This is a genomic window from Salipiger mucosus DSM 16094, from assembly GCF_000442255.1.
Taxonomy (GTDB): domain Bacteria; phylum Pseudomonadota; class Alphaproteobacteria; order Rhodobacterales; family Rhodobacteraceae; genus Salipiger; species Salipiger mucosus.
Window position 1 is genome coordinate 261,170 of record NZ_KE557273.1, and the last position, 54,728, is coordinate 315,897.

Consider the following 54,728-nt stretch of genomic DNA (forward strand, 5'->3'; position numbering starts at 1 on the left):
GGTGCCCCTTGCCCGACCGAGATCACCTACTATCAGGACAAGTCCTTCACGATGGACATCAAGACGCCGCCGGCGTCGTACTACCTGAAGAAGGCGGCCGGGATGAAGCCCGTGGGCAAGCGCAACCGTCCGCGCGGTGCCGAGAAGCCGGGTCGCGAGACCGTGGCGACCGTCACCACCAAGCAGGTGCGCGAGATCGCGGAAGCCAAGATGCGTGACCTGAGCGCGACCGACATCGAGTCGGCCATGCAGATCATTCTGGGCTCGGCGAAGTCCATGGGCATCGAGGTGAAGTAAGATGGCAAAGATCGGAAAACGCACCCGCGCCGCCCGCGAAGCCGTCGCCGGCAAGGAAAACGTCACCGTCGAGGAAGCCGTCGCGCTGCTGAAGGCGAATGCCTCGGCGAAGTTCGACGAGACCGTCGAGATCGCGCTGAACCTGGGCGTCGACCCGCGCCACGCAGACCAGATGGTCCGCGGCGTCGTGGGCCTGCCCAACGGCACCGGCAAGACCGTCCGCGTGGCCGTTTTTGCCCGTGGCCCCAAGGCCGAGGAAGCGGAAGCCGCAGGCGCGGACATCGTCGGCGCCGAGGACCTGATGGAGACCATCCAGGGCGGCACCATCGAGTTCGACCGTTGCATCGCGACGCCGGACATGATGCCGATCGTCGGTCGCCTGGGCAAGATTCTGGGCCCGCGCAACCTGATGCCGAACCCCAAGGTCGGCACCGTGACCATGGACGTGGCCCAGGCGGTCAAGGACGCCAAGGGCGGCCAGGTCCAGTTCAAGGCCGAGAAGGCCGGCGTGGTGCACGCGGGCGTGGGAAAGATCTCGTTCGACGAAGGCAAGCTGGCCGAGAACATCCGTGCTTTCGTGGGCGCGGTGGCCAAGGCCAAGCCGACGGGCGCCAAGGGCACCTACATGGAGAAGCTGTCGATCAGCTCCTCGATGGGCCCGGGCGTGACGGTCGACATCGCGAACGCCAACGTCGAGTGATCTCCGGCTGACCGGATCTGCAGGGGGCGGGCCAGGCGGCCCGCCCCTTTGCGTTCGGGCGGGGCGCACGCCCCCTTGGCAAGCCCGCCCGCAGCGTGTAGGGAGATCGTGCAAGGGCGTTCGCGATTCGCGGGTGCCCTTCATTTCGTCCGAGACGGTGGGTTGGCTCCGGCCTGTAATTCCTGCCCGAGACGGGAAGGACATACGTTCCGGGCATGATGTGCTCCGGCGACGCGATGCGACGACCCGATCGGACCTTTGTGGCCGGGGAAACCCGGCCGAAACGAGCCGGAGGGGGTCGCCCCTCCATCAACTGGAGTGAAACTGTGGATAGAGCCCAGAAAGAGAAAGTGGTCGAGGAACTCGGCCAGATCTTCGAAAGCTCTGGCGTCGTGGTGGTTTCCCGCTACGAGGGTCTCACGGTTGCGGACATGACCGATCTCCGGGCGCGCGCACGCGCGGCCGAGACGCAGGTCCGCGTCGCCAAGAACAGGCTCGCCAAGATCGCCCTGGAGGGAACGCCGAGCGAAAGCATCGCGCAGTACCTCGAGGGGATGACCGTTCTCACCTATTCCGAAGACCCCGTGGCAGCCGCCAAGGTGGTCGAGGATTTCGCCAAGGACAACAAGAAGCTTGAGATCCTTGGCGGGACCATGGGTGGAGCGGCCCTGGACCGGGCCGGTGTCGAGGCCGTGTCGAAAATGCCGTCGCGCGAGGAACTCATCTCGCAGATCGTCGGCTGCATCGGCGCACCCGCTTCGAACATCGCCGGTGCGATCGGCGCACCTGCTTCGAACATCGCCTCCATTCTCTCGACCATCGAGGAAAAAGGCGAGGCGGCGTAACGCGCACCCGAGACTCTCGTGGGGTTGCAATACCGCACGTTGGAACACATCTAAGCATACGGAAAACGCAAAATGGCTGATCTGAAAGCACTTGCAGAGCAAATCGTCGGTCTGACGCTGCTCGAAGCCCAAGAACTGAAAACCATCCTCAAGGACGAGTACGGCATCGAGCCCGCCGCTGGCGGCGCGGTCATGATGGCCGGCCCCGCAGGCGACGCCGGTGGCGAAGCTGCCGAGGAGCAGACCGAATTCGACGTGATCCTCAAGTCGGCAGGCGACAAGAAGATCAACGTGATCAAGGAAGTCCGCGGCATCACCGGCCTGGGCCTCAAGGAAGCCAAGGAACTGGTCGAAGCCGGCGGCAAGCCCGTCAAGGAAGGCGTCGACAAGGCCGAGGCCGAAGAGATCAAGAAGAAGCTCGAAGAGGCAGGCGCCGAAGTCGAGCTCAAGTGATCGCGGGTTGCGCGCCGTCATGGCGCGCTGCGCGACGATGAACAAAGGCTGGCTCCGGGCATTGCCGGGGCCAGCCGAACCCGTCTCAGAGAGGCCCTTCGACGCAGGGGCTTTTCTAAGGCGAGTTCGCCTCGATCGGGAGGCCCCTGGTGGGACAGGGGCCAGGAATGGATCGGTGATCGCCGTCTCGTATGGACGTGCCGCTGGGGCCCGACAGCCAGCGCGTCCGGTGAGAAGCTGAAAGGTGCTCAAACCAATGGCGCAAAGTTTCCTTGGCCAGAAACGACTCCGCAAATACTACGGCAAGATTCGTGAAGTTCTGGACATGCCGAACCTCATCGAGGTTCAGAAAAGCTCCTACGAACTCTTCCTGAAATCCGGCGACCAGCTCGAGCCCATGGACGGCGAGGGCATCAAGGGCGTCTTCCAGTCGGTCTTCCCGATCAAGGATTTCAACGAGACCGCGGTCCTCGAATTCGTGAACTACGAGCTCGAGAAGCCGAAATACGACGTCGAGGAGTGCATGCAGCGCGACATGACCTACAGCGCCCCGCTGAAGGTCACCCTGCGCCTCATCGTCTTCGACGTGGACGAGGATTCCGGCGCCAAATCGGTGAAGGACATCAAGGAACAGGATGTCTTCATGGGCGACATGCCGCTCATGACGCACAACGGCACGTTCATCGTGAACGGCACCGAGCGTGTCATCGTGTCCCAGATGCACCGGTCGCCGGGCGTCTTCTTCGACCACGACAAGGGCAAGACGCACAGCTCGGGCAAGCTGCTCTTCGCCTGCCGCATCATTCCCTACCGCGGCTCCTGGCTCGACTTCGAATTCGACGCCAAGGACATCGTCTTCGCGCGCATCGACCGCCGCCGGAAGCTGCCGGTGACGACGCTGCTCTACGCTCTTGGTCTCGACCAGGAAGCGATCATGGACGCCTACTACGAGACCGTCGACTACACCCTGCGCAAGGGTGAGGGCTGGGAGACCAAGTTCTTCCCGCAGCGGGTGCGCGGCACCCGTCCGACGCATGACCTCGTGGACGCGGACACCGGCGAGGTGATCGCCGAAGCCGGCAAGAAGATCACGCCGCGCGCGGTCAAGAAGATCATCGACGAGGGCAAGGTGCAGAACCTGCTGGTGCCCTTCGACCAGATCGTCGGCAAGTTCGTCGCCAAGGACATCATCAACGAGGAAACCGGCGCGATCTACGTCGAGGCCGGGGACGAGCTGACCTGGACCGTCGACAAGGACGGCGAGGTGACCGGCGGCTCCCTGAAGGAGCTGATGGATGCCGGCGTGACCGACATCCCGGTGCTCGACATCGACAACATCACCGTGGGTCCGTACATGCGGAACACCATGGCGCAGGACAAGAACATGGACCGCAACAGCGCGCTCATGGACATCTACCGCGTCATGCGTCCGGGCGAGCCGCCCACCGTCGAGGCCGCCTCGGCGCTGTTCGACACCCTGTTCTTCGACAGCGAGCGTTACGACCTGAGCGCCGTGGGCCGCGTGAAGATGAACATGCGTCTCGCGCTCGACAAGCCCGACACCCAGCGCACGCTGGACCGTGACGACATCGTGCAGTGCATCAAGGCACTGGTCGAGCTGCGTGACGGCCGTGGCGAAGTGGACGACATCGACCACCTCGGCAACCGCCGCGTCCGCTCGGTCGGCGAGCTGATGGAGAACCAGTACCGCGTGGGTCTGCTGCGGATGGAGCGCGCCATCAAGGAGCGCATGTCCTCGGTCGAGATCGACACGGTGATGCCGCAGGATCTCATCAACGCGAAGCCCGCCGCGGCCGCCGTGCGCGAGTTCTTCGGCTCGTCGCAGCTGTCGCAGTTCATGGACCAGACCAACCCGCTTTCGGAAGTGACGCACAAGCGTCGTCTGTCGGCCCTCGGGCCCGGCGGTCTGACCCGCGAGCGTGCCGGCTTCGAGGTGCGCGACGTGCACCCGACGCACTACGGCCGGATGTGCCCGATCGAGACGCCGGAAGGCCCGAACATCGGTCTCATCAACTCGCTGGCGACCTTCGCGCGCGTCAACAAGTACGGCTTCATCGAGACGCCCTACCGCGTCGTGAAGGAAAGCCAGGTCACGGACGAAGTGCACTACATGTCCGCGACCGAGGAGATGCGGCACACCGTGGCGCAGGCGAACGCCTCGCTCGACGCCGAGGGCAAATTCACGAACGAGATGGTCAACACCCGCCAGTCGGGCGACTACACCCTCGCGCCGCGCGAGTCGGTGGACCTGATCGACGTGTCGCCCAAGCAGCTGGTCTCGGTCGGCGCCTCGCTGATCCCGTTCCTCGAGAATGACGACGCCAACCGCGCGCTGATGGGTGCGAACATGCAGCGGCAGGCCGTGCCGACGCTGCGCTCGGAAGCCCCGCTCGTGGGCACCGGCATCGAGGGCATCGTCGCCCGCGACTCCGGCGCCTCGATCATGGCACACCGGGCCGGCATCATCGACCAGGTCGACGCGCAGCGGATCGTGATCCGCGCAACCGAGGATCTCGAGCTTGGCGATGCCGGGGTCGACATCTACCGGATGCGCAAGTTCCAGCGTTCGAACCAGAACACCTGCATCAACCAGCGTCCGCTGGTGAAGGTGGGCGACCGCGTCCAGAAGGGCGAGGTGATCGCCGACGGTCCGTCGACGGACATCGGCGAGCTGGCGCTCGGCAAGAACGTGATCGTCGCCTTCATGCCCTGGAACGGCTACAACTACGAGGACTCGATCCTGATCTCCGAGCGCATCGCGCGTGACGACGTCTTCACCTCGATCCACATCGAGGAATTCGAGGTCGCCGCCCGTGACACCAAGCTCGGACCGGAAGAGATCACCCGCGACATCCCGAACGTCGGCGAGGAAGCCCTGCGCAACCTCGACGAGGCGGGCATCGTCTACATCGGCGCCGACGTGGAGCCGGGCGACATCCTCGTGGGCAAGATCACTCCGAAGGGTGAGAGCCCGATGACGCCGGAGGAGAAACTCCTGCGCGCCATCTTCGGCGAGAAGGCCTCGGACGTGCGCGACACCTCGCTGCGGGTGAAGCCGGGCGACTACGGCACCGTCGTGGAAGTGCGGGTCTTCAACCGTCACGGCGTCGAGAAGGACGAACGTGCGCTGCAGATCGAGCGTGAAGAGGTCGAGCAGCTGTCGCGGGACCGCGACGACGAGCTCGCGATCCTCGACCGCAACATCTATGCCCGTCTCAAGGACATGATCCTCGGCAAGACCGCGGTGAAGGGGCCGCGCGGCGTGCGCGCGAACTCCGAGATCACCGAGGAGCTTCTCGAGGGCCTGAGCCGCGGCCAGTGGTGGCAGCTCGCCCTGGCCGAGGAGAAGGACGCGCAGATCGTCGAGGCGCTGCACGAGCAGTACGAGGCGCAGAAGCGTCAGCTCGACGCGCGGTTCGAGGACAAGGTCGAGAAGGTCCGTCGTGGCGACGACCTGCCGCCGGGCGTGATGAAGATGGTCAAGGTCTTCGTCGCGGTGAAGCGCAAGCTGCAGCCGGGCGACAAGATGGCCGGCCGTCACGGCAACAAGGGCGTGATCAGCCGCGTGGTTCCGATGGAGGACATGCCGTTCCTCGAGGACGGCACGCCGGTCGACTTCTGCCTCAACCCGCTGGGTGTGCCGTCGCGCATGAACGTGGGCCAGATCCTCGAGACGCACATGGGCTGGGCTTCGCGCGGTCTGGGCATCCAGATCGACGAGGCGCTGCAGGACTACCGCCGCTCGGGTGACCTCACCCCGGTGCGGGAGGCCATGCGCATCGCCTACGGCGACGACGTCTACGAGGAGGGCCTCGCCGACATGGACGAGGAGCACTTCCTGGAGGCGGCGCAGAACGCCACCCGCGGCGTGCCGATCGCGACGCCGGTTTTCGACGGCGCGAAGGAGCCCGACGTCAACGACGCGCTGCGGCGCGCGGGCTTCGACGAGTCGGGGCAGTCGGTGCTGTTCGACGGTCGCACGGGCGAGCAGTTCTCGCGCCAGGTGACCGTGGGCGTGAAGTACCTGCTGAAGCTGCACCACCTGGTCGACGACAAGATCCACGCGCGTTCGACGGGGCCCTACTCCCTCGTCACCCAGCAGCCGCTGGGCGGCAAGGCGCAGTTCGGTGGCCAGCGTTTCGGGGAGATGGAGGTCTGGGCGCTGGAAGCCTATGGCGCCGCCTACACCCTGCAGGAAATGCTGACCGTGAAGTCGGACGACGTGGCGGGCCGGACCAAGGTCTACGAGAGCATCGTCAAGGGCGAGGACAACTACGAGGCGGGCGTTCCCGAGAGCTTCAACGTGCTCGTTAAGGAAGTCCGCGGCCTCGGCCTGAACATGGAACTCCTGGACGCGGAGGATGAGGAGTAACGGGGAATTTTCGGCCGAAAATTCTTCTGCCCGGGGTCTTTCATCCGAAGGACACCGGGCCTCCCCCCGACGCACCCTGATGCAAAGGTTTTGACATGAACCAGGAACTGACGAACAACCCGTTCAACCCGCTGACTCCGCCCAAGGTCTTCGACGAGATCAAGGTCTCGCTCGCGTCCCCGGAGCGGATCCTCAGCTGGTCGTACGGCGAGATCAAAAAGCCCGAGACGATCAACTACCGCACGTTCAAGCCCGAGCGTGACGGCCTTTTCTGCGCGCGCATCTTCGGCCCGATCAAGGACTACGAGTGCCTGTGCGGCAAGTACAAGCGCATGAAGTACCGCGGCGTCGTCTGCGAGAAGTGCGGCGTCGAGGTCACCCTGCAGAAAGTGCGCCGCGAGCGCATGGGCCACATCGAGCTGGCCGCGCCCTGCGCCCATATCTGGTTCCTCAAGTCGCTGCCCTCGCGCATCGGCCTGATGCTGGACATGACGCTGCGCGATCTCGAGCGGGTTCTCTACTTCGAGAACTACGTCGTGATCGAGCCCGGTCTGACGGACCTCGCCTACGGCCAGATGATGACCGAGGACGAGTTCCTCGACGCGCAGGACCAGTACGGCATGGACGCCTTCACCGCCAACATCGGCGCTGAAGCGATCCGCGAGATGCTGGCCGCGATCGACCTCGAGGCCGAGGCCGAGAACCTGCGCGCGGACCTCAAGGAAGCCACCGGCGAGCTGAAGCCCAAGAAGATCATCAAGCGCCTCAAGGTGGTCGAGAGCTTCCTGGAATCCGGCAACCGCCCGGAGTGGATGATCCTTACCGTCGTGCCGGTCATCCCGCCGGAACTGCGCCCGCTCGTCCCGCTGGACGGCGGCCGCTTCGCGACCTCGGACCTCAACGACCTCTACCGCCGCGTCATCAACCGGAACAACCGCCTCAAGCGGCTGATCGAACTGCGCGCGCCGGACATCATCGTCCGCAACGAAAAACGGATGCTGCAGGAAGCCGTCGACGCGCTGTTCGACAACGGCCGCCGCGGCCGCGTCATCACCGGCGCGAACAAGCGTCCGCTGAAATCGCTGTCCGACATGCTGAAAGGCAAGCAGGGCCGCTTCCGCCAGAACCTTCTGGGCAAGCGCGTCGACTTCTCGGGCCGCTCCGTCATCGTGACGGGCCCGGAGCTGAAGCTGCACCAGTGCGGGTTGCCGAAGAAGATGGCGCTCGAGCTCTTCAAGCCCTTCATCTACTCGCGGCTCGAGGCCAAGGGCCTGTCGAGCACCGTGAAGCAGGCGAAGAAGCTGGTCGAGAAGGAACGTCCCGAGGTCTGGGACATCCTCGACGAGGTCATCCGCGAGCACCCGGTCCTGCTGAACCGGGCGCCCACGCTGCACCGTCTCGGCATCCAGGCGTTCGAGCCCCAGCTCATCGAGGGCAAGGCGATCCAGCTGCACCCGCTGGTCTGCTCGGCCTTCAACGCGGACTTCGACGGCGACCAGATGGCCGTGCACGTCCCGCTGTCGCTCGAGGCGCAGCTGGAAGCGCGCGTCCTGATGATGTCGACGAACAACGTCCTGTCGCCGGCCAACGGCGCGCCGATCATCGTTCCCTCGCAGGACATGATTCTGGGCCTCTACTACCTCACCATCGAGCGTGAGGGCATGAAGGGCGAAGGCATGGCCTTCTCCTCCATCGAGGAGGTCGAGCATGCGCTGACGGCGGGCGAGGTGCACACGCACGCCAAGATCACCTGCCGCGTCAAGCAGATCGACGAGACCGGCCAGGAGATCGACAAGCGCTTCGACACGACGCCCGGCCGCGTGCGGCTCGGTGCTCTGCTGCCGATGAACGCCAAGGCGCCCTTCGAGCTGGTCAACCAGCTGCTGCGCAAGAAGGACGTGCAGCGCGTCATCGACACCGTCTACCGCTACTGCGGCCAGAAGGAGTCGGTGATCTTCTGCGACCAGATCATGTCGATGGGCTTCAAGGAGGCCTTCAAGGCGGGCATCTCGTTCGGCAAGGACGACATGGTCATCCCCGACAACAAGTGGAGCCTGGTCGAGGACACGCGTGAGCAGGTCAAGGACTTCGAGCAGCAGTACATGGACGGCCTGATTACCCAGGGCGAAAAGTACAACAAGGTCGTGGACGCCTGGTCGAAGTGCAACGACAAGGTCACCGACGCCATGATGAACACGATCTCGGCCGCCAAGCGCGACGAGACCGGGGCCGAGGCGGAACCCAACTCGGTCTACATGATGGCGCACTCCGGTGCCCGTGGCTCGGTCACGCAGATGAAGCAGCTGGGCGGGATGCGCGGCCTGATGGCGAAGCCGAACGGCGACATCATCGAGACGCCGATCATCTCGAACTTCAAGGAAGGTCTGACCGTTCTTGAATACTTCAACTCGACCCACGGCGCCCGGAAGGGTCTGTCGGACACGGCACTGAAGACGGCGAACTCGGGCTACCTGACCCGCCGCCTGGTGGACGTGGCGCAGGACTGCATCGTGCGCGAGCACGACTGCGGGACCGACCGCGCGATCACCGCGGAAGCGGCGATCAACGACGGCGAGGTCGTGGCCTCGCTGGGCGAGCGTGTCCTGGGTCGCGTCGCGGCCGACGATATCGTGAACCCGGTGACCGACGAGGTGCTGGTCCGCGAGGGTCAGCTCATCGACGAGCGCATGGCCGATTCCATCGAGGACGCGGCGATCCAGTCGGCGCGCATCCGCTCGCCGCTGACCTGCGAGGCCGACGAGGGCGTCTGCGCCATGTGCTACGGCCGTGACCTGGCGCGCGGCACGATGGTGAACACCGGCGAGGCCGTGGGCATCATCGCGGCGCAGTCGATCGGCGAGCCCGGCACGCAGCTGACGATGCGGACCTTCCACATCGGCGGCGTCGCGCAGGGTGGCCAGCAGTCCTTCCTCGAGGCCAGCCAGGACGGCATCATCGAGTTCGAGGGCCCCTCGACGCTCGAGAACGCGGCCGGCGAGACGCTGGTGATGGGCCGCAACATGAAGCTGCGGATCGTCGGCGACGACGGTGTCGAACGGGCCAGCCACAAGCTGGGCTACGGCACCAAGCTGTTCGTGCAGGAGGGTGACCGGATCGAGCGGGGCGCCAAGCTCTTCGAGTGGGACCCCTACACGCTGCCGATCATCGCCGAGAAGGACGGTATCGCCAAGCACGTCGACCTGGTGAACGGCGTGGCCGTGCGCGAGGAGACCGACGACGCCACCGGCATGACCCAGAAGATCGTGACCGACTGGCGCGCGGCCCCCAAGGGCAACGAGCTGAAGCCCGAGATCATCCTGATGGACCAGGATGGCGAGCCGGTCCGCAACGACGCGGGCAACCCGGTGACCTATCCGATGTCCGTGGACGCGATCCTGAGCTGTGAAGACGGTCAGGAGGTCAAGGCCGGCGACGTCGTGGCGCGGATCCCGCGCGAGGGCGCGAAGACGAAGGACATCACCGGCGGTCTGCCGCGTGTGGCCGAACTCTTCGAGGCACGCCGTCCCAAGGACCACGCGATCATCGCCGAGATCGACGGCTACGTGCGCTTCGGGAAGGACTACAAGAACAAGCGCCGCATCGCGATCGAGCCCGCGGACGACAGCCTGGACACCAAGGAATACATGATCCCGAAAGGGAAGCACATTCCCGTGGCCGAAGGGGACTACGTCCAGAAGGGCGACTACATCATGGACGGGAACCCCGCGCCGCACGACATCCTCGCCATCATGGGGATCGAGGCGCTGGCGAACTACATGATCGACGAGGTGCAGGACGTGTATCGACTGCAGGGCGTGAAGATCAACGACAAGCACGTCGAGGTCATCGTCCGGCAGATGCTGCAGAAGTGGGAGATCACCGACAGCGGCGATACGACCCTTCTGAAGGGCGAGCACGTCGACAAGGCCGAGTTCATGGCAGCGAACGAGAAGATCGCGGCCAAGGGCGGCCGTCCCGCCGAGGGCGAGCCGATCCTGCTGGGCATCACCAAGGCGTCGCTGCAGACCCGGTCCTTCATCTCGGCGGCCTCCTTCCAGGAGACCACGCGGGTCCTCACCGAGGCATCGGTGCAGGGCAAGAAGGACAAGCTCGTGGGCCTCAAGGAGAACGTCATCGTGGGCCGCCTGATCCCGGCGGGCACCGGTGGCGCGACCCAGCGGGTGCGCAAGATCGCGACCGACCGCGACACCAAGGTGATCGACGCCAAGAAGGCCGAGGCGGATGCCGCGGCCGCGCTGGCGGCGCCCGAGGACGACCAGTCGGGCAACGACGTGATCGGGGGCGACGACTTCGACAACCTCGTGGTGGATACGCCCGAAAGCCGCGAGTGATCCTCGCCACAGGCTGAGACACCAAGCGCCCCCGCCATCCGGCGGGGGCGTTTTTCTTTGCGCGGCGGTGCGGCCGGGGCGGTCACGATGCCGTCAGGGCAGGCAACGGCGCGGGAGCGCCGGGCGTTCGGCTGATGTCATCAGCAGAGGAGGGCGCCATGACCGCCGCAAAGATCACCACCCTGACCGCGCTCGGCGCGCTTGTCGCCGGATCCGTGCTTGCGCAGGAGGCGCACGAGTGGGGCCGCAGGAACGCCGATTTCGAGCCGGCCTTCCCCGAGCAGACCCGCGCCGAGATCGTCGTCTCGTCCTATTCCTACGAGACCGAGGAACTGGCCACCGGCCTCGAGCACCCCTGGGCGATCGAGGCGCTGCCGGATGACGCCGGCCTGCTGGTGACCGAACGGTCGGGCCAGCTGCGCCACGTCGCGATGGACGGCACCGTCTCGGAGCCCATCGCGGGCGTGCCCGAGGTCTTCAACCGGTCCGCCGGCAACAGCACGCAGGCGGGCCTGCTGGATGTGAAGACGGGCCCGGATTTCGCCGAGACGCGGCATGTCTACCTGACCTATTCCAAGCCGATGAGCGACGGCATGTCGGTGACGGCCGCCGCGCGGGGCACGCTGTCGGAGGACATGACCGAGCTCACCGGGGTCGAGGACATCTTTGTGCAGGACCCGCCCTCCGCCTCGCCGATGCACTACGGCAGCCGGATCGTCTTTGACGGCGAGGGCCATGCCTTTGTGACCACGGGCGAGCATTTCACCGACGAAGAGCGGCAGATGGCGCAGGAGCTGGACAACACCTACGGCAAGGTGGTGCGGATCAACCTCGACGGCTCGGTGCCCGAGGACAATCCGTTTGTCGGCGACGAGGACGCGATGGATGCGATCTGGTCCTATGGCCACCGCAACGTGCAGGGCGCGGCGATGCGCGAGGACGGCACGCTGCTGACGCTCGAGCACGGGCCGGCCGGCGGCGACGAGATCAACATCCCGCAGCCCGGCGCCAACTACGGCTGGCCGGTGGTCGCCTACGGCACGCGCTACGGCGGGGGGCCCATCGGCAGCGGCGAGCCCCGGCAGGAGGGCATGGAAGAGCCCGCCTACTACTGGGACCCGGTGATCGCGCCGGGCGACATGACCTTCTACGAGGGCGAGATGTTCCCCGAATGGGAGGGCGACCTGCTGATCGGCGGGCTCGTGGCGCCGGGCATCGTGCGGCTGGCCTGGGACGGCGACCGCGTCTCGGAGGAAGAGCGGCTGCTGCGGGAGTTCGGCCGCGTGCGCGATGTCGAGGTGCTGGACGACGGATCGTTCCTGCTGGCGACCGACTACGGCGACGGGCAGGTGATCCACGTGACCCGCGCGGACGAGGGGGGCTGAGCCCGGAGCCTCTAGCGTCTGGCGGTGCGCCGCGCGGGGTGCTAAAGGCCGGTCATGCCGGCCCTTTCCGACAATATGCGCGGCGCGCTGCTGATGATCGCCGGGATGGCGGGCTTCACCTTCGGGGATGCCTGCATCAAGGCCATCGGCGAGGCGATGCCCCTGTCCCAGATCCTCGTGATCCGGGGGCTCTTTGCCAGCGCCTTCATCGCCGCGCTGGCGGCGGCGCTGGGTCAACTGCGCCTGCATATGTCGCGCCGCGACTGGGGCCTCGTGCTGCTGCGGGCCGTGGCCGAGGCGGGCGCGGCCTTCTTCTTTCTCACCGCATTGCGGCAGATGCCGCTCGCGAACGCGACGGCGCTGATGCAGACCACGCCGCTGAGCGTGACGCTGGCCTCGGCGCTGGTCTTTGCCGAGCCGGTGGGCTGGCGGCGGTGGAGCGCCATCGGCGTCGGCTTCCTGGGCATGCTGCTGATCGTGCGGCCCGGGACCGAGGGCTTCACCTCGGCCTCGATGCTGGCGCTGGTGGCGGTGCTTTGCGTGACGGTGCGCGATCTCGCGACGCGGCGAACCTCGGCGGCGGTGCCTTCGCTGACGGTGACGCTGGTCTCGTCGCTGGGGGTGATGGTCTTTGCCGGCAGCTGGGCGCTGGGGCAGGACTGGGTGCCGGTCACGCCGCGGCTGGGCTGGCTTCTGGCGGGGGCGACGCTGTTCATCATCGGCGGCTACAGCTTCAGCGTACTGGTCATGCGCGTGGGCGACGTGGGGTTCATCGCACCCTTCCGCTACACCGGGCTGGTCTGGGCGCTGATCCTGGGGCTCGTGATCTTCGGCGACTGGCCGCATCCGCTGACGCTGGTGGGCGCGGCGGTGATCGCGGGGACGGGCCTCTTTACCCTGTGGCGCGAGCGGCGGTCGCGGCGGCTTCAGGCAAAGACGCTACGGACGTGATCCGCGGTGATGCCGAAACGCTCGCGCAGGACCGCGAGGGTTTCGGGGCTGGCAGGCGGCAGGTCCACGGGACGGGCGCGTGAGGACTGGCGCGAGTCGTTGAAGTCGCTGTGGCCGCGCACGAACATGGCGCTGTCGGTGAAGCTGACCACGGGCATGAAGCGGGCGACCTTGCCGTGGGCGAAGTTCATGATGCTCTGCGTCACGCCGCCCTGCAGGCACATGGCCATGCCCATCGGGTAGGAATTGAGGACCGTCTCCTCGCCGTGCAGCCCCTCGGCGGAGGGGCGCAGGATGTAGCCGCGATTGTAGTCGAGCGTGACGAGGCGGTTGCGGCTGCGCAGCCCCTCGAGCATCGCCGCGTCCGCGCGGATGCGGGCGATGAAGTCGCGCGCGACGGTGTCGTCGTCGTCGAGCCGGAACTGCAGGCAGGGGGCCGCGGGGTCGTGCCGCGCGGCGTTCAGCACCTCGCGGCAGGTGGCGCGGTGCGGGCCGGGCGGCCGCGCGACCACGACGGCCTGCGGCAGGTCCGCGACCAAGGCGAGCAGGCGTTCGGCGTGGGCCTCGGGGAGGGCTTCGTCGATCAGCAGGACGAAGGTGAAGTCGGGGTCGGTCTGGCCGCGCAGGCCGGGCAGGGTGATCGCCTCGAAGGTGCGGAAGCGCTGCTCCATGCGGGCCTTTGAATAGAGGTAGGCGCGCCGCTCGGCGATGCTGGCATGCTCGACCTGGAAGCCGCCCTCGGCGGGCCAGGAAAAGCGGCACAATCCGATGGCCTGCATCGCGGGACTCCTCTATGAACCGGTCACGCCTGCATCGCACCGCCGGGCCACGGCTGGCAAGGTGGCGAGCGTTGTTGACAAGCCCCGCGACTCCCCCTATACGCGCCTCAATTCGCTAGGGCGTAGTGCGTCCGGCGCGTTTTACAGAACTGGAGCGGTCACGATCCGGGCCATGGCCCCGATCCTCTGGACACCCACCGCGTCGCTCTCTGACTGGGAGCGCATGCGGTGCTTTGCGTCGTCTCCCGGCCACGGATGGGGCGGCGCGTCATCGGTGACCCGCGGACGCGCGGGGCGCCTGAAAACCTGAAAGACGCATGGGGCCGACCCCGTGCACCACATATGTGAGAGAACACGGGGAAAGAGACCCAAATGCCAACGATCCAGCAGCTGATCCGCAAGCCGCGGCAGCCGAAAGTCAAGCGTTCGAAGTCGATGCACCTGCAGGAGTGCCCGCAGAAGCGGGGCGTCTGCACGCGCGTCTATACCACCACGCCCAAGAAGCCGAACTCGGCCATGCGGAAGGTCGCCAAGGTGCGCCTGACCAATGGCTACGAGGTCATCAGCTACATTCCCGGCGAATCGCACAACCTGCAGGAGCACTCGGTCGTGCTTATCCGCGGCGGCCGTGTGAAGGACCTTCCCGGCGTCCGCTACCACATCCTGCGCGGTGTGCTGGATACGCAGGGCGTCAAGGACCGGAAGCAGCGTCGCTCGAAATACGGCGCGAAGCGTCCGAAGTAAGAGGAAGAAGAGATGTCTCGTCGTCACGCTGCAGAGAAGCGCGAAATCCTGCCCGACGCCAAGTATGGCGACCGGGTCCTGACCAAGTTCATGAACAACCTGATGGTCGACGGCAAGAAGTCGGTCGCGGAGAAGATCGTCTACAACGCGCTCGAGCGCGTCGAAGGCAAGGTGAAGCGGGCGCCGGTGGAAGTGTTCCACGAGGCGCTCGACAACATCAAGCCGGCCGTCGAGGTCCGTTCGCGCCGCGTGGGCGGTGCCACCTACCAGGTGCCCGTCGAGGTCCGCCCCGAGCGTCGTGAGGCGCTGGCGATCCGCTGGCTCATCACCGCATCGCGTTCGCGCAACGAGAACACGATGGAAGAGCGTCTTGCTGGCGAGCTGATCGATGCCGTCCAGTCGCGCGGTTCCGCCGTGAAGAAGCGCGAAGACACCCACAAGATGGCCGACGCCAACAAGGCGTTCAGCCACTACCGCTGGTAAGCCCAGGAAAGGCAGTCCATCATGGCACGCGATTATCCGCTCGAGCGTTACCGCAACTTCGGCATCATGGCCCACATCGATGCCGGCAAGACCACGACGACCGAACGCATCCTCTTCTACACCGGCCGGTCCCACAAGATCGGTGAGGTCCACGATGGCGCGGCCACGATGGACTGGATGGAGCAGGAGCAGGAACGCGGGATCACCATCACCTCCGCGGCAACCACGACCTTCTGGCAGTGGCAGGAAGATCCGACCGCCGAAGGCACGTCGGACACCAAGTTCCGCTACAACATCATCGACACCCCCGGCCACGTCGACTTCACCATCGAGGTCGAGCGGTCGCTGGCCGTGCTCGACGGTGCGATCTGCCTCCTGGACGGTAACGCCGGCGTCGAGCCGCAGACCGAGACCGTGTGGCGTCAGGCCGACCGCTACGAGGTGCCGCGCATCGTGTTCGTCAACAAGATGGACAAGATCGGCGCCGACTTCTTCAACTGCGTGAAGATGATCAAGGACCGCACGGGCGCGACCCCGGTTCCGGTCAACTTCCCGATCGGTGCGGAAGACAAGCTCGAGGGCATCGTCGACCTGATCACCATGGAAGAGTGGGTCTGGAAGGGCGAAGACCTGGGCGCCTCCTGGGTGCGTGGCCCGATCCGCGACGAGCTCAAGGACCTCGCCGACGAGTGGCGCTCGCACATGATCGAGAACGCCGTCGAGCAGGACGACGAGGCCATGGAAGCCTACCTCGAAGGCGAAGAGCCCGACATCGACACCCTGCGGAAGCTCATCCGCAAGGGCACGCTGAACCTGTCCTTCGTGCCGGTTCTGGGTGGCTCGGCCTTCAAGAACAAGGGCGTCCAGCCGCTGCTCAACGCCGTGGTCGACTTCCTGCCCGGTCCGCTCGACGTGCCGCCCTACATGGGCTTCTCGCCGGACGACGAGACCGAGACGCGCAACATCGAGCGCAAGCCCGGTGACGAGCAGCCCTTCGCGGGCCTCGCGTTCAAGATCATGAACGACCCCTTCGTCGGCTCGCTGACCTTCTGCCGCATCTACTCGGGCCTGCTCGAGAAGGGTGGTTCGGTCATGAACTCGACCAAGGGCAAGCGCGAGCGCATCGGCCGCATGATGATGATGCACTCGAACTCGCGGGAAGAGATCGACTGGGCCGGTTCGGGCGACATCATCGCCATCGCGGGCCTCAAGGAGACCACCACGGGCGACACGCTCTGCGACTCGCAGAAGCAGGTCGTGCTGGAAACCATGACCTTCCCCGATCCGGTGATCGAGATCGCGGTCGAGCCCAAGACCAAGGCCGACCAGGAGAAGATGTCCGCGGGCCTTCAGCGCCTCGCGGCCGAAGACCCGTCGTTCAAGGTGGAAACCGACCTCGAGTCGGGCCAGACCATCATGAAGGGCATGGGCGAACTTCACCTGGACATCCTGGTTGACCGTCTCAAGCGCGAGTTCAAGGTCGAGGCGAACATCGGTGCCCCGCAGGTGGCCTACCGCGAGACCATCGGTCACGCGATCGAGCACACCTACACCCACAAGAAGCAGTCGGGTGGTTCGGGTCAGTTCGCCGAGGTCCAGCTCGAGATCTCCCCGACCGAGCCGGGCGAAGGCTACTCGTTCGAGAGCCGCATCGTCGGCGGTGCCGTGCCCAAGGAATACATCCCGGGCGTGGAAAAGGGCATCAACTCGGTCATGGACTCGGGTCCGCTCGCCGGCTTCCCGGTGATCGACTTCAAGGTCGCGCTGGTCGACGGCAAGTTCCACGACGTGGACTCCTCGGTCCTCGCGTTCGAGATCGCATCGCGGATGTGCATGCGCGAAGGTCTTCGCAAGGCCGGCGCCAAGCTGCTCGAGCCGATGATGAAGGTCGAGGTGGTCACGCCCGAGGAATACACGGGCTCGGTCATCGGTGACCTGACCTCGCGTCGCGGGCAGGTGTCGGGCCAGGAGCCGCGCGGCAACGCCGTGGCGATCCAGTCCTTCGTGCCGCTGGCGAACATGTTCGGCTACATCAACACGCTGCGGTCGATGACCTCGGGCCGCGCGCAGTTCACGATGCAGTTCGACCACTACGATCCGGTTCCGCAGAACATCTCGGAAGAGATCCAGTCCAAGTACGCATAAAGCCGGGTGGCGGGGCCGGTCCCCGCCCTACCCACCACCGTAGGGTGGGGCCACGCCCCACCATCCGACAGAAAAAGGAGCCAATACCATGGCAAAGGAAAAGTTTGAGCGCGGCAAGCCGCACGTGAACATCGGCACGATCGGGCACGTTGACCACGGCAAGACGACGCTGACGGCGGCGATCACGAAGTACTTCGGCGACTTCCGTGCGTACGACCAGATCGACGGCGCACCGGAGGAGAAGGCGCGCGGGATCACGATCTCGACGGCGCACGTGGAATACGAGACCGAGAACCGTCACTACGCGCACGTCGACTGCCCCGGCCACGCCGACTACGTGAAGAACATGATCACCGGCGCGGCGCAGATGGACGGCGCGATCCTCGTGGTGAACGCGGCTGACGGCCCGATGCCGCAGACCCGCGAGCACATCCTGCTGGGCCGCCAGGTGGGCATCCCCGCCATGGTCGTGTTCCTCAACAAGGTCGACCAGGTGGACGACGAGGAACTGCTCGAGCTGGTCGAGATGGAAGTGCGCGAGCTGCTCTCCGAGTACGACTTCCCGGGCGACGACATCCCGATCATCGCGGGCTCGGCGCTTGCGGCGATGAACGGCGAGACCCCGGAAATCGGCGAAGAGAAGATCAAGGAGCTGATGGCCGCGGTGGACGAGTACATCCCCACCCCCGAGCGTGCCGTCGACCAGCCCTTCCTGATGCCGATCGAGGACGTGTTCTCGATCTCCGGCCGTGGCACCGTGGTGACCGGCCGCGTCGAGCGCGGCGTGATCAACGTCGGCGACGAGATCGAGATCGTGGGCATCAAGGACACCCGCAAGACGACCTGCACCGGCGTCGAGATGTTCCGCAAGCTGCTCGACCGCGGTGAAGCGGGCGACAACATCGGCGCGCTGCTGCGCGGCATCGACCGCGACGACGTCGAGCGCGGCCAGGTGCTGTGCAAGCCGAAGTCGGTGACGCCGCACACCAAGTTCGAGTGCGAGGTCTACATCCTGACCAAGGAAGAGGGCGGCCGCCACACGCCGTTCTTCGCGAACTACCGTCCGCAGTTCTACTTCCGCACGACGGACGTGACCGGCACGGTGACGCTTCCCGAGGGCACCGAGATGGTGATGCCGGGCGACAACCTGAAGTTCGAGGTCGAGCTCATCGCGCCGATCGCGATGGAAGACGGCCTGCGCTTCGCCATCCGCGAAGGCGGCCGCACCGTCGGCTCGGGCGTCGTCTCCAAGATCCTCGAGTGATCCAAGTCGGATGCGACGGTCAGGCCAGGGCCCGCGCGGTCCCGGCCTGATCCGTCGCCCCGACCTTGAATACCGGGACGGGCTCTGCCCGTCCCAAACGGGTCCGAAGAGGGGACGGGGTGGTCCCGTCTCCTCCTCTCGACTCTCACGCCTATGAAAAGGCAGACCGAACAATGCAAAGCCAGAACATTCGCATCCGGCTCAAGGCGTTCGACTACCGCGTGCTGGACTCCAGCACGCAGGAAATCGTGAACACCGCCAAGCGGACCGGCGCGCAGGTGCGCGGCCCGATCCCGCTGCCGAACAAGATCGAGAAGTTCACCGTTCTGCGTGGCCCCCACGTGAACAAGAAATCCCGCGACCAGTTCGAGATCCGCACCCACAAGCGGCTGCTCGACATTGTCGACCCGACCCCGCAGACGGTGGACGCGCTCATGAAGCTCGACCTCGCCGCCGGCGTGGACGTCGAGATCAAGGTGTAAGGAGGGCAACGCTCATGATGCGCTCTGGAGTCATCGCAAAGAAAGTCGGCATGACCCGGCTGTTCATGGAGGACGGGAAGCAGGTTCCCGTGACCGTCCTTCAACTCGACGGATGCCAGGTGGTCGCGCAGCGCACCGCCGACAAGGACGGCTACACCGCCGTCCAGCTGGGCTCGGGCTCGGTCAAGGCAAAGAACGTCACCAAGGCCCTGCGCGGCCACTTCGCCGTCGCGAAGGTCACGCCCAAGCGCAAGATCGCGGAATTCCGCGTCGCGCCGGAGAACATGATCGGCGTCGGTGAGGAAATCACCGCCGACCATTACTTCGAGGGCCAGTTCGTCGACGTCTGCGGCACCACCATCGGCAAGGGCTTTGCCGGCGGCATGAAGCGGCACAACTTCCGTGGCCTCGAAGCCACGCACGGCGTGTCGATCAGCCACCGTTCGCACGGCTCGACCGGTCAGTGCCAGGACCCGGGCAAGGTCTTCAAGGGCAAGAAGATGGCCGGCCACATGGGCGCTGTCCGCGTGACCACGCAGAACCTGCAGGTCGTGCGCACCGACAGCGAACGCGGCCTGATCATGATCAAGGGCGCCGTTCCGGGCTCGAAGGGCGGCTGGGTGACCATCAAGGACGCCGTGAAGAAGCCGTTCCCCGACGGGGCGATCCTGCCCGCCGCGCTGAAGTCGGCCGCCGACGAAGCCGCGCGTGCCGCCGAAGAGGCTGCCCGCCAGGCCGAGGAAGAGGCCAAGGCTGCCGAGGAGGCCCGCCTGGCCGAGGAAGCGGCTCAGCAGGAAGAGGCGCTGAAGGAAGCCGAGGCCGAGATCGACGCCGAGAAGGAAGCCGGTGTGGATCCTTCGGGTGAAAAGAAGGAAGGCGAGCAATGAAACTCGACGTGATCAAACTCGACGGCGGTGCCGCGGGCGAAGTCGAGCTGACGGACGAGATCTTCGATCTCGAGCCGCGCGCCGACATCCTGCACCGCGTGGTCCGCTGGCAGCGCAACAAGGCGCAGGCCGGCACCCACAAGGCCAAGACCCGGTCCGAGACCAGCTACTCGACCAAGAAGATCTATCGCCAGAAGGGCACCGGCGGCGCACGCCACGGTGACCGCAACGCGCCGATCTTCCGCAAGGGCGGCATCTACAAGGGCCCCGTGCCGCGCAGCCACGCGCACGAGCTGCCCAAGAAGGTCCGCCAGCTGGGTCTGAAGCTGGCGCTTTCGGCGAAAGCCAAGGCCGGCAACCTGGTGGTGATCGACAACGCCGACGCCGACGGCAAGACCAAGACCCTGGCGAACCAGGTGAAGGCTCTTGGCTGGAAGCGCGCGCTGGTCATCGACGGCGCCGAGGTCAACGAGAACTTCGCCCGTGCCGCGGCGAACATCGACGGCCTCGACGTGCTGCCGAGCGTGGGCGCGAACGTGTATGACATCCTCAAGCGTGACACGCTGGTGCTCACCAAGGCGGGTGTCGAAGCTCTGGAGGCTCGACTGAAATGAGTGCCAAGGCAGAACATTACGACGTGATCCGCAAGCCGGTCGTCACCGAGAAATCCACCATGGTCGGCGAGAACGGCGCGGTGGTCTTCGAAGTGGCGATCGACGCGACCAAACCCCAGGTCAAGGAGGCCGTCGAGGCGCTCTTCGGCGTGAAGGTGAAGGCGGTCAACACCACCATCACCAAGGGCAAGGTCAAGCGGTTCCGTGGCCAGATGGGCCGCCGCAACGACGTCAAGAAGGCCTATGTCACCCTCGAGGATGGCAACACCATTGACGTGACCACCGGCCTGTAATAGGCACGGCCATCTTTCGCGGCGCCGGATTCGTTCGGCGCCGCGTGACTTTGGCGGAAACGCCGTCCGGGGTGCCCGTTTCGGGCACGCCGTTCCACCGGGGACCTTCGGGGCCCTACGACCGAGGCGGGATCTCCCGCCGACCACATAGCGGGCCCCACGGGGTCCCGTGTCTGAAAACGGAAGACAGAAAGCATGGCACTCAAGTCGTACAAGCCGACGACGCCGGGCCAGCGCGGGCTGGTGCTGATCGACCGTTCGGAGCTGTACAAAGGACGTCCCGTCAAGAGCCTTACCGAGGGCCTGACGAAGAAGGGCGGCCGGAACAACACCGGACGGATCACCGCACGTCGCCGCGGCGGTGGCGCAAAGCGTCTCTACCGGATCGTCGATTTCAAGCGGAACAAGTTCGACGTCAACGGCATCGTCGTTCGCATCGAATACGACCCCAACCGCACGGCCTTCATCGCGCTCGTCCAGTATGACGACGGCGAACAGGCCTATATCCTCGCGCCCCAGCGTCTCGCCATCGGCGACAAGGTCGTCTCGAGCGCGAAGGCCGACATCAAGCCCGGCAACTGCATGCCCTTCTCCGGCATGCCGATCGGCACGATCGTCCACAACATCGAGCTGAAGCCCGGCAAGGGCGGCCAGATCGCACGCGCCGCGGGCACCTACGCCCAGTTCGTCGGCCGTGACGGCGGCTACGCACAGATCCGCCTGTCGTCGGGCGAGCTGCGCCTGGTCCGCCAGGAATGCCTGGCCACGGTCGGCGCCGTGTCGAACCCCGACAACAGCAACCAGAACATCGGCAAGGCCGGCCGGACCCGTCACATGGGCAAGCGTCCCAGTGTGCGCGGTGTGGTCATGAACCCGATCGACCACCCCCACGGCGGCGGCGAAGGCCGCACCTCGGGCGGCCGTCACCCGGTCACCCCCTGGGGCAAGCCGACCAAGGGCAAGCGGACCCGCGACACGAACAAGGCGTCGCAGAAGCTCATCGTCCGCTCCCGTCACGCCAGGAAGAAGGGTCGCTAACACATGTCGCGCTCTGTTTGGAAAGGCCCTTTCGTCGACGCTTACGTCCTGAAAAAGGCGGAGAAGTCGCGCGAAGGCGGCAAGAACGAAGTCATCAAGATCTGGTCGCGCCGCTCGACGATCCTGCCCCAGTTCGTGGGCCTGACGTTCGGCGTCTACAACGGCCACAAGCACGTTCCCGTGCTGGTCTCCGAGGACATGATCGGCCAGAAGTTCGGTGAATACTCGCCGACCCGCACCTACTACGGGCACGCGGCCGACAAGAAAGCCAAAAGGAAGTAAGCCATGGGCAAGGATAAGAATCCCCGCCGCGTGGCGGACAACGAGGCGATGGCCAAGCTGCGCATGCTGCGCACCTCGCCGCAGAAGCTCAACCTGGTGGCCGCGCTGATCCGGGGCAAGAAGGTCGACAAGGCTCTGAACGACCTGACCTTCTCGAAGAAGCGGATTGCCGTGGACGTGAAGAAGTGCCTTCAGTCCGCTATCGCGAACGCCGAGAACAACCACGGGCTGGACGTCGACGAGCTGGTCGTCGCCGAGGCCTTCGTGGGCAAGAACCTTGTGATGAAGCGCGGCCGTCCCCGGGCGCGTGGCCGCTTCGGCCGCATCAACAAGCCGTTCTCGGAAATCACCATCAAGGTGCGCCAGATCGAGGAGCAAGCCTAATGGGTAACAAGACCAATCCGATCGGCATGCGCCTTCAGGTCAACCGCACCTGGGACAGCCGCTGGTACGCCGATACCAAGGACTACGGTGATCTCCTGCTCGAGGATATCGCGATCCGCGAGTTCATCCACGACGAGTGCAAGCAGGCCGGCGTGGCCCGCGTGATCATCGAGCGTCCGCACAAGAAGTGCCGCGTGACGGTGCACACCGCGCGTCCGGGCGTGATCATCGGCAAGAAGGGCGCCGACATCGAGGTGCTTCGCAAGAAGCTGGCCAAGATGACGGACTCCGAGCTGCACCTCAACATCGTCGAGGTCCGCAAGCCCGAGCTGGACGCCCGTCTCGTGGGCGAGAGCATCGCGCAGCAGCTCGAGCGCCGGGTGTCCTTCCGCCGCGCCATGAAGCGCGCGGTGCAGAACGCCATGCGCATGGGCGCGCTCGGCATCCGCGTGAACGTCGCCGGCCGTCTGGGCGGTGCCGAGATCGCACGGACCGAGTGGTACCGCGAGGGCCGCGTGCCCCTGCACACCCTGCGTGCCGACATCGACTTCGCCAACGTCGAGGCTTCGACTCCCTATGGCATCATCGGGATCAAGGTCTGGATCTTCAAAGGCGAAATCATGGAGCATGACCCGTCCGCCCGCGATCGCAAGTCGCAGGAAATCCAGGACGGTCCGGCTCCGCGCGGCGCCATGGGCGGCCGTCGCTGAGGAGGCTTGAACAATGCTGCAACCGAAACGCACAAAATTCCGCAAGATGCAGAAGGGCCGGATCAAGGGCGACGCCAAGGGCGGCTCTGATCTGAACTTCGGGCACTACGGTCTCAAGGCACTTGAGCCCGAGCGCGTGACGGCGCGTCAGATCGAGGCGGCTCGCCGCGCGATGACCCGCCACATGAAGCGCCAGGGCCGGGTCTGGATCCGCATCTTCCCGGACACCCCCGTGACCGCCAAGCCCATCGAAGTTCGTATGGGTAAGGGCAAGGGCTCGGTCGATCGCTGGGCCTGCAAGGTCAAGCCCGGCCGCGTGATGTTCGAGATCGACGGCGTCGCCGAGAACATCGCCCGCGAGGCGCTGCGCCTGGCCGCAATGAAGCTGCCGATCAAGACGCGCGTCGTGGTCCGCGAGGACTGGTAAGCGCCGGCAGTCGCGCTTCGCGACACTTCATATGGGCCCCCGCCGGGAGACCGGCGGGGGCCTTTTCATGCTCGGGTGACGGGGCGGGGCCTCTCAGCCCGGGAAGATCGGCGCCATCTCACGCTGGAAGGCGGCCCAGGTCATGGTGGCGCGATTGCCCGCGTAGCCGTGGTAGTGCGAGCGCCCCGAGGAATTGGGCAGCCCCGCCCAGATGCGCGCGAGGTTGTTCATGAAGGCGGTGCGCGTGATCTCGCCCCGTTGCAGGGCGCCGAGGCCCGCCTCGTGCAGCAGCAGGTCGGCGAGCCGGTCCTGCACGCGCGGGGAAAAGCGGGTTTCGGCGGGCAGGTTCAGTGCCTCGACCAGGCGCCGCAGGGTGGCCGGAATGAACTGGTAGCGGCCGATGGCATGGGGTTGCCCCGGGGTGCGGTCGATCCAGGCGAAAATTTCGGACAGGCGCAGCTGCGTGGGCGGGCGCCGCGGCTTGATGCGGGCGCCGTATTGCACCGCGTCGTAGCCTGCCGGCCCGGCCTCGGCCCGGGCGATGATGTGGCGGATGCGTTCCGCCTTGCCCGCAAGCGGGCCGGGCGCGAGATCGGGCGTGAGCCGGGCGCGCGAGAGCAGGCTGCGGCCCCCGGTGCTGCCGGTGAAGAGGCTGGGACTGCCGCCCGTGGGCGCGGCAGACCCGGTGGAGAACAGCGGCTGCCCGGCCTGCAGCAGGGGCCCCCGGTCGTCGTCCTGCGGCGCGACGAAAAGCTGCGCGCGGGCCTGCGCGAGGGCCGGGCCCGCGAGCGCCAGCATCAGCGGCAGGAGGAGGAGGCGCAGCAGGGCCAGCGAGGAGGCGATTCCCGACATGGCGGGCAAGCTGCCCCAAACCGGTTGAGAAACCCTTGCCCCTCTCGCCAAGCCGCCAAGGATGGGCTAGATCGGCGTCATGTCCCAGGTTCGCTCGCTCTTCGCCACCCGTCTCTACCGCGCCGCGCTCTCCGAGCACGGTCCCGCCATCGATCCCGCCGAGCTCGAGGCCTCGTGCTATTCCATCGCCGAGGACGACGAGGCGGGGCAGGAATGGTGCGAGACCGAGGGCTATCCCGGCTATACCTCCTATGCCTCGCTGACCGATCTGCCCTGGCGCTTCCCGATCTTCGCGGACCTCGTGAAATCGCTCGACAAGCACGTCATGGCCTTTGCCGAGGATCTCGAGTTCGACCTTGGCGACAAGGGGCTGGTGCTCGAGGACATCTGGATCAACATCCTGCCCGAGGGCGGCAGCCACGGCTCGCACATCCACCCGCATTCGGTGATCTCGGGGACGACCTATGTCGCGATGCCCGACGGTGCCTCGGCGCTCAAGCTCGAGGACCCGCGGCTGGGCTTCATGATGGCGGCCCCGGCGCGCCGCAAGGGCTGCCGCGAGGAGCTGCGCAGCTTCGTCTACGAGACGCCGGCGGTGGGCGACGTCCTGCTCTGGGAAAGCTGGCTGCGCCACGAGGTGCCGATGAACATGGCCGAGGACGAGCGCATCTCGGTCAGCTTCAACTATAAGTGGGAGTGATCGCTGGTCCGGCCTGCGGCCGGCAATCGCTCCGGGGGAGCGATTGAAGCGATCACGGGCGGAGCCCCGCGGTCCGGGCCTTGGGCCGGCAAACGCTCCGGGGGAGCGTTTGAGTTCCGAACGGGCGGAGCCCAGCGGTCCGGCCTTCGGCCGGCAATCGCTCCGGGGGAGCGATTGAAGCGATCACGGGCGGAGCCCCGCGCGTAACGCCTCAGGTCTGCGCCACCAGGGTCGGGGTCTGGACCCCGACGAAGGCCACGTCGTCCCAGGTGACATCCGAGTCCTGCAGGTCGATCGTGACGTCGCGGGCGGCCTGCGTGGCGCTTTCGTAGCGCAGCAGTAGTTCGGTCGAGAGCGTGTCGTCGCCCTCGCTTCCGGTCACGGGCGCGTAGGAGCTGCCCGAGCCTTCGCTGAGCTGCATGACGATATCGAGGCCGGGCTCGGCGCCGTCCTCGGTGTCGTTCGGGCCGGCGTCCTCGTTGTCGTCTTCGGGGGAGTCGCTCGGCTCGTCCCAGTCGAAAGCGACGGCCGTGAGGGCCAAAGCGGCCATACCAAATACCAGAAACAGCAATTCCGATCTCCCGAATTCAATTGGAATTGGCCAATTGTGGCATAAATCGGCCCTGTGGGGAGGCGCGATCTCCGGGAAGCACTGTTTTCACGCCCCGCGCGCTAGCCCATCATCGCGGGAAGCAGGCTCCGGCACCTGTCGCTGACGTCCCGGTTGTCCCCGCCAAGGGCCTCCCAGCGGGTCCGCAGCGCCGCGACCTTCGCCTCCTGTGGCGCGGTCCAGGGGCGCGTCTCGTCTTCGCCGAGGTAGACCGCCATGAGCATGGCGCTGACCCGGATGAAGCTGCGTTCCTCGGCGGTGCAGAGGCTGGCGGCCTCGGGGCTGTCCAGCCGGCCGAGCTCGCTGGCGATCTCGGCGCGCAGGCCCGCTGTCAGCGGCAGGTCATCAAGCTCGGTGTGCATCGCGGAGCCCGTCGGCGTGGTAGAGGTCGGCGTGGTGGGCTGGCAGGCGGCCAGGGCGAGCAGGGCGGCAATCAGGGCAGGGCGGGCGAACATGGCGGGTCTCCGGTTTCATGACTGTACCCGATGCAGTATCCGGGGGCGCGGGACCCGGCGCATTGACCCGGCGCAACGGCTCGCGGGCGGGCGGCCGGACGGCCGACGGGCGGCGATCCCGCCGGTTGCTCGGGAAACCCTTGCCAAGCTGGCAAATCCCGCCTATACGGCCCGCTCATCCACCTCCACCGGGAATCAGGGTGACCCGCGTTAACGACGGGGCCTTCCGGTGATGTTGAAAAGGAGCGATCCAGATGGACGCCAAGGAACTGCGAGCCAAGACCCCGGATCAGCTCCGGGACGAGCTTGTGGCGCTGAAGAAGGAGGCCTTCAACCTCCGCTTCCAGAAAGCCACCGGCCAGATGGAAAACACCGCGCGCATGCGCCAGGTGCGCCGCGACGCGGCCCGCGTTAAGACGATTCTGAACGAAAAGGCCGCCGGCGCGGCTCAGGAGGCGTAAGACATGCCCAAGCGTATTCTCCAAGGCACCGTGACCTCCACCGCCAACGCCCAGACCGTCACCGTTTCGGTCGTGCGTCGCTTCAAGCACCCCGTGCTTCAGAAGACGATCAAGAAGTCCAAGAAATACCGCGCCCACGACGAGGCCGGGAAATTCGCCGTCGGCGATTTCGTGCGGATCATCGAATGCGCACCAAAGTCGAAGACGAAACGCTGGGAGGTTGTTACCGACTCTTCGGGGTGGGAATAACTTTTCGGTTTGAACGAAACCCTGGGGGGTCGAACGAAAACAACCCCCATAGGTCGGGAGAAACCACATGATCCAGATGCAGACCAATCTGGATGTCGCTGACAATTCCGGTGCCCGGAAAGTTCAGTGCATCAAGGTCCTCGGCGGCTCGCATCGCCGCTACGCATCGGTCGGCGACATCATCGTCGTCTCGGTGAAAGAGGCCATTCCGCGCGGCCGCGTGAAGAAGGGTGACGTCCGCAAGGCCGTCGTCGTGCGCACCGCCAAGGAAGTCCGTCGTGAGGATGGCACGTCCATCCGCTTCGACCGCAACGCCGCCGTCATCCTGAACAACTCGGGCGAGCCGATCGGCACCCGTATTTTCGGGCCGGTGGTTCGCGAGCTGCGTGCGAAGAACTTCATGAAGATCATCTCGCTGGCTCCGGAGGTGCTCTGATGGCTGCCAAGCTGAAAAAAGGTGACAACGTCATCGTTCTGACCGGCAAGGACAAGGGCAAGACCGGGACCATCGAGTCCGTCAGCCCGAAGACCGGCAAGGCCGTCGTCGGCGGTCTGAACATGGCCGTGCGCCACACCCGCCAGAGCCAGCAGAGCCAGGGCGGGCGCATCCCGCAGGCCATGCCGATCGACCTGTCGAACCTCGCCATCGTCGATGCAAACGGCAAACCGACCCGCGTGGGCTTCCGCATGGAAGGCGACAAGAAGGTCCGTTTCGCCAAGACCACGGGGGACGTGATCGATGCTTGATAACGCAACCTACACCCCGCGTCTGCGCACGCAGTTCCGCGAGACGATCAAGCCGGCCCTCAAGGAAGAGTTCGGCTACAAGAACGACATGCAGATCCCGCGTCTGGACAAGATCGTTCTGAACATCGGTTGCGGTGCCGAGGCCGTGAAGGACTCGAAGAAGGCGAAGTCGGCCCAGGACGACCTGTCCGCCATCGCCGGCCAGCACGCCGTCATCACCAAGGCGAAGAAGTCGATCGCAGGCTTCCGCGTGCGTGAAGACATGCCGCTGGGCGCCAAGGTGACCCTGCGCGGTGACCGGATGTACGACTTCCTCGACCGCCTGATCGGGATCGCGATGCCGCGCATCCGCGACTTCCGCGGCGTGAAGCCGTCCTTCGACGGCCGTGGCAACTTTGCCATGGGCATCAAGGAGCACATCGTGTTCCCGGAGATCGAGTTCGACAAGGTCGACGAGGTCTGGGGCATCGACGTCATCATCACCACCACCGCCGCAACCGACGCGGAAGCCAAGGCGCTGTTGAAGCATTTCAACATGCCCTTCAACGCCTGAGGAGCGAGACACATGGCCAAGAAATCCATGATCGAACGCGAGAAGAAGCGTCAGCGCCTGGTGGAGAAGTATGCCGCCAAGCGTGCCGCGCTCAAAGAGATCGCGAACGACGAAAGCAAACCGATGGAAGAGCGCTTCAAGGCTCGCCTGACGCTGGCGAAACTGCCGCGCAATTCCTCGCCGACCCGCCTGCACAACCGGTGCCAGCTCACCGGACGTCCCCACGCCTATTACCGCAAGCTGAAGATCAGCCGTATCGCCCTGCGCGACCTCGGTTCGACCGGCCAGCTTCCGGGCATGGTCAAGTCGAGCTGGTAAGGGAGGGTATGATATGAACGATCCTATCGGCGATATGCTCACCCGTATCCGCAACGCTCAGCTCCGGCACAAGTCCACCGTGACCACGCCGGCGTCGAAGCTGCGTGGCTGGGTGCTCGATGTGCTCGCGGACGAAGGTTACATCCGCGGCTACGAGACCGGGACCGACGCGAACGGTCACCCGACTCTCGTCATCAGCCTGAAGTACTTCGACGGCGCCCCCGTCATTCGCGAGCTGCAGCGGGTCTCGACCCCCGGCCGCCGCGTCTACAAGGGCGTCACGGACATCCCGCAGGTCCGCCAGGGCCTGGGTGTCTCGATTGTCAGCACGCCCAAGGGCGTGATGTCGGACGCAAACGCCCGCGCCGCCAATGTCGGTGGCGAGGTGCTCTGCACGGTATTCTAAGGAGGGACGTCATGTCTCGTATTGGGAAAAGGCCGGTCGAGCTGCCCTCGGGTGTTTCCGCATCCGTCAGCGGCCAGACCATCGAAGTGACGGGCCCGAAGGGCACCCAGAGCTTCACCGCCACCGACGATGTCAGCATCGTGGTCGACGACAGCAGCGTCACCGTTGAGCCGCGCGGCAACTCCAAGCGCGCGCGCCAGCAGTGGGGCATGTCCCGCACCATCGTTGCGAACATGGTTCACGGCGTTCAGAACACCTTCAAGAAAGAGCTCGAGATCCAGGGCGTGGGTTACCGCGCGCAGGTGCAGGGCAAGGTGCTCAAGCTGAACCTCGGCTACAGCCACGAGGTCAACTTCGAGATCCCCGAGGGCATCACCATCACGGCGGCCAAGCCGACCGAGGTGACCGTCGAGGGGCACAACGCCCAGCAGGTCGGCCAGGTCGCAGCGAACATCCGCGACTGGCGCCGCCCCGAGCCCTACAAAGGCAAGGGTATTCGCTACAAGGGCGAATACATCTTCGCCAAGGAAGGCAAGAAGAAGTAAGGACGCGGACAATGGCAAACAGCAAACGTGTACTGTTCCAGAAGCGCCGCCTGCGCGTCCGGAACAAGCTTCGCAAGGTGAACGCGGGCCGCATGCGGCTGTCGGTTCACCGGTCGAACAAGAACATCAGCGTTCAGCTCATCGACGACGTGAAGGGCGTGACCCTCGCCTCCGCGTCCTCGATGGAGAAGGACCTGGGCCTCGTGGGCAAGAACACCGTCGAGACGGCGCAGAAGCTGGGCTCCACCATCGCCGAGCGCGCCAAGAAGGCCGGCGTGGAAGAAGCCTACTTCGACCGTGGCGGGTTCCTCTACCACGGCCGCATCAAGGCCCTGGCCGACGCCGCCCGCGAGGGTGGGCTGAAGCTCTGAAGATCGCGGTGCGTGTCCGCATGCACCTCAGGGAACTGGCCGGGGGCGCCGATGCGGCGGCCCCGGCGTGCAGGTGCAAGGCACCTCGATGATCCGGGGTCCCCGCTGGGATCACCAGGATTGAGCCAAACGGGTGCCCGACCGGGCGCCGAAGAACCGAAGGAAGCCGTATGGCAGAACGTGACAACCGCCGGGGCGGCCGCCGCGACCGCGACGAAGCCCCCGAATTCGCCGATCGCCTCGTCGCGATCAACCGCGTGTCCAAGACCGTCAAGGGCGGCAAGCGCTTCGGCTTCGCCGCGCTCGTCGTCGTGGGCGACCAGAAGGGCCGCGTGGGCTTTGGCAAGGGCAAGGCCAAGGAGGTCCCCGAGGCCATCCGCAAGGCCACCGAGCAGGCAAAGCGCAAGATGATCCGCGTGCCGCTGCGCGAAGGCCGCACGCTGCACCATGACGTCGAGGGCCGCCACGGCGCGGGCCGCGTCGTGATGCGCACCGCCTCCACCGGTACCGGCATCATCGCCGGCGGCCCGATGCGCGCCGTCTTCGAGATGCTGGGCGTGCAGGACGTGGTCGCCAAGTCGCTGGGCTCGCAGAACCCCTACAACATGATCCGTGCCACGCTGAACGGCCTGACGCGCGAGCAGTCGCCGCGCAACGTCGCCCAGCGTCGCGGCAAGAAAGTGGCCGACATCCTGCCCAAGCGCGACGAAGCGCCGGCGGATTCGAGCCAGGTCGCCGAGGAGGCCTGATCCATGGCAAAGACGATTGTGGTCAAGCAGATCGGTTCGCCGATCCGTCGCCCGGAAAAGCAGCGCAAGACGCTGATCGGCCTGGGCCTGAACAAGATGCACAAGACCCGCGAGCTCGAGGACACCCCCGCCGTGCGCGGCATGGTCGCCAAGATCCCGCACCTCGTGCAGATCATCGAAGAGCGCGGCTGAGACCGTCGCCCAAATTCCTTCGAAGGAATTTGCAGAACTCTTCGAAGAGTTTTTCGGCGCCTTCCGGGAGATCCCGGGGGGCGCCTTTCATTTGCGCGGCGGCCGGGGGCTGACCGGAACGTGATTGCCGGGGCCTGCGGTCGGCCTAGGTCTCACCCCAACGTCAACTGGGAGCGTATCATGGTACAGACCCGCAGATCCTTTCTTGCCACCGCCGCCGCCGGCGCCGGGGCGATCACCGTCCTTCCCTACGCCGCGAGGGCCGAGGCGCACATGTCCGACAGCTTCATGGACGGCAAGGTGACGGTTCACCCGGTGAGCCACGCCTCCTTCGTCATGGAGACACCCGCTGGCGTGATCTACGTCGATCCGGTCGGCGGGGCCGGGCAGTACGGCGATTTCCCGGCGCCGAACCTGGTGCTCATCACGCACGAGCACGGCGACCACTACGACGCGGACACGCTTTCCGAGCTGGTGGGCGAGGGCGTGCACCTCATCACCAACCCGGCGGTGCACGACATGCTGCCCGAGGGCATGAAGGACGGCGCCGAGACGCTGGCCAACGGTGACAGCACCGAGTGGGAGGGCGTGACCATCGACGCGATTCCGGCGCATAACACCACCGAGGAGCGGATGAACTTCCACCCCGAGGGGCGCGACAACGGCTACGTGCTGAGCATGGACGGCTTCCGCACCTACATCTCGGGCGACACCGAGCCGGTCGAGGAGATGCTGGCGCTGGAGGACATCGACCTGGCGTTCATGTGCATGAACCTGCCCTTCACGCAGACCGCGCAGCAGGCGGCGGACGCGGTTAAGGCGTTCAAGCCGAGCTACGTCTATCCCTACCACTACCGCGGCCGCGACGGCGGGACGCAGGACCCCGAGGAGTTTGCCTCGCTGGTGGGGGATGCCGCCACGGTGAAGATGGGCGGCTGGTACGAAGAGGGTGAGCTCGGCTGAGTTCTCGTCTCACTTGCCAAACGGAAAAACGCCCCGGCCATCGGCCGGGGCGTTTTGCGTTTCGGGGCCGGTCAGGCCGCGCGGGCCGGCTTGGAGCGGCGCGGACGGCGCCGCTTGGGGCCGTCGGGGCGCTGACCCTTGGGCGCGCCGCCGGGCCTGCCGCCACCGCCGCCGCCGCGGCGGTTCTGCTTCGGCTTGGGCTCGGGCTCCCATGCCTCGCCGCCGGCGACGGGGATGGTGCGGCCCATGACCTTCTGGATGTCGCGCAGCTCGCCCATCTCGGTGGGCGCGCAATAGGCCACGGCGGTGCCGTCGCGCCCGGCGCGGGCGGTCCGGCCGATGCGGTGGACGTAGTTGTCCGCCACGTTCGGCAGGTCGAAGTTGTAGACGTAGCGCACCGAGGGGATGTCGATCCCGCGCGCGGCCACGTCGGTGGCGACGAGCACGGTCAGGTCACCCTCGCGGAAGGCCTTGAGCGCGCGGTCGCGCTGGCCCTGGCTCTTGTTGCCGTGCACGGAGCCGGCCGCGAAGCCCGACTTCTCGAGCTGCTTCTTGAGCCGTTCGGCGCCGTGCTTGGTGCGCGAAAAGACCAGTGCCGCGTCGGTGCGGTGGCTGCCGAGATGCTCGATCAGCAGGGACGACTTGTCGGCCTGCTGCACGAAGTGCACCGACTGCTCGATCTTGTCGACGGGCTTTCCCGGGGGCGTCACCTCGACCCGCACGGGATCGGTCAGGTAGGCGCGCGACAGTTCGGCCATCTGCTTGGGCATGGTGGCCGAGAAGAGCATGGTCTGACGCTCGGTCGGCAGCAGCTGCGCGATGCGGCGCAGCGCGTGGATGAAGCCGAGGTCGAGCATCTGGTCGGCCTCGTCCAGCACCAGGAACTCGGTCTGGTCGAGCCGCACGGCCTTGCGGTCGAGCAGGTCGATCAGGCGGCCGGGCGTGGCGACCAGCAGGTCGGTGCCGCGCTGCATGCGCTGCACCTGCGCGTTGATCGACACGCCGCCGACCACGAGGCCGATGCGCACGTCGGTGCCCTGGGCATAGGCGCGCAGGTTGTCGAGGATCTGCTTTGCCAGTTCGCGCGTCGGCGCGAGGATCAGGCCGCGCGTCGACTTGGGCGCGGGTTTTCCCTCGGCGCGCATGATGGCCGAGAGCAGCGGCAGCCCGAAGGCCGCGGTCTTGCCCGTGCCGGTCTGGGCGAGGCCCATCACGTCGCGCCCGTTCATGGCGTGCGGAATGGCCTGAGTCTGGATCGGCGTGGGGTCGGTGATGTCAAGTTCGGCCAAGTTGGCCGAGAGGCGGGGCGGGAGCCCCAGCATGTCGAAATCCAAGAGGATGTCCTTTCGGGGCAGGGGGCAACATGCCGCCTGCCTTATGGAGAAGCGGGCCGCTGCCACGGGGGCAGGGCGTCACTCGGGTGGCGCCGAATCGTCGCCCACCGGCCGGATTGCCGGAAGACCCTTTGCGGCGTCTGACCCCCCGCGTGATCTGGGAACCATGTGATTGGAATGTCTGCCGTGCGGGTCGCTGCCGGGCGGAGGCCCGGGCCCGCTGCCCCGCTCACGCGGCGGGTGCGGCAATGACGCCTACATGGGCCGGGACGGCGCGGAAGTCAATGGCTTGGCCCCGGGCGGGCCTCTCGCGGGGCTTGCACCGCCCGCGGGTGCCGTCTATACGCCCCCGGTGGCCCTGCGGGGTCCGATTCCGACACACGAAATATGCCGCGTTCGGCCCAACCGTCGCTGGGGGCCGCATCCGGCAAGGAGAAGCGACAATGAAACTCAACGAACTGCGCGACAACCCGGGCGCCGCCCGGAGCAAGAAACGCATCGGCCGTGGCCCGGGTTCGGGCAAGGGCAAGATGGGCGGCCGTGGTATCAAGGGTCAGAAATCCCGTTCGGGCGTGGCCATCAACGGCTACGAAGGCGGCCAGATGCCGCTCTACCAGCGCCTGCCCAAGCGCGGCTTCAACAAGCCGAACCGCAAGAACTACGCCATCGTGAACCTGGGCCTGATCCAGAAGTTCGTCGATGCGGGCAAGCTGGACGCCGGCTCGATCAACGAGGAAAGCCTCGTGGCATCGGGTCTCGTGCGCCGCAAGCTGGACGGCGTGCGCGTGCTCGCCAAGGGCGAGGTGACCACCGCGCTGACCATCGAGACCTCGGGCGCGTCGAAGTCGGCCGTCGAGGCGGTCGAGAAGGCCGGCGGCGCCCTCAAGGTCACGGCACCGGCAGCGGCAGAATAAGCGGGTTGTGAGCGGCTTCCATGCCGCTTACACAGGCCCCACGTTTTTTCAGGACCGCCGCCGGAGCCGGAAAGCGCTCTCGGCGGCGTTTCCACCTCAGAGAGGACCCGCATGGCATCCGCTGTGGAACAAATGGCCGCCAACACGAGCTGGGCGGCGCTGGGGAAGGCCACCGACCTTCGCAACCGCATTCTCTTTACCCTGGGCCTGCTGCTGGTCTACCGCCTGGGCACCTACATCCCCGTTCCGGGGATCGACGGCGCCGCCCTGCGCGACTTCATGGAGCAGGCGGGACAGGGCATCGGCGGCATGGTCTCGATGTTCACCGGCGGTGCGCTGGGGCGCATGGGCATCTTCGCCCTGGGCATCATGCCCTACATCTCTGCCTCGATCATCGTGCAGCTGCTGACGGCCATGGTGCCCTCTCTCGAGCAGCTGAAGAAAGAGGGTGAGCAGGGGCGCAAGAAGATCAACCAGTACACGCGCTACGGCACCGTGGCGCTGGCGCTGTTCCAGGCCTATGGCCTCGCGGTCTCGCTCGAGGCGGGCGACCTCGCCCACGATCCGGGCTGGTACTTCCGCGCGGCCGTGGTCATCACGCTGGTCGGCGGCACCATGTTCCTGATGTGGCTGGGCGAGCAGATCACCGCCCGCGGCGTCGGCAACGGCATCTCGCTCATCATCTTCGTCGGCATCATCGCCGAGGTCCCCGCGGCGCTGGCGCAGTTCTTCGCCTCGGGCCGCTCCGGCGCCATCTCGCCGGCGGTGATCGTGGGGGTCATCGTGATGGTGGTCGCGGTGATCATGTTCGTGGTCTTCATGGAGCGCGCGCTGCGCAAGATCACGATCCAGTATCCGCGCCGCCAGGTGGGCATGAAGATGACCGAGGCCCAGCAGTCGCACCTGCCCGTCAAGGTGAACCCGGCGGGCGTGATCCCGGCAATCTTCGCCAGTTCGCTGCTGCTGCTGCCGACGACCATCGCGACCTTCAGCCAGGCGGGCTCCTCGGGGCCGGTGATGTCGACGATCCTCGCCTACTTCGGGCCGGGACAGCCGCTCTACCTGCTGTTCTTTGCCGCGATGATCGTGTTCTTCGCCTATTTCTACACGTTCAACGTCTCGTTCAAACCCGATGACGTCGCCGACAACCTCAAGAACCAGAACGGCTTCATTCCGGGCATCCGTCCGGGCAAGCGCACCGCCGAGCATCTCGAATACGTGGTCAACCGCGTGCTGGTGCTGGGCTCGGCCTACCTGGCCGCGGTCTGCCTGCTGCCCGAGATCCTGCGCTCGCAATACGCGATCCCGTTCTACTTCGGCGGCACCTCGGTGCTCATCGTGGTCTCGGTGACCATGGACACGATCCAGCAGGTGCAGAGCCATCTGCTTGCCCATCAGTACGAGGGGCTCATTCAGAAGTCGCAACTGCGCGGCAAAGGAAAAGGACGCAAGCGGAGGGGGCCTGCACGCCGATGAACATCATTCTTCTGGGACCGCCGGGCGCCGGCAAGGGCACGCAGGCCCGCATTCTTGTCGAGGAACGGGGCATGGTTCAGCTCTCGACCGGCGACATGCTGCGCGAGGCCAAGGACAGCGGCACCGAGATGGGCAACAAGGTGGCCGAGGTCATGGCCCGCGGCGAGCTGGTGACCGACGAGATCGTCATCGGCCTGATCCGCGAGAAGCTCGAGGCCGATCCGAACCGGGGCTACATCTTCGACGGTTTCCCGCGCACGCTGAAACAGGCCGACGCGCTGGCCGAGCTGCTGGCCGAAGAGGGGCAGACGCTGGACCGCGTGGTCGAGCTGCGGGTGAACGACGAGGCGCTGGTCGAGCGCATCACCGCCCGGTCGACCTGCGGCAACTGCGGCGAGGTCTACAACGACCTGACCAAGCCGATCCCGGCCGACGGTAAATGCACCAAGTGCGGCGGCACCGAGTTCAAGCGGCGCGCGGACGACAACGAGGACAGCCTGCGCAAGCGCCTGATGGAATACTACAAGCAGACCTCGCCGCTGATCGGCTACTACTATGCCAAGGGTCAGCACTGCCGCGTCGACGGCCTGGGCGAGATCGACAGCGTCAAGGCGGCGATCGCGGAGAAGCTGGACGGCTGATCCGGGCGATGCCGCGACGTGAAAGGGCAGGGCCGGGCGCCCTGCCTTTTTCGTTCCGGGCCTAGCCGGCCGCGGCCAGGCGCCCGACCCGGCGGAAGGCGAGCACGGCGCCGTGGTCTCCGTCGAGGTAGCAGCGCGAGAGGAAGGCGGCGTCCTCGGGGTTGAGCGTGCCGTATCCCATGGTGAACGAGGGAAAGCTGCGCTCGGGGACCTCGCGATTCATGCGCTCGATCACGCGGGAGTGGCGCCAGTCCTGCCGGATGCGGGCGAAGAGCCAGCGCACGGGGTCCTTCGGTCCCTCGATGACATGGCAGAAGCCGCGTTCGTCGCGAAGCAGGTGGCCCGAGATCCCGCGCGCGGGGTTGCGGTTCATGGAGTGGTGGAGGATGTCCAGGTCCGAGGAATGCCCGCGCGGAAAGCGTGCCACGCTCGTGTAGAGAAGCTGGTAGATCATGCGGCCGGCCAGTGCCTGCGGCGCGATGTCGGTTGTGCGGGGGAGGGGTCCGAAGCTACCATGTCGAAGGCCAACGCGAGCCGGGACGCAGGGTTCCGACAAAGGGCTTGACGCTGGTGCCGAATCCTCATACCCACCCGCATCTCTACAAGAGACCAATCTTGCGGGACGGGTCGCTCCCCAACCGCAGATCACCTCATCAGCGGACAGCCCGAGGCGCCATGCGCTTTGGGCTCATGTTGTGAAAAAAGGTTCTGGTGCTACGGAACCGCAACGAAAGGAATAAGAGACTTGGCACGTATTGCCGGCGTCAACATCCCGACTCACAAGCGGGTGCCCATCGCCCTCACCTACATCACCGGTATCGGCCAGAGCTCGGCCAAGGACATCTGCGAGGCGGTCAACATCGACCAGTCGCGCCGTGTCAACGAGCTGTCCGATGCCGAAGTCGTCGCCATCCGCGAGCACATCGACGCGAACTTCACCGTCGAAGGCGACCTGCGTCGTGAAACGCAGATGAACATCAAGCGCCTGATGGACCTCGGCTGCTACCGCGGCCTGCGCCATCGTCGCAACCTCCCCGTGCGCGGTCAGCGCACCCACACCAACGCGCGCACCCGCAAGGGCCCCGCGAAGCCGATCGCCGGCAAGAAGAAATAAGGGAGGCAGCGAACTATGGCACGTGATACCCGTCGCGGAGGCAAGAAGAAGGTCTCCAAGAACATCGCAGCTGGCGTCGCGCATGTGAACTCCAGCTTCAACAACACCAAGATCCTGATCTCGGATGTGCAGGGCAACGCGATCTCGTGGTCGTCCGCCGGCACCATGGGCTTCAAGGGCTCGCGCAAGTCGACCCCCTACGCTGCCCAGCTGGCCGCCGAGGATGCCGGCAAGAAGGCGCAGGAGCACGGCGTCAAGACCCTCGAGGTCGAGGTGCAGGGCCCCGGCTCGGGCCGTGAGTCCGCGCTGCGCGCGCTGGCCGCCGTCGGCTTCAACATCACCGCGATTCGCGACGTGACGCCCATCGCCCACAACGGCTGCCGCCCGCCCAAGCGCCGCCGCGTCTGATCGGGACCGCTTTTTCGCGGGGCCGTGCGGGATTCCGCGCGGGCCCGCGTTCGTTTGTAACCTCGGGAGTCCTGGCCTACGGACATGGGGCCGGTGACAGGAATGGAGGCCTGCATGATCCACAAGAACTGGGCAGAACTGATCAAGCCCAACCAGCTGGAGGTGCGACCGGGTGCAGACCCGACCCGCGTCGCCACGATGGTCGCCGAACCGCTCGAGCGCGGCTTCGGTCTCACGCTGGGCAACGCCCTGCGCCGCGTGCTGCTGTCGAGCCTTCAGGGCGCATCGATCACCAGCGTTCAGATCGACAACGTCCTGCACGAGTTTTCCTCGGTCGCCGGCGTGCGTGAAGATGTGACCGATATCGTCCTGAACCTCAAGGGCGTTTCGCTGCGCATGGAAGTCGAAGGGCCCAAGCGCCTGTCGATCAATGCCAAGGGCCCGGGCGTCGTCACCGCCGCCGACATCGCCGAGAGCGCAGGCATCGAGGTGCTCAACAAGGAGCACGTCATCTGCCACCTCGACGAGGGTGCGGACCTCTACATGGAGCTGACGGTCAACACCGGCAAGGGCTATGTCTCGGCTGACAAGAACAAGCCCGAGGACGCGCCCATCGGCCTGATCCCGATCGACGCGATCTATTCGCCGGTCAAGAAGGTCGCCTACGAGGTCACCCCGACCCGTGAGGGCCAGGTGCTGGACTACGACAAGCTGACCATGAAGATCGAGACGGACGGTTCGGTCACGCCCGAGGACGCGATCGCCTACGCGGCGCGCATCCTGCAGGACCAGCTGTCGATCTTCGTCAACTTCGACGAGCCGGAATCGGCCAGCCGCCAGGACGACGAGGACGGGCTGGAGTTCAACCCGCTCCTGCTCAAGAAGGTCGACGAGCTGGAGCTTTCGGTCCGCTCGGCGAACTGCCTGAAGAACGACAACATCGTCTACATCGGCGACCTGATCCAGAAGACCGAAGCCGAGATGCTCCGCACCCCGAACTTCGGCCGCAAGTCGCTGAACGAGATCAAGGAAGTGCTGTCGGGCATGGGCCTGCACCTCGGCATGGATGTCGAGGACTGGCCGCCGGACAACATCGAGGATCTGGCGAAGAAACTGGAAGACCAGTTCTGAGCCACTGGCGGGGCGTACTGGAGAGGGCGCCCCGCACCATTCCCGCCCCGCGGGATCGGGCAAATGCCCCAAGGTGAGGGCCTGACACGCATCGGGCCCCGGACAAAGCAAAACGCAAAGGAGACACGAAAATGCGTCATGGTTCCGGCTACCGCCGCCTCAACCGCACCCACGAGCACCGCAAGGCGCTCTTCTCGAACATGGCCGGCTCGCTGATCGAGCACGAGCAGATCAAGACGACGCTGCCCAAGGCCAAGGAACTCAAGCGGATCATCGACAAGCTGATCACGCTGGGCAAGCGCGGCGACATCCACGCCCGCCGCCAGGCCGCCGCACAGCTGAAGCAGGACATGCACGTCGCCAAGCTGTTCGAGGTGCTGGGCCCGCGCTACGCCGAGCGTCAGGGCGGCTACTGCCGCGTCCTGAAGGCCGGCTTCCGCTACGGTGACATGGCGCCGATGGCGATCATCGAACTGGTCGACCGCGACGCCGACGCCAAGGGCGCCGCCGACAAGGCACGCCTTGCCGCCGAAGAGGCCGCTGCCGACGCGGAATGATCCGCGCCTGAGCGAGATTTCTGGGCCCTGCCGGCGACGGCGGGGCCTTTTCGTTTTGGGGGCCAAATCTTTTCGACAAGATCTGCAAATTCCTGCGAAGGAAATTGGCGCGGCGCCTCGCGGCCGGGGCGCCGGCCGGCCTTGCGCCAGCTTGCATTTCAGCTGCGGCGGGAACATATCGGGCACGAGAGGACCGCCATGCTTCGTATCTGCCCGATCACCCTCACGCGCGCCGCCACGCTGCGCGATCCGCGCCCCGCGCCGGGCACCGGGGGCTGAGGCATGGGCGATCTCTTCGACAGCGGCAGCAAGCCGCAGCCCGAAGGCGGCGCCAGCACCGCGCCGCGCCCGCTGGCGGACCGGCTGCGCCCGGCGACGCTGGGCGATGTCATCGGGCAGGAGCAGGTGCTGGGTCCCGAGGCGCCGCTGGGCACCATGCTGGACTCGGGCGCGCTGTCGAGCATCGTCTTCTGGGGGCCGCCCGGCGTGGGCAAGACGACCATCGCGCGGCTGCTGGCGGACGCGACCGAGCTGCACTTCGTGCAGATCAGCGCGATCTTCACCGGCGTGCCGGACCTGCGGAAGGTCTTCGAGGCCGCCAAGCACCGCCGCGCGAACGGGCAGGGCACGCTGCTGTTCGTCGACGAGATCCACCGCTTCAACAAGGCGCAGCAGGACAGCTTCCTGCCGCACATGGAGGACGGGACGATCCTGCTGGTCGGTGCCACGACCGAGAACCCCAGCTTCGAGCTGAACGCGGCGCTTCTGAGCCGCTCGCAGGTGCTGGTGCTCGAGCGGCTGGACCTTGCCGATCTCGAGCGGCTCGCGCAGCGGGCCGAGCGCGAGGTGGGCCGCGCGCTGCCGCTCGACGGCCATGCGCGCGAGGCGCTGCTCGAGATGGCCGACGGCGACGGGCGGGCGCTGCTGAACCTCGTCGAGCAGGTCACTGTCCTGGCGCATCGAGGGCAAGCTGAACACCGAGGCGCTGAGCGCCAGGCTGACCCGGCGCGCGGCGCAGTACGACAAGTCGGGCGACGGGCATTACAACCTGATCTCGGCGCTGCACAAGTCGGTGCGCGGCTCGGACCCGGACGCGGCGCTCTACTGGTTCGCGCGGATGCTGGACGCGGGCGAGGACCCCCGCTACCTCGCGCGGCGCATCACGCGCATGGCGGTCGAGGACATCGGGCTGGCCGATCCGCAGGCGCAGGCGGTCTGCCTGCAGGGCTGGGAGACCTACGAGCGGCTGGGCTCGCCCGAGGGGGAACTGGCGATCGGGCAGGCGCTGGTCTACCTCGCGCTCGCGCCCAAGTCGAACGCGGCCTATGTCGCCTACAAGGCGGCGCGCGCCTCGGCCAGGACCACCGGCTCGCTGATGCCGCCCAAGCACATCCTGAACGCGCCGACCTCGCTGATGAAGGACCAGGGCTACGGCAAGGGCTATGCCTACGACCACGACGCCGAGGACGGCTTCTCGGGGCAGGACTACTTCCCCGACGACATGGAGCGGGTCGACTTCTACGATCCGGTCGAGCGCGGCTTCGAGCGCGACCTGCGCAAGCGGGTGGACTACTTCGCGCGGCTGCGGCGCGAGCGCAACGCCTGAGCCCGCGCGCTTGACATCGCGGCGGCCGCGGGACACATCCGCAGGATGACTCTCACGCTTCTCCAGGTCGCCGTCGGCGGCGCGCTCGGCGCATCCTCGCGCTACCTCGCCGGGGTCGGCATGACCCGGCTGATGGGGCGGGATTTCCCCTGGGGAACGCTGACCGTGAACATCCTCGGCTCCTTCATGATGGGCGTGCTCGTCGTCGTCATGGCGCATTTCTCGGCCAACCGGCTGTCGCCGCTGCTGGCGGTGGGTTTTCTTGGCGGGTTCACGACCTTCTCGTCCTTCTCGCTGGACGTGGCGACGCTCTACGAGCGCGGGGCGATGACGCAGGCGGCGGGCTATGTCGCGGTCTCTGTCGTGGTGTCGATCCTGGCCCTCTTCGCCGGGCTGCATTTTGCGCGGAGCGTGGTGTCATGAGCGGTGTCCAGACCATTACCGTGGCGGCGGACGACGGCGACCAGCGGCTCGACCGCTGGCTCAAGCGTCAGTTCCCGCACCTTCAGCAGGGCCGCATCGAGAAGATGTGCCGCAAGGGCGAGCTGCGCGTCGACGGCGGCCGGGTGAAGGCCGCGACGCGGCTCGCGGCCGGCCAGCAGGTGCGCGTCCCGCCGCTGCCCGACCCGGCCGAGGCGCCCAAGCCCGCGCCGGAGCCCAGGGTCAGCAACGCCGACGCCGAGATGATCCGCGCCTGCGTGCTGTGGAAGGACGACCACGTCATCGCGTTGAACAAGCCGCCGGGCCTGCCGACGCAGGGCGGCAGCAAGCAGACCCGCCACGTCGACGGGCTGGCCGAGGCGCTGAAATTCGGCATGGACGAGAAGCCCCGGCTGGTGCACCGGCTGGACAAGGACACCTCGGGCGTGCTGCTGCTGGCACGCAGCCGCGCGGTGGCCCGCGCGCTGACCGACGCGATCCGCCACAAGAACACGCGCAAGATCTACTGGGCGCTGGTCGCCGGCGTGCCGACGCCGTACCTGGGCGAGATCAAGTACGGCCTCGTCAAGGCGCCGGGCCACGGCAAGCACGGCGAGGGCGAGAAGATGATCTGCGTGCACCCGCGCGACATCGACGCGACGCCGGGCGCCAAGCGGGCGCATACGCTTTACGCGACGCTCTACCGCGTGGCGAACCGCGCCTCCTGGGTGGCGATGGAGCCGATCACCGGCCGCACCCACCAGCTGCGCGCGCACATGGCCGAGATCGGGCACCCGATCATCGGCGACGGCAAATACGGCGGGTCGGGGCAGGAGAACCTGGGCGACGGCTGGGGCGCGCAGCTGGGCGGCGTGATCTCGAAGAAGCTGCACCTGCACGCGCGGTCGCTGACCTTCCTGCACCCGGTCACCAAGAAGCCGATGACCGTCACCGCGCCGCTGCCCGAGCACATGGCGACCAGCTGGGAGACGCTGGGCTGGGCCGAGGACATCGCGGCCGACGATCCCTTCGAGAGCCTGCGATGACCGACCTGCGGCTCGTGATCTTCGACGTGGACGGCACGCTGGTCGACAGCCAGGCCGATATCCTCGCCTCGATGAGCGCCGCCTTCGAGGCCGTCGCGCTGCCCGTCCCCGGGCGCGAGACGGTGCTGTCGATCGTCGGCCTCTCGCTGCCGGAGGCCATGTCGCGGCTCGCGCCCGGGGCCGACAAGGCGACGCGCGGGGCGATGGTCGAGGGCTACAAGGCCCGCTACATGACGCTGCGGTCCGAGAACGGGACGGCGGTCTCCTCGCCGCTCTACCCGCATGTGCGGGGCGTGCTGGACGCGCTGCACGCGCAGCCCGAGACGCTGCTGGGCATCGCCACCGGCAAGTCGCGGCGCGGGCTGGACAAGCTGGTGGACGGCCACGGCATCCGGCCGCTCTTCGTCACGCAGCAATGCGCCGACGACCACCCGTCCAAGCCGAATCCGGCGATGCTGAAGGCGGCGCTGGCCGAGACCGGCGTGGCGCCCCGGCGCGCGGTGATGATCGGCGACACGAGCTATGACATGGAGATGGCGCGCGCCGCCGGGATGCTGGCCATCGGCGTCAGTTGGGGTTACCACGACGCCGCCCGGCTGGCGGATGCGCACATGATCCTCGACGACATCCGGCTGCTGCCGGGGCTGCTGCAACAGGTCTGGGAGCAGACGGCATGAGCGAATGGGCGCCCAAGCGTTTCTACGATCACGCCACCGTTGAACCGGTCGGCGCGGGCTGGACCGTGCATCTCGATGCGCGGCCGCTGCGCACGCCGGGCAAGTCGCCGCTGGTGGTGCCGACGCCGCCGCTGGCGCAGGCGATCGCCGACGAGTGGCAGGCGCAGGAGGGGACCATCGACCCCACCGCGATGCCCTTCACGCGCACCGCGAACAGCGCCATCGAGAAGGTCGCGCCGCAGCGCGCCGAGGTGGCGCAGATGCTGGCCGACTACGGCGACAGCGACCTTCTGTGCTACCGCGCCGATCACCCCGAGGGGCTGGTCCGGCGGCAGGCCGAGGGCTGGGACCCGATGCTCGACTGGGCCGAGCGCACGCTTGGCGCGCGGCTGGAGCCGCGCACCGGCGTGATGCACGCGGCGCAGTCCCCCGCCGCGCTGGAGGCGCTGTCCGCCCGGGTGCACGCGCTGGATTCCTTCGAGCTCGCGGCCTTTCACGACCTGGTTTCGCTGACCGGCTCGCTGGTGCTGGGATTCGCCGCCGCCGAGGGGCAGGACGGCGACACCCTCTGGGCGCTGTCGCGCATCGACGAGACCTGGCAGGAAGAGCTCTGGGGCGTGGACGACGAGGCCCATGCGACGGCCGAACGCAAGCGCGCGGCATTTCACCATGCTCGGCGGTTTTTCGCCCTCTGCAAGGCTGCCTAATCTCGGTCCACCGGGGGTCTCTTTGCGTAAGTTCTGGGCAGAACTCGATGTTTTTCCCCGGAGCATGGCTTGACCTCTCCGGAAGATTCCTCCCAAACTTACCCCCACTAGTCAGGGGGAAGTCCCACCTAGGTCCAACGGCCCCACGAGGGCCCGAAACCGGTTCGACAGGGACCGGACAACAGGAAGAGGTAACCATGAAGAATACCGTACTGCTTGGCGCGATGGCGGCCGCCGGTCTGGCGGCAGGTGCCGCCGGCGCGGCCACGCTCGACGACGTCAAGGCGCGCGGCACCCTGAACTGTGGCGTGACCACCGGTCTCGCCGGCTTTGCGGCTCCCGACGCGAACGGCGTCTGGCAGGGCTTCGACGTCGGCGTGTGCCGTGCCGTGGCCGCTGCCGTGCTGGGCGATCCGATGGCGGTCGAATTCGTTCCGACCACCGGTCAGACCCGCTTTACCGCGCTTGCCTCGGGCGAGATCGACATGCTGGCCCGGAACACCACCTGGACCTTCTCGCGCGACAACGACCTGAAGTTCGAGTTCGTCGGCATCAACTACTACGACGGCCAGGGCTTCATGACGCCGAAGGAACTGGGCGTGTCCTCGGCCAAGGAACTGGACGGCGCGACCGTCTGCATCCAGACCGGCACCACCACCGAGCTCAACCTCGCGGACTTCTTCCGCGTGAACAACATCGACTACGAGCCGGTGCCGATCGAGACCAACGCGGAAGCGCAGCAGCAGTACCTTGCCGGCGCCTGCGACGTCTACACCACCGACGCTTCGGGCCTCGCCGCAACGCGCGCGACCTTCGAGGATCCCTCGGCGCACGTGATCCTGCCCGAGATCATCTCGAAAGAGCCGCTGGGCCCGCTGGTCCGTCACGGTGACAACGAGTGGGGCGACATCGTCCGCTGGACGCTGAACGCGCTGATCGCGGCCGAAGAATACGGCGTCACCTCGGCCAACATCAACGAGCTGAGCGCAGAGCCCACCGACAACCCCGAAGTGAACCGTCTGCTCGGCACCGAGGGCGAGCTGGGCTCGATGATCGGCCTCGAGGCCGACTGGGCCAAGCGCGCCATCCTGGCCGGCGGCAACTACGGTGAGCTCTTCGAGAAGAACATCGGCGAGAACACCCCGATCGGCCTGTCGCGCGGCCTGAACGCGCAGTGGACCGATGGCGGCCTGATGTACAGCCCGCCGTTCCGCTAAGACCACTTGCAGGGGGCGCCGGGGAAACTCGGCGCCCTTTTGCGAAGAAGACGACCCAAGAGAAAATCAGAGTTTCCGAGAGGGGCCGGATACCGGAACAACCGGTGCGACGCCCGGGAAGAACGGAAACCACCGGGGAGACGACCATGGCGACAATGACGGACCCGCCGGAGCAGAGCTTCCGGCTCAGTCAGCTTATCTACGATACCCGTTACCGTTCGCTGACGATCCAGGTCGTCGCGATGATCCTGCTGGCACTTGCGCTGTCCTGGCTGGTGTCGAACACCGTCCAGAACCTCGCGGCGCTGGGAAAGGATTTCGATTTCGGCTTCCTCTGGCAGCCTTCGGGCTACGACATCAACCAGCGCCTGGTCGAATACGACAGCCAGTCGACTCACGGCCGCGCCGCGCTGGTGGGCATCCTGAACACCATTCTCGTCGCCATTCTCGGCTGCTCGCTCGCCACCGTGCTGGGCGTGATTGCCGGCGTCCTGCGGCTGTCGAACAACTGGCTCGTCTCGCGCCTCATGGCGGTCTACGTCGAGGGCTTCCGCAACGTGCCGCTGCTGCTGTGGATCGTGCTGATCTTCGCGCTGATGACCGAGGCCACGCCGCAGCCGCGCGCCTTCCGCGCCGACGACGGACCCTCGATGCTGATGGGCGAAAGCGTCGCCGTCACCAACCGCGGCGTCTACATCCCCAACCTTGTCTTCACCCGTTCGCTGGGCGGCAACGAGGTCGCCGCGCCCGAACCGGAAGAAGAGGAGCCGACCTCGTCCGGCCTGTCGGGCACCTACGGCGGCAGCCGGATCTCGACCGGCGGCTCGGGCGTCTCGACCGGGCAGAGCAGCGACGCGTCGGACTCGTCCGGCGACGGCGCGGCGGCCTCCGGCGAGGGCGAGGTCGTGCCGACCTCCTCGGGCTGGGACTGGCTCTTGATCCTCGGCGTGCTCTTCGCCGGCATCGCCGGCGCACGCTACGTCTCCAAGAAGGCGACCGAGAAGCAGGAGGCCACCGGCAAGCGGCCGACCACGGCCCCGATCCAGGCCGGCCTGATCCTGATCCCGCTGATCGCCGTGCTGGTGATCCTTGGCGCGCAATTGAACAAGCCCGTGCTGGGCGGCTTCAACTTCGACGGCGGCCTGCACCTGCGCAACTCGCTGATCGCGCTCTGGCTGGCGCTGTCGCTCTACACCGGCGCCTTCATCGCCGAGATCGTGCGCGGCGGCATCCTGGCCATCAACAAGGGCCAGACCGAGGCCGCCTACGCGCTTGGCCTGCGCCCCGGCACCACGATGAACCTCGTGATCCTGCCGCAGGCGCTGCGGGTCATCATCCCGCCGCTGATCTCGCAATACCTGAACCTGACCAAGAACAGCTCGCTCGCCATCGCGGTGGGCTACATGGACGCCCGCTCCACGCTGGGCGGCATCACCATCAACCAGACGGGACGCGAGCTCGAGGGGATGCTGCTCCTCGGTCTCTTCTACCTTGTTCTGAGCCTCGTGATCTCGAGCTTCATGAACATCTACAACGCGACCGTCAAGCTGAAGGAGCGGTGACATGAGCGAGGTACATTCCGAATCGTCTCTCGCCTACGTCCGCGAGACCATGGTCGACCAGAAGGAGCCGCCGCTGTCGCAGACCGGCGCCTACCGGTGGATCCACGAGAACCTCTTCTCCGGCTGGCTCAACGTGATCCTGACCCTCGGGTCGCTCTGGTTCATCTGGGTGGTGCTGAGCCACCTCGTGCCCTGGGCCGCCCTCGGCATCTGGGACGCGGGCAGCCTCGCCCAGTGCCGCGAGATCCGGAACGACCTCTACGGCGCGGGCTCGGACGTGGCCTGCTGGGCGGTGATCGCCGAACGCTGGCCGCAGCTGCTGTTCGGCTTCTATCCCAGGGACCTCTACTGGCGCCCGGTGCTGGCCTTCGTCATCTTCTTCATCGCCATCGCCCCGGTGCTGTTCAGCTCGCTGCCGCGCAAGGCGCTCTTCGGCTCGATGGCGGCGCCCTTCGTGATCTACTGGCTGATCTGGGGCGGCTCGCTCTGGGGGCCCGTCGCCGTCGCCGCGGGCTTCGTGCTGGGCTGGGCGATCATGAACTACGCCGGACCCAAGGTCGGCGTGCTGCCCGCGATCCTCGCCTCCATCGTCGTGCCGTTGCTCTACTGGTTCTTCGTCGCCGGGCCGCTTGCGGGGGCGCTGTCCTCGGTGGTGCCGTTGCGGCTGACGAACGTCGAATCCAACGACATCGGCGGCTTCATGCTGGCGCTGATCATCGGCATCTCGGGCATCCTGCTGTCGCTGCCGCTGGGCGTCGTGCTGGCGCTGGGGCGGCAGTCGGACATGTTCATCATCAACAAGTGCTCGATCGCCTTCATCGAGATCATCCGGGGCGTGCCGCTGATCGTCTGGCTGTTCACCGCCTCGCTGCTGCTGAACTACTTCCTGCCGCCGGGCACCAACTTCGACCTGATGCTGCGGGTCATCATCATGGTGACGCTCTTCGCCTCGGCCTATATCGCCGAAGTGGTGCGCGGGGGCCTCGCGGCCCTGCCCAAGGGCCAGTACGAGGCCGCCGACGCGCTGGGGCTCGACTACTGGAAGTCGATGCGGCTGATCATCCTGCCGCAGGCGCTCAAGATCGCCATTCCGGGCATCGTGAACACCTTCATCGGGCTCTTCAAGGACACGACGCTCGTGGTCTTCATCGGCCTGCTCGATCCCATCGGCCTGTCGAACTCGATCCGCGCCTCGACGGAGTGGAACGGCATCTACTGGGAACTCTTCGTCTTCATCGGTCTGTGCTTCTTCCTCTTCTGCTTCGGCATGGGCCGCTATTCCCTCTACCTCGAGAAAAAGCTCCGTCGCGAGCACAACTAAGGAGACCGCAGATGTCGGACATTGCCACCGCTCGCGAGGTCGACCGAAGCCAGATGACGGTCTCGGACGAGGTCGCGATCCAGATCTCGAACATGAACAAGTGGTACGGGACCTTCCACGTGCTGCGCGATATCGACCTGACCGTCCATCGCGGCGAGCGGATCGTGATCGCCGGGCCCTCGGGCTCGGGGAAATCCACGCTGATCCGCTGCATCAACCGCCTCGAGGAGCACCAGGCCGGCACGATCACCGTCGACGGGACCGAGCTGGGCTCGGACATCAAGAACATCGACAAGATCCGTTCGGAAGTCGGGATGGTGTTCCAGCACTTCAACCTGTTCCCGCACCTGACCATCCTCGAGAACTGCACGCTGGCCCCGATCTGGGTGCGCAAGACGCCCAAGAAGGAAGCCGAGGCCACGGCCATGCACTTCCTCGAGAAGGTCAAGATCCCCGAGCAGGCGCACAAGTATCCCGGCCAGCTCTCGGGCGGTCAGCAGCAGCGCGTGGCCATCGCCCGCTCGCTCTGCATGAAGCCGCGGATCATGCTCTTCGACGAGCCGACCTCGGCGCTCGACCCCGAGATGATCAAGGAGGTGCTCGACACCATGGTCAGCCTCGCGGAAGAGGGCATGACCATGCTCTGCGTGACCCACGAGATGGGCTTCGCGCGGCAGGTGGCGAACCGTGTGATCTTCATGGACGCGGGTCAGATCGTCGAACAGAACGAGCCCGAGGCGTTCTTCAACAATCCGCAGCACGAGCGGACGAAGCTCTTCCTCAGCCAGATCCTGGGGCACTGAGAGGGCCTCAGCCCTCGGTCAGCTCCCGTGGAATGACGAAGGCGCGCGGCTCTGCCGCGCGCCATTCCGTTTGCGCCCAGTCCGCGATGTCGAAGTCTGCGACCAGCGTGGCCCCGGTGGGGTAGTCGCGAAAGCGCGGGTGCTGCGGGGCGCGGGCGACGATCTCGTGGGCGAAATCGCAGATGCCGGGGTTGTGGCCCACCATCAGGACGGTGTCGCCCTCGGCCTCGCGCAGGCAGGACATCATGGTCTCGGGCCCGGCGTGGTAGAGGCGGTCCTCGTAGCGGGCCGGCGCGTCGAGCTGCAGCCGGTCCAGCGTCTCGCGCGTGCGCGCAGCCGTGGAGCAGAGCATCTGGCCCGGCAGGTGGCCCTCGGCGCGCAGCCAGTGCCCGAGCGCCGCCGCGCTCTCGCGCCCGCGCGGGTTCAGCGGCCGCGCGTGGTCGGGCTGGCCGGCGGACCAGTCCGACTTGGCGTGGCGCATGAGGATCAGGGTCTTCACGGGAGGCCCTCAGCGCTGTCGTCGCGCGGGCGGCAGTTCCGGCGGCCGGATGAGCGAGCCCGCGCCATGCTCGGTGAAGAGCTCCAGCAGGCAGGCGTTGGGCACCCGCCCGTCGAGGATCACCACGGCGCGCACCCCGTCCTCGATGGCCTTGAGCGCCGTCTCGGTCTTGGGGATCATGCCGCCGGCGATGGTGCCGTCGTCGGTCATGGCGCGGACCTCTTCCGGGGTCATGGCGGTCACGACCTCGCCCTCGACGTTCTTGACGCCCGAGACGTCGGTCAGCAGCAGCAGCCGGTCTGCCTTGAGCGCACCGGCCAGCGCGCCGGCGGCGGTGTCGCCGTTGACGTTGAAGGTCTCGTTGGCGTCCATGCCGGTCGCCACGGGCGCCACCACGGGGATGATCCCGGCGGCAAAGAGATCGCGCAGCACCTGCACGTTGAGTTCGACCGGGCGGCCGACGAAGCCCAGCTCGGGGTCGTCCGCCTCGCAGACGATGAGATCGTCGTCCTTGCCCGAGAGGCCCACGGCGCGGCCGCCCTCGTCCATGATCGCCTGCACGATGCGCTTGTTCACGAGGCCGGTCAGGACCATCTCGACGACGTCGACGGTGGCCTGATCGGTGACGCGCTTGCCGCGCTTGAACTCCGAGACGATGCCGAGCTTCTTCAGCGTCTCGTTGATCATGGGGCCGCCGCCATGCACGACGACCGGGTTCACGCCGACCTGCCGCATCAGCACGATGTCCCGGGCGAAGCGGGCCATTTCCTCGGCGTCGCCCATGGCGTTGCCGCCGAACTTGACCACGACGATGGCGCCGGAATAGCGCTGCATGTAGGGCAGGGCTTCGCTGAGCGTGCGGGCGGTGGCGATCCAGTCTCGGTTCATGGTCTGCTTCTTCATTCCATCGGCTTTCCTGCCGTTGCGTCGGCGTTGCGCCCCTGTCTGTGAAATCGCCGCGGGGGACGCAAGATTTTTCGTACGAAAAATCCTGGCGCCAAAAATCTTCGGAGGACGTTTTTTCAGCCGAGGCCGGCGATGATCGCGCGCAGGGTGGCGATGCCGTCGCCCTTTTCCGAACTGGTCAGCACCAGCTCGGGGTAGGCCGCAGGGTGCTTCGCCAGCGCGCCGCGCACCTGGTCCAGCACCTTTTCGCGGTCCTTGAGCTTGACCTTGTCGGCCTTGGTCAGCACCGCCTGGAAGGTCACTGCCGCCCGGTCGAGGAGCGTCATGATCTCGTCGTCCACGGGCTTCACGCCGTGGCGCGCGTCGATCAGCACGAAGGCGCGCCGCAGCGAGACGCGGCCCGCGAGGTACTGTTTCAGCAGCCGCTGCCACTGCTCGACCACCGCCACCGGCGCATTGGCAAAGCCGTAGCCGGGCAGGTCGACGAGGTAGTGGCTGTCGGCCAGCGTGAAGTAGTTGATCTCCTGCGTCCGCCCCGGCGTGTTCGAGGCGCGCGCGATGCCCTTGCGCCCGGTGAGCGCGTTGATCAGGGTCGATTTCCCGACGTTGGAGCGCCCGGCGAAGCAGACCTCGGCGCGGTCGTCCGGGGGCAGGCCGTCCATGGCGACGACGCCCTTGAGGAAGTCGACCTCTCCGGCGAAGAGCTTGCGCGCGGCCTCGCGCGCGGCGTCGTCGGGCTCTTCTGCGAGGGGGAAGGGCAGTTGCATCAGCTCATCTCCAGCAGGTCGCCGCGCGCGATCTCGCCGCCGGCGACGACCTCGGCGCGGACCGAGAAATCGGCGTGTCCCCAGGTCTTCAGCGCGCCGAGCGTGTCCGCATCGCGCGCGCCGGTCTCGGGGTTCGCCATGGTGGCGGCGCAGCGGCCGGTGCGTTCGCGCACGCGCAGGGTGGCGCCGCCGATGCGCAGCTCGCGACCGATCCAGTCGAACTCCTCCCAGGGGGCGAGGCCGTCCAGCCAGAGGTTCCCGCGCCAGCGGTGGATCGACAGCTCGCGGCCCATGCGCTGCTCGACCGCGCGGTGCGAGGCGAGGTTGCACAGGGTCACCGAGGGGAAGTCGCTGTCGGTCATGCCGCGCGAGCGCGCCCGCACGATGCGGGCCGATGGCGCCCGGTCTTCCGGCATCAGGGGGCGGACCCAGTCGAGGAAGGTGCCTGCGTCGCCATCGGGATCGAAGGTCAGGCCGGGCCGGTCGGGGTGCGACAGGGTGATCTGCCCCGCCGCGGGATCGAGCCGGGCCGTGATGGCCTGCAGTTGCGGCGCCTTGGCGCAACGGCTGAAATTGGCGCAGGGCGCCCACTCGCTGCCGTCGGCACCGCTGCGCTCATGCGCGACGGCCCAGGTGCGGTCCCAGGGCAGGCATTGGCCCGCCTCCAGCGTCACGTGATCGAGCGGCTCGCGGCCGTGGCTCTTGATCGGGTGGCGCCAGATGGAGGCGAGCCCTGCGCTCATTTGCCGTCCGGCTTGCCGGGCTTGTTCGCGGCGCTGTCGGCGGCCTTGTCCTTGCGGCTGAAGCTCTTCTTGATGTTGCCGAAGACGTCCGGCGTGTACCCTTGGCTGCGCATGATCGTGTACTGCTGCAGGAAGGTGATCGTGTTGTTGGTGATCCAGTAGAGCACCAGCCCGCTGGCGAAGCCGCCGAGCATGAACATGAAGACCCAGGGCATCCAGGCAAAGATCATCTGCTGCGTCGGATCGGCCGGCGCCGGGTTCAGCTTCTGCTGCAGCCACATCGAGATGCCCAGCAGCAGCGGCAGGATGCCGATGAAGACCAGCGCCAGGATGCTGCCCGGCTCCGGGGCGGCCCAGGGCAGCAGCCCGAAGAGGTTGTAGAGCGAGGTCGGGTCGGGTGCCGAGAGGTCCTGGAACGGCCCCAGCCAGGGCGCGTGGCGCAGCTCGAAGGCGACGAAGATCACCTTGTAGAGCGAGAAGAAGATCGGGATCTGCAGAAGGATGGGCAGGCAGCCCGAGGCCGGGTTGACCTTTTCCTTCTTGTAGAGCGCCATCATCTCCTGCTGGAGCTTCTGGCGGTCGTCGCCGGCGCGCTCCTTGAGCTTCTCCATCTCGGGCTGGAGTTCCTTCATCTTGGCCATCGAGACGTAGGACTTGAAGGCCAGCGGGAAGAGCACCGCCTTGAGAAGGATCGTCAGGCCGATGATCGACCAGCCCATGTTGCCGATGAGCTGGTGCAGGTGGTGCAGCACCCAGAACATCGGCTTGGTCAGGAAGAAGAACCAGCCCCAGTCGATGCTGTCGATGAAGCCGTCGACGCCTTCGTCCTGGTATTCGCGGATGGTTTCCCATTCCTTGGCGCCCGCGAAGAGCCGCGTGGTGACCTCCTCGGTGGTGCCGGGGGCGAGCGTCATCGTCGGCATGACGGACTCGGTCTGGTAGATGTCGCGGCGGTCGTCGTATTTCGCGACCTGCTTGAAGGCGCTGCCCTGCGCGGGGATGAGCGTGGTCATCCAGTAGTGGTCGGTGAAGCCGATCCAGCCGTCCGAGGCGACCTGGGTCACGTCGGCGCGGGCGCCTTCGCTGGGCACGACCTCGAAGTCGGTCATGTCGTCGTAGTCGATCTCGGCGAGGCTGCCGTCGGCCATGGCGACGACGCCCTCGTGCAGGACGAAGAAGTTCTTGAGGTCGGCAGGCTCGCCGTGGCGCGCGACGATGCCGTAGGGCGCGCTCGAGACCTGGGTGTCCCCGGTGTTCTCGACCGACTGGGTGACGCTGAACATGAAGTCCTCGTCGACCGAGATCGTGCGGCGGAAGACAAGGCCCGCGGGGCTGTCCCAGCGCAGCGTGACGGGGCTCTCGACGGTCAGCGTCTCGCCGTCCTCGATCTCCCACGCGGTGTTGGGGCCGGGCACGTCCTCGAGCGTGAGGCCCGAGCCGGGGGCCCAGCCGTAGAGCGCGTAGTAGGGCTGATCGCTGCCCACGGGGGCGAGGATCTGGACGTTGGGCGAGCTGGGATCGCGCGTCTCGGTGTAGTCCTTGAGCTGCAGCGTGTCGATGCGGCCGCCGGCGAGCGAGATCGAGCCCGAAAGCCGCGCGGTGTCGATATCGACGCGCGGTGCGTCGGAGGCCTGGCGCGAGACCTCTTCGGTCGACGGGCTGTCGGCCTCGGCGCCCGGGGCCACGCCCGGGGTCGAGGCGATGGAGTCGCCGCCCTCGGTCTGGGTCTCGGTGACGGCCGGGGGCGTCTGGTCCTCGACCGGCTCTTCCGGTGGCGGGAAGAGCACGAACCAGACGAGGATCACGACGAAGCTCAACGCTGTCGCGATGAGCAGATTCTTGTTCTGATCGTCCATGAGAGGGGCGCCACCTGTCCTTGGAAAGTCAGTGCCGGGTTCAACAGCCCGCACCTGCAAAGGTCAAGCCGATTCACGGGCGCCGCAGGCTTTTGTGACCATGTCACGCAGGGGCGCGGGCGCACCGGGCCCCGAAGGCCCGGCGGCGGGCACGCGCCGCGCCGGAGGGTCAGCCGCTGCTGCGCCCGAGGTCGCGGGCGCCGGCGATCTCGCGGGCGTGGCTGCGGGCCCATTCCGACAGGTGCGCGGCCGGCATGGGGCGGGCGATGCCGAAGCCCTGGACGTGGTCGCATCCGAGCTGGGCCAGCAGGGCGTGTTCCCCCGCGCTCTCGACCCCCTCGGCCAGGGTTTCGAGGTCGAGCCGGTCGGCGAGCCCGAGGATCGCGGCGAGCATGCGGCGCTGCTCCTCGTCGCGGTCGATGCGGCTGACGAAGCTGCGGTCGATCTTGAGGCGATGGACCGGAAAGCGGCGCAGGGCTGTGATCGAGGCGTGGCCGGTGCCGAAATCGTCGAGGTCGATGTGGCAGCCCAGCTCGGACAGCCCGAGGATGTTGCGCGCGACGATGCCCTCGGGCGATTCCGCGATGACGGTTTCCAGCACCTCGATCGCCAGCCGCCGGGGGTCGAGCCCGAAGCGGTCGAGCTCCCACCTGATGCGGGCGACAAGCTGCGGATTGCGCAGTTCGGTCGCCGAGAAGTTCACGCTGACGCGGGGCAGGTCGATCCCCTCGGCGTCCCAGCCGCGCAGGGCGGTGAGCGCGTGCTGCAGGATGGTCTCGCTGAGGCGGTCCATCTGGCCGGCCTCGTCGAGGGGGCCGAGGAAGTCGGCGGGCGGCACGATGCCGCGTTCGGGGTGCAGCCAGCGGGCCAGCGCCTCGACCCCGCTGATGCGGCCGGTCGAGGTGCAGAGCTGCGGCTGATACCAGGGCTGGATCTGGCCGTTC

The 54,728-nt window shown here is 66.7% G+C and carries 61 protein-coding genes and 1 pseudogene (2 of these 62 running past the window's edge); 50 read left to right on the forward strand and 12 right to left on the reverse strand.

Annotated elements, in window-relative coordinates; translation table 11 throughout:
- The 8 genes from rplK to SALMUC_RS01380 all read left to right on the forward strand — a co-directional run.
- Positions 1–297 carry the 3' portion of a 50S ribosomal protein L11 gene (rplK, locus tag SALMUC_RS01345; protein WP_020042712.1) on the forward strand. Its footprint begins 153 nt before the window's first position, so only the last 297 of its 450 coding nucleotides appear in the window; the start codon falls outside the window, past its left edge; it ends in the stop codon at positions 295–297.
- Position 298: 1 nt separating this feature from the next.
- Positions 299–997, forward strand: coding sequence for a 50S ribosomal protein L1 (gene rplA, locus SALMUC_RS01350; protein ID WP_020042713.1), 699 nt, complete (start codon positions 299–301; stop codon positions 995–997).
- A gap of 326 nt (positions 998–1,323) precedes the next feature.
- Positions 1,324–1,842, forward strand: a complete 519-nt coding sequence (gene rplJ / locus SALMUC_RS01355; RefSeq protein WP_021119687.1) for a 50S ribosomal protein L10 — start codon at positions 1,324–1,326, stop codon at positions 1,840–1,842.
- 72 nt (positions 1,843–1,914) lie between these two features.
- Complete coding sequence (gene rplL / locus SALMUC_RS01360) at positions 1,915–2,295, forward strand: 50S ribosomal protein L7/L12 (protein WP_020042715.1); 381 nt, start codon at positions 1,915–1,917, stop codon at positions 2,293–2,295.
- Between the two features lie 256 nt (positions 2,296–2,551).
- A complete protein-coding gene (rpoB, locus tag SALMUC_RS01365; RefSeq protein ID WP_021119689.1) occupies positions 2,552–6,688 on the forward strand; it encodes a DNA-directed RNA polymerase subunit beta in 4,137 nt (1,378 codons plus the stop codon).
- A gap of 95 nt (positions 6,689–6,783) precedes the next feature.
- A complete protein-coding gene (rpoC, locus tag SALMUC_RS01370; protein WP_020042717.1) occupies positions 6,784–11,040 on the forward strand; it encodes a DNA-directed RNA polymerase subunit beta' in 4,257 nt (1,418 codons plus the stop codon).
- A gap of 158 nt (positions 11,041–11,198) precedes the next feature.
- Positions 11,199–12,425 (forward strand): PQQ-dependent sugar dehydrogenase, encoded by a 1,227-nt coding sequence (locus tag SALMUC_RS01375; protein WP_020042718.1) that lies wholly within the window; start codon positions 11,199–11,201, stop codon positions 12,423–12,425.
- A 54-nt stretch (positions 12,426–12,479) separates the two neighbouring features.
- Positions 12,480–13,376, forward strand: coding sequence for a DMT family transporter (locus tag SALMUC_RS01380; RefSeq protein ID WP_020042719.1), 897 nt, complete (start codon positions 12,480–12,482; stop codon positions 13,374–13,376).
- Here the strand turns inward: SALMUC_RS01380 and SALMUC_RS01385 are convergent.
- Positions 13,352–14,155 (reverse strand): putative rhamnosyl transferase, encoded by an 804-nt coding sequence (locus tag SALMUC_RS01385; protein WP_020042720.1) that lies wholly within the window; start codon positions 14,153–14,155, stop codon positions 13,352–13,354. The two genes, SALMUC_RS01380 and SALMUC_RS01385, sit on opposite strands and share 25 nt — an antisense overlap.
- A 372-nt stretch (positions 14,156–14,527) precedes the next feature.
- Here SALMUC_RS01385 and rpsL point away from each other — a divergent pair, with 372 nt between their 5' ends.
- The 13 genes from rpsL to rplP all read left to right on the forward strand — a co-directional run bounded on the left by rpsL (position 14,528) and on the right by rplP (position 23,908).
- Positions 14,528–14,899, forward strand: a complete 372-nt coding sequence (rpsL, locus tag SALMUC_RS01390) for a 30S ribosomal protein S12 (RefSeq protein WP_020042721.1) — start codon at positions 14,528–14,530, stop codon at positions 14,897–14,899.
- 12 nt (positions 14,900–14,911) lie between these two features.
- On the forward strand, positions 14,912–15,382 hold the full coding sequence (rpsG, locus tag SALMUC_RS01395; RefSeq protein ID WP_020042722.1) for a 30S ribosomal protein S7: 471 nt from the start codon (positions 14,912–14,914) through the stop codon (positions 15,380–15,382).
- 21 nt (positions 15,383–15,403) lie between these two features.
- Positions 15,404–17,527, forward strand: coding sequence for an elongation factor G (gene fusA, locus SALMUC_RS01400; RefSeq protein WP_020042723.1), 2,124 nt, complete (start codon positions 15,404–15,406; stop codon positions 17,525–17,527).
- Positions 17,528–17,615: 88 nt separating this feature from the next.
- A complete protein-coding gene (gene tuf, locus SALMUC_RS01405) occupies positions 17,616–18,791 on the forward strand; it encodes an elongation factor Tu (protein WP_020042724.1) in 1,176 nt (391 codons plus the stop codon).
- Between the two features lie 173 nt (positions 18,792–18,964).
- Positions 18,965–19,273, forward strand: a complete 309-nt coding sequence (gene rpsJ / locus SALMUC_RS01410) for a 30S ribosomal protein S10 (RefSeq protein WP_020042725.1) — start codon at positions 18,965–18,967, stop codon at positions 19,271–19,273.
- A 14-nt stretch (positions 19,274–19,287) separates the two neighbouring features.
- Complete coding sequence (gene rplC / locus SALMUC_RS01415) at positions 19,288–20,160, forward strand: 50S ribosomal protein L3 (protein WP_020042726.1); 873 nt, start codon at positions 19,288–19,290, stop codon at positions 20,158–20,160.
- Entirely contained in the window at positions 20,157–20,774 is a 618-nt protein-coding gene (rplD, locus tag SALMUC_RS01420; protein ID WP_020042727.1) for a 50S ribosomal protein L4, read from the forward strand. Before rplC ends, rplD begins: the two co-directional genes overlap by 4 nt.
- Positions 20,771–21,067, forward strand: coding sequence for a 50S ribosomal protein L23 (locus SALMUC_RS01425; RefSeq protein WP_020042728.1), 297 nt, complete (start codon positions 20,771–20,773; stop codon positions 21,065–21,067). The genes rplD and SALMUC_RS01425 overlap by 4 nt, the downstream gene beginning before the upstream one ends.
- Positions 21,068–21,262: 195 nt before the next feature.
- Positions 21,263–22,105, forward strand: coding sequence for a 50S ribosomal protein L2 (gene rplB, locus SALMUC_RS01430; protein ID WP_020042729.1), 843 nt, complete (start codon positions 21,263–21,265; stop codon positions 22,103–22,105).
- Positions 22,106–22,108: 3 nt separating this feature from the next.
- Positions 22,109–22,387: a 30S ribosomal protein S19 gene (gene rpsS, locus SALMUC_RS01435; protein WP_020042730.1), complete on the forward strand. Its 279-nt coding sequence runs from the start codon at positions 22,109–22,111 to the stop codon at positions 22,385–22,387.
- A gap of 3 nt (positions 22,388–22,390) precedes the next feature.
- A complete protein-coding gene (rplV, locus tag SALMUC_RS01440; protein ID WP_020042731.1) occupies positions 22,391–22,771 on the forward strand; it encodes a 50S ribosomal protein L22 in 381 nt (126 codons plus the stop codon).
- Positions 22,771–23,481: a 30S ribosomal protein S3 gene (gene rpsC, locus SALMUC_RS01445; RefSeq protein ID WP_020042732.1), complete on the forward strand. Its 711-nt coding sequence runs from the start codon at positions 22,771–22,773 to the stop codon at positions 23,479–23,481. The genes rplV and rpsC overlap by 1 nt, the downstream gene beginning before the upstream one ends.
- Positions 23,482–23,494: 13 nt before the next feature.
- On the forward strand, positions 23,495–23,908 hold the full coding sequence (rplP, locus tag SALMUC_RS01450) for a 50S ribosomal protein L16 (protein WP_020042733.1): 414 nt from the start codon (positions 23,495–23,497) through the stop codon (positions 23,906–23,908).
- Positions 23,909–24,001: 93 nt separating this feature from the next.
- Here the strand turns inward: rplP and SALMUC_RS01455 are convergent, their stop codons facing one another.
- Positions 24,002–24,760, reverse strand: coding sequence for a lysozyme family protein (locus tag SALMUC_RS01455; RefSeq protein ID WP_020042734.1), 759 nt, complete (start codon positions 24,758–24,760; stop codon positions 24,002–24,004).
- A 79-nt stretch (positions 24,761–24,839) separates the two neighbouring features.
- On the opposite strand from SALMUC_RS01455, the gene SALMUC_RS01460 reads away from it, so the two are divergent.
- Positions 24,840–25,460: a TIGR02466 family protein gene (locus SALMUC_RS01460; RefSeq protein ID WP_020042735.1), complete on the forward strand. Its 621-nt coding sequence runs from the start codon at positions 24,840–24,842 to the stop codon at positions 25,458–25,460.
- Positions 25,461–25,671: 211 nt separating this feature from the next.
- Here the strand turns inward: SALMUC_RS01460 and SALMUC_RS01465 are convergent, their stop codons facing one another.
- Both SALMUC_RS01465 and SALMUC_RS01470 read right to left on the reverse strand, forming a co-directional pair.
- Complete coding sequence (locus SALMUC_RS01465; protein WP_156883344.1) at positions 25,672–26,031, reverse strand: hypothetical protein; 360 nt, start codon at positions 26,029–26,031, stop codon at positions 25,672–25,674.
- Between the two features lie 101 nt (positions 26,032–26,132).
- Entirely contained in the window at positions 26,133–26,525 is a 393-nt protein-coding gene (locus SALMUC_RS01470) for a hypothetical protein (protein WP_020042737.1), read from the reverse strand.
- Between the two features lie 254 nt (positions 26,526–26,779).
- Between SALMUC_RS01470 and rpmC the strand changes: the two genes are divergently transcribed.
- From rpmC to SALMUC_RS01530, 12 genes are all read left to right on the forward strand, one after another.
- Positions 26,780–26,986, forward strand: a complete 207-nt coding sequence (gene rpmC / locus SALMUC_RS01475; protein ID WP_020042738.1) for a 50S ribosomal protein L29 — start codon at positions 26,780–26,782, stop codon at positions 26,984–26,986.
- 3 nt (positions 26,987–26,989) lie between these two features.
- Positions 26,990–27,235, forward strand: coding sequence for a 30S ribosomal protein S17 (rpsQ, locus tag SALMUC_RS01480; protein WP_020042739.1), 246 nt, complete (start codon positions 26,990–26,992; stop codon positions 27,233–27,235).
- Between the two features lie 67 nt (positions 27,236–27,302).
- On the forward strand, positions 27,303–27,671 hold the full coding sequence (gene rplN / locus SALMUC_RS01485) for a 50S ribosomal protein L14 (protein WP_020042740.1): 369 nt from the start codon (positions 27,303–27,305) through the stop codon (positions 27,669–27,671).
- Positions 27,671–27,982 (forward strand): 50S ribosomal protein L24, encoded by a 312-nt coding sequence (rplX, locus tag SALMUC_RS01490; protein WP_020042741.1) that lies wholly within the window; start codon positions 27,671–27,673, stop codon positions 27,980–27,982. The genes rplN and rplX overlap by 1 nt, the downstream gene beginning before the upstream one ends.
- Positions 27,975–28,535 carry a 50S ribosomal protein L5 gene (gene rplE / locus SALMUC_RS01495; RefSeq protein WP_020042742.1) on the forward strand — a complete coding sequence of 187 codons (561 nt, stop codon included), beginning with the start codon at positions 27,975–27,977 and terminating at the stop codon, positions 28,533–28,535. The genes rplX and rplE overlap by 8 nt, the downstream gene beginning before the upstream one ends.
- A gap of 12 nt (positions 28,536–28,547) precedes the next feature.
- The gene (gene rpsN, locus SALMUC_RS01500; protein WP_020042743.1) at positions 28,548–28,853 is read left to right on the forward strand and encodes a 30S ribosomal protein S14; all 306 of its coding nucleotides are present in this window, start codon (positions 28,548–28,550) and stop codon (positions 28,851–28,853) included.
- Positions 28,854–28,866: 13 nt separating this feature from the next.
- Positions 28,867–29,259 carry a 30S ribosomal protein S8 gene (rpsH, locus tag SALMUC_RS01505; protein ID WP_020042744.1) on the forward strand — a complete coding sequence of 131 codons (393 nt, stop codon included), beginning with the start codon at positions 28,867–28,869 and terminating at the stop codon, positions 29,257–29,259.
- Between the two features lie 11 nt (positions 29,260–29,270).
- Positions 29,271–29,804, forward strand: a complete 534-nt coding sequence (gene rplF, locus SALMUC_RS01510; RefSeq protein WP_020042745.1) for a 50S ribosomal protein L6 — start codon at positions 29,271–29,273, stop codon at positions 29,802–29,804.
- A gap of 11 nt (positions 29,805–29,815) precedes the next feature.
- Positions 29,816–30,175: a 50S ribosomal protein L18 gene (rplR, locus tag SALMUC_RS01515; protein WP_020042746.1), complete on the forward strand. Its 360-nt coding sequence runs from the start codon at positions 29,816–29,818 to the stop codon at positions 30,173–30,175.
- Positions 30,176–30,345: 170 nt separating this feature from the next.
- Positions 30,346–30,924, forward strand: a complete 579-nt coding sequence (gene rpsE, locus SALMUC_RS01520) for a 30S ribosomal protein S5 (protein ID WP_020042747.1) — start codon at positions 30,346–30,348, stop codon at positions 30,922–30,924.
- Between the two features lie 3 nt (positions 30,925–30,927).
- Positions 30,928–31,116: a 50S ribosomal protein L30 gene (gene rpmD, locus SALMUC_RS01525; protein ID WP_020042748.1), complete on the forward strand. Its 189-nt coding sequence runs from the start codon at positions 30,928–30,930 to the stop codon at positions 31,114–31,116.
- A 180-nt stretch (positions 31,117–31,296) separates the two neighbouring features.
- Positions 31,297–32,079 (forward strand): MBL fold metallo-hydrolase, encoded by a 783-nt coding sequence (locus tag SALMUC_RS01530; RefSeq protein ID WP_020042749.1) that lies wholly within the window; start codon positions 31,297–31,299, stop codon positions 32,077–32,079.
- A 71-nt stretch (positions 32,080–32,150) separates the two neighbouring features.
- Here the strand turns inward: SALMUC_RS01530 and SALMUC_RS01535 are convergent, their stop codons facing one another.
- A complete protein-coding gene (locus SALMUC_RS01535) occupies positions 32,151–33,413 on the reverse strand; it encodes a DEAD/DEAH box helicase (RefSeq protein WP_020042479.1) in 1,263 nt (420 codons plus the stop codon).
- A 443-nt stretch (positions 33,414–33,856) separates the two neighbouring features.
- Between SALMUC_RS01535 and rplO the strand changes: the two genes are divergently transcribed.
- The 3 genes from rplO (at position 33,857) to SALMUC_RS01550 (ending at position 36,444) form a co-directional block, all read left to right on the forward strand.
- Positions 33,857–34,327: a 50S ribosomal protein L15 gene (rplO, locus tag SALMUC_RS01540; RefSeq protein ID WP_020042478.1), complete on the forward strand. Its 471-nt coding sequence runs from the start codon at positions 33,857–33,859 to the stop codon at positions 34,325–34,327.
- A 111-nt stretch (positions 34,328–34,438) separates the two neighbouring features.
- Positions 34,439–35,803, forward strand: coding sequence for a preprotein translocase subunit SecY (gene secY, locus SALMUC_RS01545; protein ID WP_021119691.1), 1,365 nt, complete (start codon positions 34,439–34,441; stop codon positions 35,801–35,803).
- Positions 35,800–36,444, forward strand: a complete 645-nt coding sequence (locus SALMUC_RS01550; protein ID WP_020042476.1) for an adenylate kinase — start codon at positions 35,800–35,802, stop codon at positions 36,442–36,444. Before secY ends, SALMUC_RS01550 begins: the two co-directional genes overlap by 4 nt.
- A 61-nt stretch (positions 36,445–36,505) precedes the next feature.
- On the opposite strand, the gene SALMUC_RS01555 is transcribed toward SALMUC_RS01550, so the two are convergent.
- Positions 36,506–36,898 (reverse strand): BLUF domain-containing protein, encoded by a 393-nt coding sequence (locus tag SALMUC_RS01555; protein WP_020042475.1) that lies wholly within the window; start codon positions 36,896–36,898, stop codon positions 36,506–36,508.
- A gap of 291 nt (positions 36,899–37,189) precedes the next feature.
- Here SALMUC_RS01555 and rpsM point away from each other — a divergent pair, with 291 nt between their 5' ends.
- From rpsM to SALMUC_RS01620, 13 genes and pseudogenes are all read left to right on the forward strand, one after another.
- Positions 37,190–37,558 (forward strand): 30S ribosomal protein S13, encoded by a 369-nt coding sequence (gene rpsM, locus SALMUC_RS01560; protein WP_020042474.1) that lies wholly within the window; start codon positions 37,190–37,192, stop codon positions 37,556–37,558.
- Between the two features lie 15 nt (positions 37,559–37,573).
- Complete coding sequence (gene rpsK / locus SALMUC_RS01565; protein ID WP_020042473.1) at positions 37,574–37,966, forward strand: 30S ribosomal protein S11; 393 nt, start codon at positions 37,574–37,576, stop codon at positions 37,964–37,966.
- Between the two features lie 114 nt (positions 37,967–38,080).
- A complete protein-coding gene (locus SALMUC_RS01570) occupies positions 38,081–39,097 on the forward strand; it encodes a DNA-directed RNA polymerase subunit alpha (protein WP_037371042.1) in 1,017 nt (338 codons plus the stop codon).
- Positions 39,098–39,228: 131 nt separating this feature from the next.
- The gene (gene rplQ / locus SALMUC_RS01575) at positions 39,229–39,654 is read left to right on the forward strand and encodes a 50S ribosomal protein L17 (RefSeq protein WP_020042471.1); all 426 of its coding nucleotides are present in this window, start codon (positions 39,229–39,231) and stop codon (positions 39,652–39,654) included.
- A 282-nt stretch (positions 39,655–39,936) separates the two neighbouring features.
- Positions 39,937–41,260 (forward strand): annotated as a pseudogene (locus SALMUC_RS01580) (replication-associated recombination protein A).
- 45 nt (positions 41,261–41,305) lie between these two features.
- Entirely contained in the window at positions 41,306–41,683 is a 378-nt protein-coding gene (gene crcB / locus SALMUC_RS01585) for a fluoride efflux transporter CrcB (protein ID WP_020042469.1), read from the forward strand.
- Positions 41,680–42,726 (forward strand): RluA family pseudouridine synthase, encoded by a 1,047-nt coding sequence (locus SALMUC_RS01590; protein WP_020042468.1) that lies wholly within the window; start codon positions 41,680–41,682, stop codon positions 42,724–42,726. The genes crcB and SALMUC_RS01590 overlap by 4 nt, the downstream gene beginning before the upstream one ends.
- Positions 42,723–43,403 (forward strand): HAD-IA family hydrolase, encoded by a 681-nt coding sequence (locus tag SALMUC_RS01595; RefSeq protein WP_020042467.1) that lies wholly within the window; start codon positions 42,723–42,725, stop codon positions 43,401–43,403. The genes SALMUC_RS01590 and SALMUC_RS01595 overlap by 4 nt, the downstream gene beginning before the upstream one ends.
- Positions 43,400–44,110: an ATP12 family chaperone protein gene (locus tag SALMUC_RS01600; protein ID WP_020042466.1), complete on the forward strand. Its 711-nt coding sequence runs from the start codon at positions 43,400–43,402 to the stop codon at positions 44,108–44,110. The genes SALMUC_RS01595 and SALMUC_RS01600 overlap by 4 nt, the downstream gene beginning before the upstream one ends.
- A gap of 197 nt (positions 44,111–44,307) precedes the next feature.
- Positions 44,308–45,327 (forward strand): amino acid ABC transporter substrate-binding protein, encoded by a 1,020-nt coding sequence (locus SALMUC_RS01605; RefSeq protein ID WP_020042465.1) that lies wholly within the window; start codon positions 44,308–44,310, stop codon positions 45,325–45,327.
- A gap of 146 nt (positions 45,328–45,473) precedes the next feature.
- Complete coding sequence (locus SALMUC_RS01610; RefSeq protein ID WP_021119695.1) at positions 45,474–46,889, forward strand: amino acid ABC transporter permease; 1,416 nt, start codon at positions 45,474–45,476, stop codon at positions 46,887–46,889.
- 1 nt (position 46,890) lies between these two features.
- Positions 46,891–48,210 carry an amino acid ABC transporter permease gene (locus tag SALMUC_RS01615; RefSeq protein ID WP_020042463.1) on the forward strand — a complete coding sequence of 440 codons (1,320 nt, stop codon included), beginning with the start codon at positions 46,891–46,893 and terminating at the stop codon, positions 48,208–48,210.
- Positions 48,211–48,221: 11 nt separating this feature from the next.
- Positions 48,222–49,013, forward strand: coding sequence for an amino acid ABC transporter ATP-binding protein (locus SALMUC_RS01620; protein ID WP_020042462.1), 792 nt, complete (start codon positions 48,222–48,224; stop codon positions 49,011–49,013).
- A gap of 7 nt (positions 49,014–49,020) precedes the next feature.
- On the opposite strand, the gene SALMUC_RS01625 is transcribed toward SALMUC_RS01620, so the two are convergent.
- The 6 genes from SALMUC_RS01625 to SALMUC_RS01650 form a co-directional block, all read right to left on the reverse strand.
- Complete coding sequence (locus tag SALMUC_RS01625) at positions 49,021–49,512, reverse strand: SixA phosphatase family protein (protein WP_020042461.1); 492 nt, start codon at positions 49,510–49,512, stop codon at positions 49,021–49,023.
- Positions 49,513–49,521: 9 nt separating this feature from the next.
- On the reverse strand, positions 49,522–50,415 hold the full coding sequence (argB, locus tag SALMUC_RS01630) for an acetylglutamate kinase (RefSeq protein ID WP_020042460.1): 894 nt from the start codon (positions 50,413–50,415) through the stop codon (positions 49,522–49,524).
- A gap of 119 nt (positions 50,416–50,534) precedes the next feature.
- Positions 50,535–51,185 carry a ribosome biogenesis GTP-binding protein YihA/YsxC gene (yihA, locus tag SALMUC_RS01635; protein WP_020042459.1) on the reverse strand — a complete coding sequence of 217 codons (651 nt, stop codon included), beginning with the start codon at positions 51,183–51,185 and terminating at the stop codon, positions 50,535–50,537.
- Positions 51,185–51,928, reverse strand: coding sequence for an MOSC domain-containing protein (locus SALMUC_RS01640; protein WP_020042458.1), 744 nt, complete (start codon positions 51,926–51,928; stop codon positions 51,185–51,187). The genes yihA and SALMUC_RS01640 overlap by 1 nt, the downstream gene beginning before the upstream one ends.
- A complete protein-coding gene (gene yidC, locus SALMUC_RS01645) occupies positions 51,925–53,784 on the reverse strand; it encodes a membrane protein insertase YidC (protein WP_020042457.1) in 1,860 nt (619 codons plus the stop codon). The genes SALMUC_RS01640 and yidC overlap by 4 nt, the downstream gene beginning before the upstream one ends.
- 169 nt (positions 53,785–53,953) lie before the next feature.
- Positions 53,954–54,728, reverse strand: the 3' portion of a protein-coding gene (locus tag SALMUC_RS01650; RefSeq protein WP_020042456.1) for a putative bifunctional diguanylate cyclase/phosphodiesterase. 776 nt of this gene lie beyond the right edge of the window; only the last 775 of its 1,551 coding nucleotides appear in the window; its start codon lies beyond the right edge, outside the window — the gene reads right to left on this strand; its stop codon occupies positions 53,954–53,956.

Bases quoted from the DNA above. Each gene is read 5' to 3' on its own strand.
- rplA (WP_020042713.1), top strand. From the start codon at position 299: ATGGCAAAGATCGGAAAACGCACCCGCGCCGCCCGCGAAGCCGTCGCC.
- rplL (WP_020042715.1), top strand. From the start codon at position 1,915: ATGGCTGATCTGAAAGCACTTGCAGAGCAAATCGTCGGTCTGACGCTG.
- rpoB (WP_021119689.1), top strand. From the start codon at position 2,552: ATGGCGCAAAGTTTCCTTGGCCAGAAACGACTCCGCAAATACTACGGC.
- rpoC (WP_020042717.1), top strand. From the start codon at position 6,784: ATGAACCAGGAACTGACGAACAACCCGTTCAACCCGCTGACTCCGCCC.
- SALMUC_RS01375 (WP_020042718.1), top strand. From the start codon at position 11,199: ATGACCGCCGCAAAGATCACCACCCTGACCGCGCTCGGCGCGCTTGTC.
- SALMUC_RS01380 (WP_020042719.1), top strand. From the start codon at position 12,480: ATGCCGGCCCTTTCCGACAATATGCGCGGCGCGCTGCTGATGATCGCC.
- SALMUC_RS01385 (WP_020042720.1), bottom strand. From the start codon at position 14,155: ATGCAGGCCATCGGATTGTGCCGCTTTTCCTGGCCCGCCGAGGGCGGC.
- rpsL (WP_020042721.1), top strand. From the start codon at position 14,528: ATGCCAACGATCCAGCAGCTGATCCGCAAGCCGCGGCAGCCGAAAGTC.
- rpsG (WP_020042722.1), top strand. From the start codon at position 14,912: ATGTCTCGTCGTCACGCTGCAGAGAAGCGCGAAATCCTGCCCGACGCC.
- fusA (WP_020042723.1), top strand. From the start codon at position 15,404: ATGGCACGCGATTATCCGCTCGAGCGTTACCGCAACTTCGGCATCATG.
- tuf (WP_020042724.1), top strand. From the start codon at position 17,616: ATGGCAAAGGAAAAGTTTGAGCGCGGCAAGCCGCACGTGAACATCGGC.
- rpsJ (WP_020042725.1), top strand. From the start codon at position 18,965: ATGCAAAGCCAGAACATTCGCATCCGGCTCAAGGCGTTCGACTACCGC.
- rplC (WP_020042726.1), top strand. From the start codon at position 19,288: ATGATGCGCTCTGGAGTCATCGCAAAGAAAGTCGGCATGACCCGGCTG.
- rplD (WP_020042727.1), top strand. From the start codon at position 20,157: ATGAAACTCGACGTGATCAAACTCGACGGCGGTGCCGCGGGCGAAGTC.
- SALMUC_RS01425 (WP_020042728.1), top strand. From the start codon at position 20,771: ATGAGTGCCAAGGCAGAACATTACGACGTGATCCGCAAGCCGGTCGTC.
- rplB (WP_020042729.1), top strand. From the start codon at position 21,263: ATGGCACTCAAGTCGTACAAGCCGACGACGCCGGGCCAGCGCGGGCTG.
- rpsS (WP_020042730.1), top strand. From the start codon at position 22,109: ATGTCGCGCTCTGTTTGGAAAGGCCCTTTCGTCGACGCTTACGTCCTG.
- rplV (WP_020042731.1), top strand. From the start codon at position 22,391: ATGGGCAAGGATAAGAATCCCCGCCGCGTGGCGGACAACGAGGCGATG.
- rpsC (WP_020042732.1), top strand. From the start codon at position 22,771: ATGGGTAACAAGACCAATCCGATCGGCATGCGCCTTCAGGTCAACCGC.
- rplP (WP_020042733.1), top strand. From the start codon at position 23,495: ATGCTGCAACCGAAACGCACAAAATTCCGCAAGATGCAGAAGGGCCGG.
- SALMUC_RS01455 (WP_020042734.1), bottom strand. From the start codon at position 24,760: ATGTCGGGAATCGCCTCCTCGCTGGCCCTGCTGCGCCTCCTCCTCCTG.
- SALMUC_RS01460 (WP_020042735.1), top strand. From the start codon at position 24,840: ATGTCCCAGGTTCGCTCGCTCTTCGCCACCCGTCTCTACCGCGCCGCG.
- SALMUC_RS01470 (WP_020042737.1), bottom strand. From the start codon at position 26,525: ATGTTCGCCCGCCCTGCCCTGATTGCCGCCCTGCTCGCCCTGGCCGCC.
- rpmC (WP_020042738.1), top strand. From the start codon at position 26,780: ATGGACGCCAAGGAACTGCGAGCCAAGACCCCGGATCAGCTCCGGGAC.
- rpsQ (WP_020042739.1), top strand. From the start codon at position 26,990: ATGCCCAAGCGTATTCTCCAAGGCACCGTGACCTCCACCGCCAACGCC.
- rplN (WP_020042740.1), top strand. From the start codon at position 27,303: ATGATCCAGATGCAGACCAATCTGGATGTCGCTGACAATTCCGGTGCC.
- rplX (WP_020042741.1), top strand. From the start codon at position 27,671: ATGGCTGCCAAGCTGAAAAAAGGTGACAACGTCATCGTTCTGACCGGC.
- rplE (WP_020042742.1), top strand. From the start codon at position 27,975: ATGCTTGATAACGCAACCTACACCCCGCGTCTGCGCACGCAGTTCCGC.
- rpsN (WP_020042743.1), top strand. From the start codon at position 28,548: ATGGCCAAGAAATCCATGATCGAACGCGAGAAGAAGCGTCAGCGCCTG.
- rpsH (WP_020042744.1), top strand. From the start codon at position 28,867: ATGAACGATCCTATCGGCGATATGCTCACCCGTATCCGCAACGCTCAG.
- rplF (WP_020042745.1), top strand. From the start codon at position 29,271: ATGTCTCGTATTGGGAAAAGGCCGGTCGAGCTGCCCTCGGGTGTTTCC.
- rplR (WP_020042746.1), top strand. From the start codon at position 29,816: ATGGCAAACAGCAAACGTGTACTGTTCCAGAAGCGCCGCCTGCGCGTC.
- rpsE (WP_020042747.1), top strand. From the start codon at position 30,346: ATGGCAGAACGTGACAACCGCCGGGGCGGCCGCCGCGACCGCGACGAA.
- rpmD (WP_020042748.1), top strand. From the start codon at position 30,928: ATGGCAAAGACGATTGTGGTCAAGCAGATCGGTTCGCCGATCCGTCGC.
- SALMUC_RS01530 (WP_020042749.1), top strand. From the start codon at position 31,297: ATGGTACAGACCCGCAGATCCTTTCTTGCCACCGCCGCCGCCGGCGCC.
- rplO (WP_020042478.1), top strand. From the start codon at position 33,857: ATGAAACTCAACGAACTGCGCGACAACCCGGGCGCCGCCCGGAGCAAG.
- secY (WP_021119691.1), top strand. From the start codon at position 34,439: ATGGCATCCGCTGTGGAACAAATGGCCGCCAACACGAGCTGGGCGGCG.
- SALMUC_RS01550 (WP_020042476.1), top strand. From the start codon at position 35,800: ATGAACATCATTCTTCTGGGACCGCCGGGCGCCGGCAAGGGCACGCAG.
- SALMUC_RS01555 (WP_020042475.1), bottom strand. From the start codon at position 36,898: ATGATCTACCAGCTTCTCTACACGAGCGTGGCACGCTTTCCGCGCGGG.
- rpsK (WP_020042473.1), top strand. From the start codon at position 37,574: ATGGCACGTGATACCCGTCGCGGAGGCAAGAAGAAGGTCTCCAAGAAC.
- SALMUC_RS01570 (WP_037371042.1), top strand. From the start codon at position 38,081: ATGATCCACAAGAACTGGGCAGAACTGATCAAGCCCAACCAGCTGGAG.
- rplQ (WP_020042471.1), top strand. From the start codon at position 39,229: ATGCGTCATGGTTCCGGCTACCGCCGCCTCAACCGCACCCACGAGCAC.
- crcB (WP_020042469.1), top strand. From the start codon at position 41,306: ATGACTCTCACGCTTCTCCAGGTCGCCGTCGGCGGCGCGCTCGGCGCA.
- SALMUC_RS01590 (WP_020042468.1), top strand. From the start codon at position 41,680: ATGAGCGGTGTCCAGACCATTACCGTGGCGGCGGACGACGGCGACCAG.
- SALMUC_RS01595 (WP_020042467.1), top strand. From the start codon at position 42,723: ATGACCGACCTGCGGCTCGTGATCTTCGACGTGGACGGCACGCTGGTC.
- SALMUC_RS01600 (WP_020042466.1), top strand. From the start codon at position 43,400: ATGAGCGAATGGGCGCCCAAGCGTTTCTACGATCACGCCACCGTTGAA.
- SALMUC_RS01605 (WP_020042465.1), top strand. From the start codon at position 44,308: ATGAAGAATACCGTACTGCTTGGCGCGATGGCGGCCGCCGGTCTGGCG.
- SALMUC_RS01610 (WP_021119695.1), top strand. From the start codon at position 45,474: ATGGCGACAATGACGGACCCGCCGGAGCAGAGCTTCCGGCTCAGTCAG.
- SALMUC_RS01615 (WP_020042463.1), top strand. From the start codon at position 46,891: ATGAGCGAGGTACATTCCGAATCGTCTCTCGCCTACGTCCGCGAGACC.
- SALMUC_RS01620 (WP_020042462.1), top strand. From the start codon at position 48,222: ATGTCGGACATTGCCACCGCTCGCGAGGTCGACCGAAGCCAGATGACG.
- argB (WP_020042460.1), bottom strand. From the start codon at position 50,415: ATGAAGAAGCAGACCATGAACCGAGACTGGATCGCCACCGCCCGCACG.
- yihA (WP_020042459.1), bottom strand. From the start codon at position 51,185: ATGCAACTGCCCTTCCCCCTCGCAGAAGAGCCCGACGACGCCGCGCGC.
- SALMUC_RS01640 (WP_020042458.1), bottom strand. From the start codon at position 51,928: ATGAGCGCAGGGCTCGCCTCCATCTGGCGCCACCCGATCAAGAGCCAC.
- yidC (WP_020042457.1), bottom strand. From the start codon at position 53,784: ATGGACGATCAGAACAAGAATCTGCTCATCGCGACAGCGTTGAGCTTC.